Consider the following 50,205-nt stretch of genomic DNA (forward strand, 5'->3'; position numbering starts at 1 on the left):
GTGAAGGGGCGGTGGCAGGGGCATTCTTTGTCCTGCCGCATGGATCTGCGGCATCATCCTCGCGCGGTATCAGCGCCGCGTGGCATCGGGGCGGGCGGCGCGTTGATCCTGACACGAATCACGGGCCGAGGCAAAGCGGATGCAGCCGCAGTCTTCAACGGGGCGCGGATTTCAGGCAGCGCCGTTTTCGGGCAAGCCCGGTTATCACAACGGACCTCGTTTTCAGCAAGGGCGGTGCGCCCACCCCATTAACGCCGCGCCCCCACCCTTGTTCCGGCGGAGGCTGGAGCGGCCCTGAAACCGTTCTGGCCCTGCCCGGCGTCGGCTTGGTATGTGACCGGATAAGAACATCGGACCGAAGACAGGTCGCTGACCCGATAGGAACATCTGACCGCTGGCGGGCGCCTGACCTGAGCGGCCTTGCCGCGCGGCCAACCGCCTCATACGGACAGGCCGCATACAGACAGGCCCGAAAGCCCCCTTGCCGCGCGAACCGTCAGCCCCGGACGATCAGCTCTGCCTTGGCAACCTTCAGGAAGGTCTCCATCTGCGCGCGGATCTCAGCCTCATCGGCTTTGCCTGCCAGATCGGCCTGCACCTTGCGGAACACGTCTTCATGCCCGGCCTCCTCGAAATCGGCGCGGATCACCTCCATCGCGTATTCCTCGGCGGCAGCACCGGTTTTGCCCAGCAGGCCCGCAGCCCAGAGCCCCAGCGCCTTGTTGCGCCGCGCCACGGCCTTGAACTGCATGTCCATGTCATGGGCGAACTTGTTCTCGAATGCGCGTTCGCGGTCGTCGAATGTGCTCATAATCGGGGCCTCTTGAAGGGTTAGCGGCGAATCCGCCCCAGATATGGGGGCAACGCGCGCCGCCCGCAACCCTTATCAATAGCGGAATACCCTGCCTCAGCCGCCCCGAAGCTCCTGCCAGGCCTCGGCCAGAAGGCTCTCCATCTTGGCGCGGATCATCTGCGGGTCTGCCTGCCCCTGCAGATCGGCGCTGACCCGCTCGAACACGCGCCCGCTGCCGTTCTCCGACAGGGCGGTCGCCAGCAGCGCATCGGCATACTGGCCCGCCTCAGGCGCTGACCGGCCCATCAGCCCCGCCGCCCAAAGCCCCAGCCGCCGGTTGCGCCGGGCTTCCGCCCGGAAGGCAAGTTCCGCGTCATGGGCGAATTTGCTCTCAAAGCCCTTCTGGCGGTCGTCAAAGCTGCTCATTCTCGAATCCCTCCGGCAGTTGCCTGCCCATTCTAAGCCGCAATGTGTTGCGAAATTCTTGCCGCCGCCCCGCCCGCGCGCCCTGTGCTTGCGGGGGCGCGGTGCTTGGCGTATAGGGGCGTCAGAAATGCCCGGTCGCGCGCCCGGGCGGTCACAAGGGGCTCCCATGGCACGTCGCACCAAAGTTTACGAGGGCAAGGCGAAAATCCTGTACGAAGGCCCCGAGCCGGGCACCTATGTGCAGTATTTCAAGGACGACGCGACCGCCTTCAACGCCGAAAAGCGCGATGTGATCGAGGGCAAGGGCGTGCTCAACAACCGCCTGTCGGAATTCTTCATGACCGGGCTGAATGAAATCGGTGTCCCCACCCATTTCATCCGCCGCATCAACATGCGCGAACAGCTGATCCGCGCCGTCGAGATCATTCCGCTGGAGGTGGTGGTGCGCAACATCGCGGCCGGTTCGATCAGCAAGCGGCTGGGCATTGAAGAGGGCACACCGCTGCCCCGGCCGATCGTTGAATTCTACTACAAGAACGACGCGTTGGGTGATCCGCTGGTGAGCGAGGAGCATATCCTCGCCTTTGGCTGGGCCACGCATCAGGATCTTGACGACATGGTGGCGCTGGCGCTGCGGGTGAATGACTTCCTGTCGGGCATCATGATGGGCGTCGGCATCAAGCTGGTCGATTTCAAGATCGAGATCGGGCGCATCTACGACGGCGATTTCCAGCGCCTGATCGTCGCCGATGAGATCAGCCCGGACAGCTGCCGCCTGTGGGATGCCAAGACCGGCCAGAAGCTGGACAAGGATGTCTTCCGCCGCGATCTGGGCAACCTCTCGGAAGCCTATACCGAGGTCGCGCGGCGTCTGGGCGTGATGCCCGGCAATGCCACGCCGATCACCAAGCCGAAACTGATGAACTGAAGGACTGCTGCGATGAAAGCCCGCGTGCATGTGATGTTGAAAACCGGCGTGCTGGACCCGCAGGGCGAGGCCGTGCGCCATGCGCTCGGCGCGCTGGGGTTCGAGGGGGTCGGGGCCGTGCGGCAGGGCAAGGTGATCGAGCTTGATCTGGCCGAGACCGACCGCGCCCGCGCCGAGGAAACCCTGCGCGCGATGTGCGAAAAGCTGCTCGCCAACACGGTCATCGAGCGTTACGAAATCGCGATCGAAGGCTGAGCCGCCGCCGCACAAGCGCGCCAGCGCCCGGCACGGCCCCTTTCATCTGCTCACAAATATCCTCCGGGGGGAGACGCTCGCAGAGCGGCGGGGGCGGAAAGCCCCCCTTTTTCTGCGCCTGCCCCCCGCGTGACCGGCGGTTTTTCGCCGGGGGCGGGGTTTTCAACAGGGCTGATCCGCGTTAGGTTTTCCTCTGAGCCCGGAGCAACCCGGCGCGACGCGCGCGCCCCTCCGACCCTTCACCCCCTCTCAAGGATTCTTCATGACCCAGGCAAAAGCGGGCGATACCGTCCATTTCCACTATACCGGCACCCTCAAAGACGGATCGGTTTTCGACTCTTCCGAGGGCCGCGAGCCACTTTCCTTCACGCTCGGCTCAGGCCAGATCATCCCCGGCCTTGATGCCGCGATCGGTGGCATGACGGTGGGTGAGGCCAAGACCGTGACCATCGCCGCCGATCAGGCCTATGGCCCCCATGATCCGCAGGCCCGCCAGTCCGTCCCGCGCGATCAGATCCCGCCGCATATCCCGCTGGAGCCGGGCACCATGCTTCAGATGCAGGCCCCGGATGGTCAGGCCATCCCGGTCACCGTGGCCGAGGCCGACGATGCGGTGGTGGTACTGGATGCCAACCACCCCCTCGCCGGGCAGGATCTGACCTTCGCGGTCGAGATCGTCGCTATCGCCTGACGGCGGAGCGATATCCCGTTGAAGCGGGGCGGGCGGCGCGCTAAAGCGCCGCCATGGCCAAGCTTTATTTCCATTATTCGACCATGAACGCGGGAAAATCCACAATCCTGCTTCAGGCGGCGCATAATTACCGCGAACGGGGCATGGAGCCCTATCTGCTGACCGCCCGGCTGGATGTCCGGGCGGGGCAGGGGCGGATCGCCTCGCGCATCGGCATCGGCGCCGCCGCCGATAGCTTCACCCCCGAAGATGACCTCTTCAGCCGCATCGCACAGCGCCTCGCCGACGGCCCCTGCGCCTGCGTCTTCCTGGACGAGGCGCAGTTCCTGACGCAGGCGCAGGTCTGGCAACTGGCCCGCGCCGTCGATGATCTGGGCGTGCCGGTCATGTGTTACGGCCTGCGCGTGGACTTCCGCGGCGCGCTGTTTCCCGGCTCGGCGGCGCTTCTGGCGCTGGCCGATGAAATGCGCGAGGTGCGTACCATCTGCCATTGCGGCAGGAAGGCCACGATGGTGGTGCGGCTGGGGCCGGACGGCAAGGCGCTGCTTGAGGGCGCGCAGGTCGAGATCGGCGGGAACGAGCGCTATGTCTCGCTCTGTCGCCGTCACTGGCGCGAGGCGGCGGGCGATCTGGCACAAAGCCAGCGGTAAAAGGGCGCCATGACCAGCGGCGTCAGATACATCGGTATCTGGTACAGGCCGATGAACAGCAGCAGGTCCTCCACCAGCGCGGCGGGCAGAACGCTGAGGAAAAGCGCGATATTGCGGTTGCCGGTGACGATCCCCAGCGCGGGCGCCGCCAGCCCCGCGCCGCGCGCGCGCGCCAGAAACGCGGCCCCCGCCTGCAGCCCGAAATTCACCACCAGCACCAGCGCCAGCAGCCCCCAGACCGCGCCGCTGCCGGCCAGCCCCGGCCCAACCGCGCCCATCAGCGCCACCACCACCACGGCCAGCATCAGCGCGGCCAGCCCGTCCATCGCCTGCAACGCGCCCGCATCCCCGCGCACAATCCCGCGCCCGCGCAACACAAGCGCCAGCCCCCCCGCCAGCGCGATCAGCACCAGCAGACGCAGCACCACCAGCCCCACCTCGGCGGGGCTGCCAAAGGCGGGGACCAGCGCAAAAACCGGAATCACCGTCAGCGGCAGCAACACCGTTCCCAGCACCAGCTGGCGCAGCGCGGGCACCGGGTCGCCGCGCGACAGGATCGCCAGATTGGGGCTGCCGGTGACCGGGGCGGCAGACAGCATCAACACCAGCCCCAGCGCCACCGGCCCGCCCCATCCCAGCGCCAGAAACGCCAGCGCCGCGCCCACCGGCAACGCCAGTTGCAGCACCAGCGTCACCCCCAGCGCGCCGCGCAACCCGCGCAGCCCCGCGCGCACCCCTTCGACCCCCAGCCGCAGCACCGCCAGAAACAACAGCCCCACAACCATCGGCGCAATCAGCACCCGCATGCCTTCAGCCAGCGCGGGCGCGACGATCCCCACTCCGATCCCCGCCAGCAGCCCGGCGACCAGCAATTCGCGCCCACGGCGCGCGCACAAGGCCAGAAAGCCGCCCATCACCGCCCCATTTTCTGTCTGAAAATATCCCGGGGGAGTCGCCCGCAGGGCGGCGGGGGCAGCGCCCCCGTTCTTTGTCCCCGCTCGCAAAAACCACACTGCAAACAGGGCATCACATGGCCGCCGCCGCCCGCGCCGCCTGATCATAGGCGCCCGAGAGCGTGCGCATCAGCGCCGCCATCCGCGAGATATCTTCCGGGTCATGCCCCATCTGCCGCGCGGCCCGCACCACCAGTGCCTCGCGGATCTCGGCATAGCGGGTGCACAGCGCCGCCCCCTCGGGCGTGATCTCGACGGTTTTTTCCTTGCCCTTGCGCCCGGCGCGCACCAGCTTTTGCGACACCAGTTTCTTGATCGCGTAATTGACCAGATGGGTATCCTCGATATTCAGCATCAGGCAGATATCGGCCAGGGTTTTTGCCCGCTCACGGTGGTTGACCAGATGCACCACCAGCACCTCCAGCGGCGACAGGCCCGGGGCACCGGCGGCGGCCATGCAGCGCACCATCCAGCGGTGAAAGGCGTTGTTGGCCATGCTCAGCGCGAATTCCACCTCGCTGAGCGCGGGCAGGGACGAGCGCGCCAGATGCGCGGAACTCACCACCGGCCCCACACCCGGCCCCACACCGGTCACAGGGTTCAGCGGTTCAGCATCGTGTTCGGCAGCCATAGGGCAATTTCCGGGAACAGGGCCAGAATGGCGGTGGCGATCACGAGGATCAGGAAAAAGGGCAGGGCCATGCGGGCTATCTCGAAGATGCCCCGCCCGGTGATGGATTGCAGCACGAAGAGGTTGAACCCCACAGGCGGGGTGATCTGGCTCATCTCCACCACCAGCACAAGGAAGATGCCGAACCAGATCGGGTCAATTCCGGCTGCCATGATCATCGGCAGGATGACACTGGTTGTCAGCACGACAATCGAGATGCCGTCCAGAAAGAACCCCATGACGATGAAGAACAACAGAAGCACCGACAGCAGCGCAAACGGTGAATAGCCCTGCGCGCCGATCCAGCTTGCCAGAAAGCGCGGGATGCCGGTGTAGCCCATCGCCACTGTCAGGAACGAGGCGCCCGCCAGGATGAAGGCGATCATGCAACTGGTCATCGCGCCGCCCTTCAGCGCGGCCCAGGCGCTTCCGCGCGTCAGTCCGCCGCTGAGCGCCGAGATCACCAGCGCGCCCAGCACCCCGATCACCGCCGCCTCGGTCGGTGAGGCCACGCCCGCGTAGATCGAGCCGATCACCGCGACGATCAGCGCCACCGTGGGCGCCAGCGCACCGATGGCGGCGAAACGCTCGCGCCAGTCAGGTTTCGGTTCGGGCGCGGGCATGCGGTTGGGGTTCAGAAGCGCCCAGAGCATGACATAGCCCGCGAACATCGCCGCCAGCATCAGCCCCGGCATGACCCCCGCCAGAAACAGGCGGGCAATAGACTGCTCGGTTGCCGCCCCATAAACGATCAGGATGATCGAGGGCGGGATCAGAAAGCCGAAGGTGCCCGCGCCCGCAAGTGTGCCGATGGCCATGCGGTCATCATAGCCGCGCGCTTTCAGCTCCGGCAGCGACATGCGCCCCACCGTGGCCGTGGTCGCGGCGGATGAGCCCGAGACGGCGGCGAACAGCGCACAGCCCAGAATATTGGCATGCAGCAATCCGCCGGGCAGTCGGCGCGTGAAGGGTGACAGGCCGCGGAACATGTCGGACGACAGGCGCGAGCGGAACAATATCTCGCCCATCCAGATGAACATCGGCAGCGCCGTCAGATCCCAGATGTTGAGCGAGCCCCAGACCTTGGTGGCAAAGACCATGCCCGCCAGCCCCGGCCGCGTCAGCTCCATCGCCACCAGCGCCACGGCAATCAGCGAGAAGCCGACCCAGAGGCCCGAGAGCAGGAAGCCGAACAGCACCACGACCAGCACGATGGAAAGGAGGGTGATATCCATCAGTGCCCCTCCGCGCCTTCGCGGCGCCCTTCCTCGGCACGGCGGAAGGCAGGCAGATCGCCGCGCAGCAGGGTGACAAGCTCATCTGCCAGCGCCACGATCAGCAGCACAAACCCGGCCGTCATCGCCGCCTGCGGTATCCACAAGGACACCCGCACCATACCGAAGGAAACCGTGTTGAACCGCCAGCTGTCGAGCATCTGTTCGGCAGAATGCCAGGCGGCAAAGGCACCCAGCGCCAGCGCCACCAGCAGAACCAGCCCGGTAAAGGCCCGGCCCGCACGCGGCCCCATCAGCCCCAGCGCCAGCGTGACCCGCACATGCCCGCCCGCACGCAGCGTGGCGGGCAGCGCCAGACAGGCGGCGGCAACGAACAGGAAACCGCCGAATTCGGACAGCGAGGGCACCGCAATGCCGGGCGGCGCCTGCCCCAGCCAGAGGGCGAGGCGGTCAATGATCCGGCCCAGAACCTGCACCAGAACCAGCAGGGCAATCGCCACCATGGCAGTGCAGGCCGCGATCAGGGCGCCGTTATAGAGGGCGTCGAAGAACCTTCGCATCTGTGCCTCCGCTTTGCTGAAAGAGCCGGGCGCGCCGCTCTCATCCGCATGCGGCGGGGGCAGGGCGAGGGTCCGGCAAGGGGAAGGGGGCGGGGCCGTGGCAGCCCCGCCCGCGATGCGCGTCAGTTCCCGCGATACTCGGTGATCAGGGCCTCGCCGGAAGGGCCCGCCTGTTCCAGCCACTCGGCCGTCATGGTCTCACCGACACCGGCGAGCGCCTCTGACAGGGAATCGGACGGGGTGGAAACCGCCATCCCGGCCTCTTCCAGCCGCGCGATCTGGGTGGCGGTTTCGGCCATCGACATCTCCCAGCCGCGGGCCTCGGCGTCAGTGGCGGCTTCCAGCAGGGCGGCCCGCTCGTCTTCGCTCAGAGCCTCAAAGGCGCCGGTGTTCACGAAGACCATGTTCTTGGGCAACCATGCCTGCACGTCGATGTAATGGCTGGTGAAATCCCATGCCTGCGACGACACCCCAGTGGAGGGCGAGGTGATCATCGCCGCCACGCGCCCGGTGCTGAAGGCGGTGGGAATGTCGCCTGCCTCGACCTGCGTGGGGGTCATGCCCAGCAGCTGCGCCATCCGCTCGGTGGCAGCGTTATAGGCGCGGAAGCTGATGCCGCGCAGTTCGGCCGGGTCGGTGACCTCGGCGTTCAGAAACAGCGACTGGCCGGGCCATGGCACAGCGAACAGCAGCGTCAGGCCCTGCTCTGCCAGCGCGGTCTCGACGGCCCCGCGCGAGGCACCCCAGAGGCGCTGCGCATCCTCATAATTGTTGGCCAGAAACGGAATGCTGTCGACGCCGAAAACCGGATTCTCATTGACCAGCTGCGACATCAGGATCTCACCGATGGGCGCCAGCCCCCGGCGCACGGAATCCTTGATCTGCGGATGGGCAAACAGTGAGCCGGCGGAATGCACGGTGATATCCAGCCCGCCGTCGGTGGCTTCGCGCACCGCGTCGGTGAACTGGATGATGTTCTGGGTATGGAACACCGCATCGCCATAGGGCGTGGGCATGTCCCATGCGGTTTGGGCAAGGGCGGGCAGCGCGGCAAAGGCCACGGAACCGGCGAGAAGGCTCTGACGGAAATACATTGGTGGAACTCCCTGTTCTCATTTTTGCGCGCCGTTCCGGTCAGGCGCAAAGGAGAGGTTGACGCGACGATGGCAATTTGTCAACAAATTGTAAGTGACATTCAAAAGGGGCGGGTGATGCAGGATCAAAAAACAAGCGTCGCGGCCGGAACATGGGATTTCTGGGTGGATCGGGGCGGCACCTTCACCGATGTGGTGGGAAGCGCGCCGGACGGGGCACTGCATCCGCTCAAGCTTTTGTCTGAAAATCCGGGCGCTTACGAGGATGCCGCCATCGAGGGTATCCGCCGTCTGCTGGGCGGTGCGATTGATCCGGCGCGCATTGGCACGGTGAAAATGGGCACCACGGTGGCCACCAATGCGCTGCTGGAGCGCAAGGGTGACCGCGTGGCGCTTCTGATCACGCGCGGCTTTCAGGATGCGCTGCGAATCGCCTATCAGGCCCGGCCTGACATTTTCGCCAAGGAGATCATCCTGCCCGAACAGCTTTATGAGCGGGTGATCGAGGTGGATGAACGGCTGCGCGCCGATGGTGCAGTCGAGAAGGCGCTTGATGTCGAGGGGCTGCGCCCGGCGCTGGAAGCCCTGCGCGAGGACGGTATCAACGCGGTGGCCATCGTGCTGATGCATGCCTGGAAGAACCCGGCGCATGAGGCCGCGCTGGCTGAACTGGTGCGCAGTCTCGGCTTCGCGCAGGTCTCGGTCAGTCATGAGGTCTCACCGCTGATCAAGCTGGTCGGGCGGGGCGATACGACGGTGGTGGATGCCTATCTCTCGCCGATCCTGAAACGCTATGTGGCACGGGTCGCGGGCGCGCTGGGGGCCACGCCGCCGGGGCAGCCCGGGCCGGTGCTGCAATTCATGATGTCGTCGGGCGGGATGACGGCGGCGGACACGTTTCAGGGCAAGGATGCCATCCTGTCCGGCCCGGCGGGCGGTGTGGTCGGCATGGTGGAAACCGCGCGGATGGCCGGGTTCGGACGGGTGATCGGCTTTGACATGGGCGGCACCTCCACCGATGTGGCGCATTGCGCGGGCGATTTCGAGCGCGCCTTTGATACCGAGGTGGCGGGTGTGCGCATCCGCGCGCCGATGATGCGCATTCATACCGTGGCGGCGGGCGGCGGCTCTGTCCTGCATGCCGAGAAGGGGCGCTTTCGCGTGGGGCCGGATTCGGCGGGCGCTGACCCCGGCCCGGCCTGCTACCGGCGCGGCGGGCCGCTGACGGTGACGGATGCCAATGTCATGCTGGGCAAGCTGAACCCCGGGCTGTTCCCGGCCATCTTCGGCCCCGGTCAGGATCAGTTGCTGGACCGTGATGTGGTTGTGAAGAAGTTCTCACAAATCGCTGAACAGGAAGGAAAAACACCTGAAGACGTGGCCGAGGGTTTCCTCAAGATCGCGGTTGAGAATATGGCCAATGCGGTCAAGAAGATCAGCGTTCAGCGCGGCTATGACGTGACGAAATACCTGCTCAACAGCTTCGGCGGCGCCGGCGGGCAACATGCCTGTCTGGTGGCCGATGCCCTGGGGATGGAGGTGGTGCTGATCCACCCGCTTTCCGGCCTGCTGTCGGCCTATGGCATCGGGCTGGCCGGGGTGGAGGCCAGCCGCCAGCAGGCGCTGATGCTGCCGCTGGCGCCGGATTCGGTGGCCGGGACCGACGCGCTGATCGAAACGCTTTATGCGCGCGTCATGGAGGAGATGGTTGCGCAGGGTGTGCCCGAAAATGAGATAAGCTGGCATCCGGTTCTGATGCTGCGCTACGCCGGAACCGACACCGCGATCCCGGTCAGATTTTCTGAGCGCGATCTGGACAAGGCGCGGGAGACGTTCGAAACCCTGCACAAGGCGCAATTCGGATTTGTCTATGAAGACAAAGAGATAACGATCGAAGCGATTGATCTTCAGGCTTTTCATGCCCGCGCCGAGGGGCAGGCGGCGCCCTCTGAAACCAAGCCCGGGCGCGTCGCGCAATCGGACCGGAAGGTGCGGCTTTATGCGGGCGGCGACTGGCATGAGGCCGGGGTTTTCCGGCGCGAAGGGCTGTCGCCGGGCGATACTGTCACCGGCCCTGCGCTAATTATCGAGGCCAACCAGACCATTGTCATTGAACCCGGCTGGCGCGCGCAGATCACTGCGCAGGACCATGTTCTGATGCGCCGCTTCCGCAAGGCCGAGCGCGCGCAGGTCGTGGGGGCAGGCACCGCCGATCCGATCCTGCTGGAGGTGTTCAACAACCTCTTCATGAACATCGCCGAACAGATGGGGCTGGCGCTGCAGAACACAGCACACTCGGTCAACATCAAGGAAAGGCTCGATTTTTCCTGCGCGGTGTTTGACGCTTCCGGCGCGCTGGTGGCGAATGCCCCGCATATGCCGGTGCATCTGGGCTCGATGGACCGCTCGGTGGAAACCGTGATCCGCCTCAACCCCGATATCCGCCCCGGCGAGGTCTATGCGCTGAACGCGCCTTATAACGGCGGCACGCATCTGCCTGATATCACGGTGGTTTCGCCGGTTTTCGATGCCGAGGGGAAGACGGTTCTGTTCTGGGTCGCCTCACGCGGGCACCACGCCGATGTCGGCGGCACCGCGCCCGGCTCGATGACGCCGCTGGCGACGACCGTCGATGAAGAAGGCGTGCTGATCGACAATTTCAGGCTGGTGGAACAGGGGCGTTTCCGCGATGAGGCGCTGCGCCATCTGCTGACCGATCACCCCTATCCGGTGCGCAACGTGGCGCAGAATATCGCCGACCTGAAAGCACAGGTCGCCGCCAATGAGCGCGGCGCGGCAGAGCTTCGGCATATGGTCGAGGAATTCGGGCTGGAGGTGGTGCAGGCCTATATGGGCCATGTGCAGGACAATGCCGCTGAAGAGGTGCGCCGCCTGCTGGGGCGGCTGGAGGATTGCGCCTGCGCCTATGAGACCGACACCGGCCAGGTGATCAAAGTGGCCATCACCGTGGACCGGGAGAAGCGCACCGCAACGGTCGATTTTACAGGAACATCAGAGGCTTGGGAGAACAACTTCAACGCGCCCGAGCCGGTGACCCGTGCCGCCGTCCTCTATGTGTTCCGCTGCATGGTCGAAGCCCCGATCCCGATGAATGCAGGTTGCCTGCGCCCCATCCGCATCATCGTGCCCGAGGGCTGCATGCTGGCCCCGCAATACCCGCGCGCGGTGGTGGCGGGGAATGTGGAGACCAGCCAGCATGTGACCAATGCACTCTTTGCCGCGCTGGGGGCGATGGCCAACAGTCAGGGAACGATGAACAACCTGACCTTCGGCAATGATACCTATCAGTATTATGAGACCATCTGTTCGGGCTCGCCCGCCGGGGTGATGAATTCAGGGCGCGGGTTTGACGGCACGTCGGGGGTGCATGTGCATATGACCAACTCTCGCCTGACGGATCCCGAGGTGCTGGAACTGCGCTTTCCCGTGCTGCTGGAAGAATTCGCGCTGCGCCCCGGGTCGGGCGGGAAGGGGAAATGGACGGCGGGCGACGGCACGACGCGCACCATCCGTTTCCTTGAGCCGATGGATTGCGCGATCCTTTCGAGCCATCGGAAGCTCTCGCCACAGGGTGTGGCCGGGGGCGGCGCGGGCGAAAAGGGGCAGACACTGGTGCGGCGGCTGGACGGGGGGGTAGAGAGCCTGCGCGCCTGTGATCAGACGGTTGTCGGGGCGGGTGAGGCGGTAACGGTGATTACGCCGACAGCGGGCGGATATGGTCCGCGCTGACCGGCGGTGCGGTTTGCGGTGACCGGATTGCCTGCTTCGCAGAAGCCTTTTTTCAACAGAAAGGGGGCGCTGCCCCCGCCCGTTCTGCTGCGCAGAACAGACTCCCCCGGGATATTTCTGAACAGGTGAGGCAGGGGCGTAGCGCCTCCCTTTCATCTTGCCGGAAATACGCGGGGGTGAATGGGCCGCAGGCCCAGAGGGGGCAACGCCCCCTGACTTCTGCAAAAGAAATGGAAACAAAGCCCCCCTTTTCGCCGCGAGGCGCAGCCGCGCGGCCCGGCCAAACGGGATGAGCGTTGCGGCGAAGCCGGGATGCGAAGACGGGCGGGAGCGGCTCCGGCCTCTCACCCGACCTTCAGCGGGGCGCGCGGGAGCCCTCTTCAGTAGCCCAGCGCGCAGCCATCCTTGCGCGGGTCGGAGGCGCCGGTCAGCGTGCCGTTGCGTTCAATGCGTATGGCCTGCGCGCCGCCCAGCGGCTCCTTGCGCCATTGCATCCGGTGGCCCTTTGCGGCCAGCGCGTCAAACACGGGTTGTGCATAGCCGGTTTCCAGCATCAGCCCGTCGCCTTCGTCATCCTGCCCGGCGAAGCTGCGCGCCGCGTCCAGCGCACTTTGCAGCTCCATCCCGTAGTCAACCAGATTGGAGACCACCCGCGCATGCCCGGCGGGCTGATAGGCGCCGCCCATCACGCCGAAGGGCAGTGTGATGCGCCCGTTTTCCTGCAGCATGGCGGGGATGATCGTGTGCATCGGGCGCTTGCCGCCCTTTGCCTCGTTCGGGTGCCCTTCGCTCAGCGTGAATCCTGCGCCGCGGTTCTGGAAGGCCAGTCCGAAGCGGTTCGATGCGAGGCCCGTGCCGAAGCTGTGGAAGACCGAATAGATCAGCGACACCGCCATGCGGTCCTTGTCGACCACCGTCAGATAGACCGTATCCTTATGGACCGATTCCGTCAGCGAAGACACCTGCGCCAGCGCGCGCTCCGGGTCGATGAGGGCGGCCAGTTTCCGCGCCGTTTCCGGCGCCAGCATGTGGCCCAGCCTGGTGGTATGGTCCGGATCGGCGATGAAGCGGTTGCGCGCGTCATAGGCCAGCCGCGTGGCCTCGACCTCAAGATGCGCGCGCCCGGCGCCCATCGGGTCCAGCGCGGAGAGGTCGAATTCCTGAAGGATGTTCAGCATCAGATTGGCTGTCGCACCCTGTCCGTTGGGCGCGTGTTCGATCAGGGTCACGCCGCGATAGTCACTCGACACCGGGTCGGTATAGTCGCAGGCCGTGGCGGCAAGGTCATCCAGCATGTGGCAGCCGCCCAGCGCGCGCAGCGAGGCGATGATATCCTCGGCCACTTCTCCCTCATAGAACCCGGCGCGCCCCTCCCGCGCGATGCGCCTGAGAACTTCGGCCTGCCCGGGGGCGCGGAATATCTCGCCGGTTTTCAGCGCGCGCCCGTCCTTCAGGAAGTGGCGGCGCGCATCGCCCTGCAGGTGGCTGGCCAGTGCCCAGTCAAAGGCGGTGCGCGGCCCCACCGGCACCCCTTCCTCGGCATAGCGGATCGCGGGTTCCAGCACCTGCGCCAGTTCCAGCCTGCCCCAGTCGGCGGAAAGGCGGCAGAAGGCATCGACGGCACCGGGCATGGTTACCGCTTCCACCCCGTAGACCGGCACCGCTTTCAGCCCCCGCCCACGCATCTCCGCCGCATCCAGCCCCATCGGTGCCCGCCCTGAGCCGTTGAGCGCGACCACCCGTTCCTCGCCCGCGGGTTTCACCAGCACGAAGCAATCGCCCGCCAGCCCGGTCATCTGCGGCTCGCAAAAGCCCAGCAGCACGCCCGCGCCGATCGCCGCATCCACTGCGTTGCCGCCCTGTTGCAGGATGTTCAGCGCCACATGCGCGGCCAGCGGGTGCGATGTGGCGCAGATCCCGTTTGTTGCATGAACCGCCGAGCGGCCGGGGCGTTGAAAATCGCGCATGGTGTCCCTCCGTTTGTGCGCGAGACTAGCGGCCAGCGCGGGCGGGGGAAAGGGGGCTCAGAAATCGGTGGGCGCGCCGCCCTCGCGTTTGCGCTTTTCGACAAACTCCGCCAGTTCCTCACGGATCGCCGGGTCCATCACCGGTGCCTCGAACCCATCCACGATCTGGCGATAGATCCGGTGCGCCCGCTCCGGCGTCTGTTCCGCGCCATCGGCTTCCCAGGCCTCGAAATTGCGCCAGTCCGAAACCATGGGCGCGTAAAACGCCGTCGCATAGCGCGCCTGGGTATGCGCGCAGCCAAAGTAATGCCCGCCGGGCCCCACTTCGGCCACGGCATCCAGCGCGATATCCTCGGGGGTGGTGCCAAAGGTTGCAGGCTCGAAATAGCGCTGGATCATCTGCAACACCTCGCAATCCATCACGAATTTCTCGGGGCTGGCGATCAGCCCGCCCTCCAGCCATCCCGCCGCGTGATAGACCATGTTCGAGCCGGATTGCACCGCGGCCCAGAGGCTGTTGGTCGTCTCCCACATCGCCTGCGCATCGGGCACATTGGCGGTGCATACGCCCGATGAGCGCAGCGGCAGCCCGTAGAACCGCGCCAGCTGCCCGGTCATCTGCGTGGCGCGCATGTATTCGGGCGTGCCAAAGGCGGGCGCACCGCTGCGCATGTCGACATTCGAGGTGAAGGTGCCGATTGCCACCGGGCAGCCGGGGGCGGCGTATTGCAGAAGCGCAATGGCCGACAAAGCCTCGGCAATCGACAAGGTCACGGCGCCCGCCATCGTCACCGGTGCCATGGCACCGGCCAGCGTGAAGGGCGTCACCACCACCGGCTGGCCGCGCCGCGCAAGGCGCAGCGCGCCGTCGATCATCGGGAAATCATGCCTGAGCGGCGAGACCGAGTTGATATTGGTATACATCCGTGGCGTGGCCTCGAAAGCCTCATGGCTCAGCCCGCCGGCGATGCGCACCATCTCCATCACATCCTCAACCCGCTCGCGGCCAAGGCTGTATGCGTGGCAGACCTTGTCGGTCAGCACCAGCTTCTCCTGAAGGCAGTCCAGATGCCGGACGCCCGGGTGAATATCCACCGGCTCCACGGGGTAGCCACCGGCGATATGGATGCAGTTGAAGAACTGCGTCAGCATCAGGAACTCGCGGAACGTGGCAAAATCGCCGGGCCGCTTGCCGCGCGCCAGATCCCAGCTGCTGGGCGGGCTGGAGACATTGACGAAGACCATATGGCCGTCGCCGATGGTCACCTGCCGGGCCGGGTTGCGCGGGGTGATGGTGAAGGAAGCCGGTGCGCGCGCCACCATCTCGGTGACGAAATCCGCCCCCATGCGCACCCGCTGCCCCTCAACCCGGCAGCCCGCCTGCCGGAACAGCGCCAGCGCCTCGTCGTTGAGAAACTCGATACCGATCTCGGAAAGGATATGCATCGCGCCAAGGTGGATCGCCTGCACACCCTCGCCATCAATCGGTTCCGTCGGCCTGTCAGGGTTTACCGGAATGCGCCAGGGCATCTGCTCAAGATGAAACCCCGGGACGCGGCGCGCATTGCCGCCTCTGCCGCCTGCGCGGCGACGGGGTGCAGTCTCACTCACGGCCATGCTGCCCTCCATCCAGTGTCCGCTCAGGCTAAGGGCGCGCACCCCCACGCGGCAAGCGCACAGCGCGCAACGCCTTGTTAAGAGAAATCGCGTCCCCCATTTTCTGTCTGAAAATATCCTGCGGGGGTGAGGCGCGCAGCGCCGAGGGGGCGCAAAGCCCCCTTTGCCCGCCCTCAGTCGGGCGAAACCGTCAGACGGCGCACAAAACCGGCGGCTTCATGGGCATGGACATCAGCATGGCGGATATGCCCGTCAAAGGCCTGCGCCAGCTCGCGGATCAGCTGCTTTGAGCGGAAATGCAGGTAGACCTCGCCCGCATAGACGGCGGCGCGGCCATAGCCGAACATGGTCATCGGCGGGGCAAAGCGCTTGCGGCCGTCAAACAGATACATGCGAAAGGCCGGATACAATTCTTCAACGGTGCTGGCGATATGGTCAAGCTGTTCCTGCCTGTCGCGCAGCGGCAGACCCCGCCAGACCCCGCGCCCCTCGGCGAAAACCTCAAGCGTCTGAAAGGGCATGCACATCTCGATATCCGATTCCGGCATGCGCGAGAAATGCAGCCGCCGCGCGGTCTGCGATTGCAGGCGGCGGCGCTCCTGCTCGCTGGAGGCCGCCTGAAAGGCGATCACCGCCTCGGTGCGCATCAGGTCGGGCAGTTGCGCGGGGACATAGCGCACCTTCTGTCCGGCGGCCTCATGGTGCCAGCGCTCCATCGCGGTGCGGCTTTCCTCGTCCAGCGCCTGTTCGGTTTCCACCGTGTTCAGCGTCTGGGTGACAATGCCGCGATCCTCGGTCAGGGCCAGAAGCCAGTCGGTGGAGACCTGAAAATGCGTGGCCAGCGCCAGCAGGGTTTCGGCGCGCGGCAGCCGGGGGTTGGCGCCGCTCATCAGTTGCGACAGCGCCGAGCGGTCGATGCCGATCGCCTGCGCAAAGGCTGACTGGGTCAACCCTGACTGGCCCTGCAACTGGGCAAGGCGCTCACGGAACTGCGCGGCGGCAAGGCGTTTGTTCATCGGCGATCTTCCGGCAAGGCGTGTTGTCTTTGGTAACGAAATTTTACCAAAGGCGTCAATCATGAACTGAAATGACGTTCATACGCGCGTTGATCCGCCGGGCCTGATCGCGCCAGACTGAAGCCTCTGGCGAGGGGCCCGGCGGGCCTTTCCGGGCCGGAGATTTTCTGCAACCGTCTGACAGGAGCGTTGATGCGCATCGAGTGGCTGACCCTGGCGCTGATTGCGGGCTGTTACGGCGTCTGGGTGGCTGCGGGCTGGTTCCTGTGGCCGCTGGCCCCGGCGGCGGCGCTTGCGGTGATGGCGCTTATGGCGGCGCTGCATTCCTCGCTGGTGCATGAATGCCTGCACGGCCACCCCACCCGCAACCCCCGCGTGAACGAGGCCCTTGTGGCGCTGCCCCTGTCGATGATCCATCCGTATCGCCGCTACCGGCGCACGCATCTGGCCCATCACCACGACGCCCGCCTGACCGACCCGTTTGAAGACCCTGAAAGCTATTACAAGGCGCGCTGGCAGCTTGCCGCCATGCCCGGCTGGCTGGGCGCGGTGCTGCGGCTGAACAACACCATGCTGGGGCGGATCGTGCTGGGGCCAGTGCTGGGCGCGGCGGGCTTTCTGGCCTCCGAGGCGCGGCTGCTGCGGGCCGGTGCGCGCGGGGTGCGGCTGGCATGGGCGCTTCATCTGCTGGCGCTGGTGCCGGTGCTTGCAGCGGTCATCGCCTTCGGCATCCCGTTCTGGCTTTATCTGCTGGCGGTGGTCTGGCCTGCGCTCTCGCTCCTGTCGATCCGCACCTATGCCGAGCATCGCTGGCACGAGATGCCCGAGGGTCGCACCATTATTGTTGAACACTCGCCCCTGTCATGGCTGTTCCTGCACAACAATCTGCATATCGTGCACCATCAGATGCCCGGTGCGCCGTGGTATGCGCTGCCGCGCCTTTACCGCGAGCGGCGCGATTACTGGCAGGCGCTCAATGGCGGCTATGTCTATCGCAATTACTGGCAGCTTTTCCGCGCCCATGCCCTGCGCGCCAAGGAGCCGGTCGCCCATCCGGCGCTGCGGATTTTCCCCGAGATACCTCAGCCACCCGCGATACCGCCCAGAGCGCCGCGCCAGCGGCGCAGGCGTGCGGCATGAGCGGGCCTGCCTGCCTGCCGATGTATGACTGGCCTGAAGAGCGCGCTTCGGTCGATGCGCTTTGGGCCGGTATCCGCACCCGTATCTCCACCTCCACCGGCGATGATCTGCCCGCTACCCTGACCCGCCCGGCGGATGAGGCCGCGATGTTCGCCCTGTGGCGTGACCCGGCGCTGATGCTGGGGCAAACCTGCTGGGGGCCGCTCTCGCTGGGGATGTTGCCGGGGCTGCGGGTGCTGGCGCAGCCGGATTACTCCGATGTCGCGGGCGGGCAGGGGCCGCTCTACCGCTCGGTCCTGATTGGCCGTTCGGGCATCGCCCGGCCCGTGCCCAAAGGGCCGCAGGCCGATCTGCCCGAGGGGGTGCTGAAGGGCCGGTTGCTGGCGGCAAATGCGCGCCATTCGCTGTCCGGCTGGCTGGCGCTGGCGCGCGATCTGGGGGCGGACCCGGCGCAACGGGCGGCGGGGGTGGTGCTGACCGGCAGCCACCGCGCCGCGCTCAGGACGGTTGCGGAAGGGCGCGCCGATATCGCCGCCGTCGATTGCCGAAGCTGGGCGCTGGCCCAGGGCCATGAGGCTTGCACCCGTGGCCTTGTCGTGTTGGGTTGGACCGCCGCGCGGCCCGGTCTGCCCTATGTCACCGGCCCGCGCACGCCGCCCGAAATGGTGGCGGCGCTGAGGGATACACTGATCGGGATGGGCTGCCATCCACCGCTGGAGGAAGTTGCATGACCAGAACCTACAGGGCCGTGGTGATCGGCGGCGGCGTGGTGGGGTGTTCCGTCCTCTACCATCTGGCGCGCGCGGGCTGGAAGGATGTGCTGCTGATCGAGCGGTCCGAGTTGACTTCAGGGTCAAGCTGGCATGCGGCGGGGGGCTTTCACACGCTCAACGGCGACCCGAATGTGGCCAAGCTTCAGGCCTATACCGTATCGCTGTACAAGGAGCTTGAGGAACTCTCGGGCCAGTCCTGCGGCTTGCATCTGACCGGCGGCGTGATGCTGGCCGACAGCCCCGAGCGGATGGATTTCCTGCGCCTCACCCATGCCCGTGGCCGCGCGCTGGGGATGGAGACCGAACTGATCACACCCCTTGAGGCCAAGGCGATGTTCCCGCTGATGGACACGCAGCATTTCGTCGGTGCGCTCTGGGACCCGGTGGAGGGGCATCTGGACCCGTCCGGCACCACCCACGCCTATGCCAAGGCCGCGAAAGTGCTGGGCGCCGAGATTGAGCTGCGCAACCCGGTGCAGGATATCACCCAGGATACAGACGGGATGTGGACGCTCCACACCGTCAACGGCGCCATCCGCTGCGAACATGTGGTCAATGCAGGCGGCCTCTGGGCGCGCGAGGTGGGGCGCATGGTGGGGCTGGAACTGCCGGTTCTGGCGATGGAGCATATGTATCTGCTGACCGAGCCGATGGAGGAAGTCGCCGCCTTCAACCGCGAGACCGGGCGCGAGCTGATCGGCGTGATCGACTTCAAGGGCGAGATCTACACGCGGCAGGAACGCGAGGGCATCCTGCTGGGCACCTATGAGAAGGCCTGCAAACCGTGGTCTCCGGTCAACACGCCATGGGATTTCGGCCATGAATTGCTGGCGCCGGACCTTGAGCGCATCGCGCCTTCGCTGGAAGTGGGTTTCCGCCACTTCCCGGCGCTGGAACATGCGGGCATCAAACAGGTGATCAACGGCCCCTTCACCTTTGCCCCCGATGGCAACCCGCTGGTGGGGCCGGTGCAGGGGCTGACCAATTTCTGGTGCGCCTGCGCGGTGATGGCGGGGTTCAGCCAGGGCGGGGGCGTCGGGCTGGCGCTGGCCAACTGGATGGTCGAGGGCGACCCGGGGCATGACATCTTTGCCATGGATGTGGCGCGCTACGGTGAATGGGCAACCCTGCGCTACACCAACGCCAAGGTGCGCGAGAACTACTCGCGCCGCTTCTCCATCCGCTTCCCGAACGAGGAACTGCCCGCCGCCCGGCCCGCTGAAACCACGCCGCTCTATGATCTGATGCTACGCGACAATTTCGCGGTGATGGGCGATACATGGGGGCTGGAGACGCCTTTGTGGTTCGCGCCCTCAGCGGCTGAGGCCTATGATATCCCCAGCTTCCACCGCTCGAACGATTTCGCGCATGTCGGCGCCGAGGTGCGCGCGGTGCGTGAGCGGGTGGGCGTGACCGAGATCGCCAATTTCGCCAAATATCAGGTCAGCGGGCCGGGGGCGGAGGCCTGGCTGGAATGGCTGATGACCAACACCATGCCCGCGCCGGGCCGTCTGGTGCTGACACCGATGCTCAATGAGCGCGGCAAGCTGATCGGTGATTTCACCATCGCCAAGGCCGCTGAGGGGCGGTTCATGATCTGGGGCTCGCTGGGGGCGTCCAAGTTTCACATGCGCTGGTTCGAGGCGCATCTGCCCGCCGATGGCTCGGTCATGGTGCAGCGCTTCCATACCGATCTGGTGGGCCTGTCGATTGCCGGGCCGCGCGCGCGTGATGTGCTGGCCGGGCTGGTGGACGGCGATGTGTCGAACGCGGCCTTCCGCTTCATGGATTTCCGCGAAATGGATGTGGCGGGCGCGCCCTGCATGGTCAACCGCATCAGCTATACCGGCGATCTTGGCTATGAGATCTGGATGAAGCCGAGCGTTCAGCGCCGGGTCTATCTGGCGATCAAGGAGGCCGGGGCAGAGCATGGCATCGTCGATTTCGGCATGCGCGCTTTGCTGTCGATGCGGCTGGAAAAGAACTTTCCGACATGGTTTGCCGAACTGCGCCCCATTTACGGGCCGTTCGAGGGAGGGATGGAGCGGTTCGTGAAATTCCGCAAGCCCGGTTTCATCGGCCGTGCGGCGGCGCTGGCGGAACGCGACGCCGGGCCGCGCCTGCGCCGGGTGTCCCTGATGATCGAGGCGGGAACGGCGGATGTCATGGGTGATGAGCCGGTCTGGGCGCGCGTGGGCGATCAGGATTTCGGCACATTGGAGCCGCCGCATGGCTACGGCGCGGTGCGTTTCGATGCGAAGGGCCATGAGATGCCGCGCCCGGACCCGGTGCGCGATGGCGATTGGCGAGTGGTGGGCTGGGTGACCTCGGGCGGGTATGCGCATGGGGTGGGGGCGTCGATGGCGCAGGGCTATCTGCCTGCAGTGCTGGCTGAGCGAGGGGAGAGGGGGATGTTCGAGGTGGAGATCATGGGCATCCGTTGCGCCGCCCGGATAGCGCTGGAGCCGCCCTTTGACCCGGAAGGCGCAAGGATGCGTTCGTGAGTGGGGCGGCCGGGGCGGGGGGCGCTGCCCCCCACGCCGCTGCGCGGCGCCCCCCGGGATATTTTTGAACAGATGAAGGGGGGCCGGGTTATTCAGTGCCTCCGTCGGTGAAGAAGGGAAAGCGATGAAAGCGGCAGTCTGCCATGAATTCGGTGCGCCATTGGTGATTGAAGAGGTGATGTTGCGCCCGCCCGGACCCGGTGAGGTGCAGGTGCGCATCGAGGCCTGCGCGGTGTGCCATTCGGATATTCTTTATGCCGAGGGCGGCTGGGGCGGGCATCTGCCTGCCGTCTATGGCCATGAGGCGGCCGGGCGGGTGGTGGCGCTGGGCGAAGGGGTGCGCGATCTGACGCCCGGTGACAAGGTTCTGGTGACGCTGATGCGCGCCTGTGGCCGCTGCCGGAACTGCGCGCTGGGGCGCCCGTTCATGTGTGAGGCCGCCTATGACCGCGCCAATGGGGTGCTGAGTCTGGCCGACGGCACGGTGGTGGAGCACGGCATCAACACCGGCGCTTTTGCCGAACAGGTGGTAGTGCATGAAAGCCAGATCGTGCCCCTGCCCGAGGATATCGCCATGGATGCCGCCTGCCTGCTGGCCTGCGGCGTGATCACCGGCACCGGGGCGGTGATCAACACCGCGCGGATGCCGGTGGGGGCGACAGCGGTGGTGATCGGTGCGGGGGGCGTGGGGCTGAACACCATTCAGGGCTGCGCGCTGGCCGGCGCAAGCCGGATCATTGCCATTGATCTGTCGGAGGACAAGCTGGAAGCGGCGCGCGCGTTCGGGGCCACGGACGGGTTGCGCGCTGACAATACGGCGCTGCGCGCGGCGGTGCTGGCGCTGACGGAGGGGCGCGGCGCAGATTATGTCTATGTCACGGTGGGCGTGATCTCGGCCTATCAGGGCGCGCCCGATCTGCTGGCGAAAGGTGGCATGCTGGTGATGGTCGGCATGCCCGCCTCTGGCAAGGAGATGCGCTTTGAGCCTGCGAATGTGGCCGCCGCCTCGCAGACCTTGACCGGCTCCAACATGGGCGGGACGGTGCTGAAGCGCGATATTCCCTATCTGGTGGCGCTCTACCGGCAGGGGTGGCTGAAGCTGGATGAGCTGATCACCCGCCGCTACCCGCTGGAGCAGATCAACGAGGCGATTGCCGATACCAAGGCGGGCCATGCGCGGCGCAATGTGATTGTGATGGGAGAGGGGCCATGAAGCTTCAGGACCTGGACATCTTCGTGGTCGGCACGCCGCCGCCCGGCTGGGGCGGCAACTATTGGATATTCGTCAAGCTGACCACCGACAATGGTATCACCGGCTATGGCGAGGTTTATGCGGCCTCGGTCGGCCCGAAGGCGATGCGCGCGGTGATCGAGGATGTGTTCGAGCGCCATATGCAGGGCGAGAACCCCGAGAATATCGAGCGGATGTTCCGCCGCGCCTATTCCTCGGGCTTTACGCAGCGCCCCGATCTGACGGTGATGGGCGCGTTTTCGGGCCTTGAGATCGCCTGCTGGGATATTCTGGGCAAGGCGCATGACCGGCCGGTCTATGCGCTGATGGGCGGGCGGATGAATGAGGCGATCCGCGCCTATACCTACCTCTACCCGTTGCCTCACCATGTGAAGGCCGATTACTGGACCTCGCCCGAAATGAACGCGGAATCGGCGCTCGCCGCCGTTGAGCAGGGTTTCACCGCCATCAAGCTGGACCCGGCCGGGCCCTATACCATGCGCGGCGGTCATCAGCCCGCGATGTGGGATATCGACCTGTCGGTGCGCATGCTCAAGGCGATCCGCGAGGCGGTGGGCAACCGCGCCGATATTCTCTTTGGCACGCATGGGCAGTTCACCGCTTCGGGCGCGATCCGGCTGGGGCAGGCGATAGAGCCGTATCTGCCGCTCTGGTATGAAGAGCCGATCCCGCCTGACAACCTGCTGGATTTCGCGGTTGTGGCGCAGGCGGTGCGCATTCCCATCGCCACCGGCGAGCGGCTGACAACCAAGGCCGAGTTCACCACGCTGCTGCGCACCGGCGGGGCGGCGATCCTGCAACCGGCGCTGGGCCGGTCCGGCGGCATTCTGGAGACCCGCAAGATCGCCGCCATCGCCGAGGCATTCGGCGCGCAGGTGGCGCCGCATCTCTATGCCGGGCCGGTGGAATGGGCCGCGAATATCCAGCTGGCAACCATGATCCCCAACTTGCTGATGGTTGAATGCATCCAGACCGGGGGTGATTTTCACCTGCCGCTGATCCGCCATGCGATAAAGGTCGAGGGCGGCTATATCCGCCCGCCGGACACGCCGGGGCTGGGCATCGATTTTGACGAGGAACTGGCGCGCGCCCATCCCTACACGGGCAATGCGCTGCATCTGCAGATGCAGGATGCGCCGTGCAACTACGCCAGTGGAAACGCATTTGAGGGAGGGGCGCCACGCGATTGAAACAAACACAGGCGATGACAGGCGCCGGGCGCGGCATAATTTGGGTTGCAATCCCATGCATGTCGCGTTTGGATAAGCGCATGTCGCTTGCAGAACCATATCTTGCGCCGATCTGCGGCGCAATGACGCAAGGGAAGGGCAGGGCAGGGTCCCGATGGCGGGCCCGCTGCCAATGAAAATCAGAGCCAACAAGTCAGCCATTCAGGGAGACGGACGATGAAAGACACGATCCAGACTCAAATGATTCACCCCGCAGCAAAGATGTATGCCCGCGAATGCGGGGCGGGAAAGCTGAGCCGGCGCGAATTTCTGACACGGGCCACCGCACTGGGCCTGAGCGCCCCTGCCGCCTATGGCCTGCTGGGCCTTGCCGCGCCCGCAGCGCGCGCCGACACGCCGCAGGCGGGTGGCACCCTGCGGATGCAGATGGACATCCGCGCGCAGCGTGACCCGCGCACCTGGGACTGGTCAGAGCTGGCCAATGTCTGCCGCGGCTGGCTGGAATACATGGTGCAGTACAACCGCGACGGCTCTCTGGAAGGGGTGTTGCTGGAAAGCTGGGAAGCGAATGAGGATGCGACCGAGTTTACCCTGAATGTCCGTCAGGGCGTGACCTGGAACAACGGTGATGCCTTCACCTCGGCCGATGTCGCGCATAACATCGAGCGCTGGGCCGATGCCTCGGTTGAAGGCAACTCGATGGCCGGGCGGATGGGCGCGTTGTCAGCGGATGGCGCGTTGCGCGACGATGCGATTGAAATCATCGACGATCATACGCTCAAGTTGCATCTCTCCGCGCCCGATATCGCGATGATGGTGAACATGGCCGATTATCCGGCTGCCGTGGTCCATCCGTCCTATACCGGCGGTGACCCCACGTCGAACCCCATCGGCACCGGCCCCTATCTGCCGGTCAGCCACGATACCGGCATCGGCGCGGTGATCGAGCGCAACGCCGATCACACCTGGTGGAACGAGGGCAACGGCGCCTGGCTGGACCGGATCGAATTTGTCGATCTGGGCACTGACCCTTCGGCCCATGTCGCCGCGATCGAGGGTGGCGAGATTGATCTGGTGTATCAGAGCCAGGGCGATTTCGTGGATATCTACGATGCGATCGGGCTGGAGAAAACAGAGGCCATTACATCGGCCACGCTGGCGGTGCGCTTCAATCAGGAGCAGGAGCCCTACGACAACGTTGCCGTGCGCCGCGCGCTGCAGATGGCGGTGGACAATGAAATCGTGCTGGAGCTGGGCTATAACGATCTGGGGACGGTTGCGGAAAACCACCATGTCTGTCCGATTCACCCTGAATATGCCGAACTGCCGCCCCTGACGACCGACCCTGCGGCGGCGCGCGCGGCGATCGAAGAGGCCGGGCTGGGGGACTACCAGTTTGAGCTGATCTCGGTCGATGATGACTGGCAGTCGGCCACTTGCGATACGGTCGCAGCCCAGATCCGCGATGCCGGGATCAGCATTCAGCGTACCATCCTTCCCGGCGCAACCTTCTGGAATGACTGGACGAAATACCCGTTCTCGGCAACGGAATGGGCCATGCGCCCGCTGGGGGTGCAGGTGCTGAACCTTGCCTATCGCACCGGCGGGGCCTGGAACGAGACGGCTTTCGGCAATGCTGAATTCGACGCGCTGCTGGATGAAGCCAATGGCATCGCCGATGCGGATGCCCGGCGCGAGGTCATGGCACAGCTTCAGCAGATGATGCAGGATGAGGGTGTGCTGATCCAGCCCTATTGGCGCGCGCTTTACCGCCATGCCCGGCCGAATGTGCATGGCGCGGAAATGCACCCGACGTTCGAGGTGCATTACCAGTATTACTGGATGTCCTGATCTGACAGGGCGCGGGGGGCACGGCGCCCCCCGTTTTCTGAGCGGTTTCCCAGCCTCGGATCCGGCTGCGCCCCACCGCGCCGCCCGCCGACCCTGCCACCGGAGACGCCATGCTGCTGTTTCTTCTGCGCCGTATCGGCGTGATGGTGGTGACGGCCCTGTGCCTGACCTTCATCGTCTTCTACCTGACCAACCTTCCGGCCAAGCTGGAAACCCTTGCCAAGACGCAGGCGGGGTCGCGCATGACCGATGCCGAGGTTGAAAGCTGGCTGGCGCGCAACGGCTATGGCGGGCCGGTGCTGGTGCGCTATGGCGAATGGCTGGGCGTGTTGCCGGGCTGGGTGGTTGAGGAGGCGGGCGGCACTGTTCGCGGCCGCTGCGTGGCCCGCGAGGGCACCGAGGCGGCGGCGGGGAACCGTTGCGGGCTGTTGCAGGGCTATTGGGGCACTTCCACCCGGTTCCGCGCGCCGGTTGCCGATGTGATCAGCGCGCGGCTGGGGGCTACGGGCTGGCTGATGCTCTGGGTGCTGATTGTCATGGTGCCGATGGCGCTGGCGGTAGGCGTGCTGGCCGGTATGCGCGAGGGCTCACGCACCGACCGCTCGCTGTCAACCTTTGCTATCGCCACCACGGCGACGCCTGAATATGTCTCGGGCGTGCTGTTCATCGCGCTTCTGGCATCCAGCACAGTGGGGCTGTCGCCGCTGCTGGTCAACTGGGGTGTGATCGACGGGCCGGTGCTGTTTCAGGGCAACGCCCGCTCGGCGCTGGAGCGGATCACCTTCTGGAATTTCACCCTGCCGGTGATGACCATCGCGCTTTATGGCATGGGCTATGTGGCGCGCATCACCCGCGCCTCGATGACCGAGGTGATGACGCAGCAATATGTGCGCACCGCCCGGCTGAAGGGGGTCAGCTTTACCAACATCGTGCTGAAACACGCGCTGCGCAATGCGCTGATTGCGCCTTTCACGGTGATCATGCTGCAAATTCCGTGGCTTCTGAACGGGGTGGTGATTGTCGAGGTGCTGTTCAGCTACCCCGGCTTTGGCTGGACGCTCTTTGAGGCGGCGGTCAACAACGACATCGAACTGCTGCTCGCGGCCTCGGTCGTGGCGGTGGTGGTGGTTCTGGTGACGCAGCTGATATCGGATATCGGCTATGTCTGGCTCAACCCGCGTATCCGCATTTCCTGAGGGGGGAGCACAGCATGGAACCACTTGGCTGGCTTGAGATCATCGCCCGGGTTTGCTGGCAACTGCTGCCGGTCTGGGCCGCGCTGCTGCTGACCTTCGCGCTGTCGATACGCTTCCGGCGGCGGCTGGGGCTGTATGGCAAACTGTTCGATTCCAACATCGGCATGATCGGCTTTGCCATCGTCATGTTCTGGGTCTTCACCGCGCTTTTTGCCGACCTGATCATCACCCATGACCCGCTGGCGCAGGTCAGCCGGATGCGCAACGCGGTGCCCGGCATGCCGCTGCCCGATGCCATGACGCGCTATGAATACTTCCTGCTGGGCGGCGATGCGCTGGCGCGCGACGTGTTCTCCCGCGCCGTCATGGGCGCGCGTGAGGTGCTGCGCATCGCGCCCTTCGCGGCTGTCATCTCGTTCATGATCGGTATCGCGCTTGGTCTTCCGGCGGGATATTTCGCAGGAAAGCTTGATACCGCGCTGACTTTCCTAGCCAATCTGGTGCTGGCCTTCCCGGTGATCCTGCTGTTCTTCCTGCTGGTCGCGCCGGAAATTCAGAACACCCTGATCCCGCGTATCATGGCGGGGGTGCTGTTTCTGGTGCCGGTGCTTTTTGTGATGGTGCTGCTGAACGCGCGCTTCTTCACCCAGCCCGCCAAGCGCAATCTCTATGTCGGGCTGGTGCTGGCCCTCGGCCTCTGGGCCTATTCGGGGCTGGCGTTCAACGCCGATCCGCTGGGTTTCTGGGGCATGTCGCCCAACCTGCTCAACGTCTTCGTGGCGGTGGTCTTTGTCAACGCGCCCACCGTTTTCCGCATCGTGCGCGGCATCACGCTGGACATCAAGACACGCGATTACGTCGCCGCCGCACAGACGCGGGGCGAGGGGCCGTGGTATATCATGCTGTGGGAGATTCTGCCCAATGCGCGCGGGCCGCTGATTGTCGATTTCTGCCTGCGCATTGGCTACACAACGATCCTGCTGGGAACGCTGGGCTTTTTCGGGCTGGGCGTCGCCCCGGAAAGCCCTGACTGGGGCTCTACCATCAATGCCGGGCGACGCCTGCTGACCGTCTTCCCTCACCCCGCGCTGGTGCCCGCACTGTCGCTGATGTCGCTGGTTCTGGGGCTGAACCTGCTGGCGGACGGGCTGCGCGAAGAAAGTCTGAAGGACTGATGATGCCTGATCAGAAAATCCCGAACAGGAACAACAGAACGATGACGCTGAGCGGGACGCCGAGAAGCCAGAGGATGATGGGCATGGTTCAGTCTCCTTCAAGTTTTTGTTTTCTCGCCGACATAACGCAGGACCCGGCTGCGGGTTCCCGACGGCCATTTTCGCTGCCATTTTCACTGCCAATCCCACCGGCATCCCGGGGTGCCGCCCCGTTCACTCTCTGAAGGAGGCCGCCATGACCGAATGGGACCCGTCACAACCGATCCTTGAGATCAGGAACCTGTCCATCTCGTTCTTTACCCGCCTGCGCGAAATTCCGGCGGTGATGGATTTTTCCTGCACCGTCATGCCCGGTGAGGCGATGGGGCTGGTGGGCGAATCCGGTTGCGGGAAATCCACCGTGGCACTGGCGGTGATGCGCGATCTGGGGGTGAACGGGCGGATTGTCGGGGGCACCATCACCTTCAAGGGCCGCGATCTGACGACCATGGGGCAGGAGGAACTGCGCAAGCTGCGCGGCTCGGAGATCGCCATGATCTATCAGGAACCGATGGCGAGCCTGAACCCGGCGATGAAGATCGGCCAGCAACTGATGGAAGTGCCGATGATCCATCGCGGCATGGGCAAAGCCGAGGCACGCGCGTTGGCCCGCCAGCTGGTCGCCGATGTGCGCCTGCCGGACCCTGAGCGCATCCTGAATGCCTATCCGCACCAGCTGTCCGGCGGGCAGCAACAGCGCATCGTCATCGCCATGGCGCTGATGTCGAAACCCGCGCTGCTGATCCTCGATGAACCCACCACCGCGCTGGATGTGACGGTAGAGGCCGGGATCGTCGATCTGGTCAATGATCTGGCGGCGAAATACGGCACCTCGATGCTGTTCATCAGCCATAATCTGGGGTTGGTGATGGAGGTCTGCGACCGCATCACCGTGATGTATTCCGGCGAGGCCGTCGAGACCGGCGATATCAAGGATGTCTTTGACCGGATGCGCCACCCCTATACGCAGGCGCTGTTCCGCTCCATCCCGCTGCCGGGCGCTGACAAGACAACCCGGCCGCTGCGCGCCATTCCCGGCAATTTTCCCCTGCCGCATGAGCGCCCGAAGGGCTGCAATTTCGGCCCGCGCTGCGATTATTTTGAGGCCGGGCGCTGTGATGCCGCCGATATCGCCATGCTGCCGGTGCAGGAAGACACCCGCCATGCGGCGCGCTGCCTGAAATTCAACGAGATCGACTGGAACGCGCCGCTTCCCGTCGCCGTGCAGGCCGCGCAGGGGAAGATCGGCGAGGTGGTGCTGCGCATGGAAGATGTGCGCAAATACTACGAAGTCGCGGCCTCGTCACTCTTTTCCGGCGGCGACCCCAAGGTGGTCAAGGCCAATGAAACCCTCAGCTTCGAGGCCCATCAGGGCGAGACACTGGCGATTGTGGGCGAGTCCGGCTGCGGGAAATCAACCTTCGCCAAGGTGCTGATGGGGCTGGAAACCGCGACATCCGGTCAGATCATGCTGTTCGATGAAAATGTGCAGTCCACTCCGATCCAGCACCGCAACACCGATACCGTGTCGTCGCTGCAGATGGTGTTCCAGAACCCGTTCGACACGCTCAACCCATCGATGACGGTGGGGCGGCAGATCATCCGCGCGCTGGAAATTTTCGGCGTGGGAAAGTCCGATGCCGAGCGCCGCGAGAGGATGCTGGCATTGCTGGATCTGGTGAAACTGCCGCGCGAATTCTCGGAACGCATGCCGCGCCAGCTTTCGGGCGGGCAGAAACAGCGCGTGGGCATCGCGCGCGCCTTCGCCGGCAACGCGCGGGTGGTGGTGGCCGATGAGCCGGTCTCGGCGCTGGATGTGTCGGTGCAGGCGGCGGTGACCGAGCTGTTGATGGATATCCAGCGCGAACATGGCACCACGCTGTTGTTCATCAGCCATGACCTGTCGATCGTGCGCTATCTGAGCGACCGGGTCATGGTGATGTATCTGGGCCACGTGGTGGAACTGGGCACCACCGATCAGGTCTTCGCGCCGCCCTATCACCCCTACACGGAAGCGTTGCTGTCTGCCGTGCCGGTTGCGGACACCAAGATCGTGAAAAAACGGATCGTGCTGGAGGGGGATATTCCCTCGGCGATGAACCCGCCTCCGGGCTGCCCGTTCCAAACCCGCTGCCACTGGAAAGCGCGGGTGCCGGGGGACCTGTGCGAACGCGAGGTGCCGCCGATACGGGTGCTTGCGGGCAATCATCAGATCAAATGCCATCTGAGCGATGCGGAACTGGCGGGGATGGAACCTGTGTTCAGGGTGGCGGCGCAATGAGCCCGGCCTCGGTCTGGCAAGCGCAGAAAGGGGGGCGTTGCCCCCCTCCGGGCCTTTGGCCCATTCACCCCCCAGGATATTTTCAGACAGAAAATGAAGCAGAGGCGGGTTGGTCTGTCAGCGGCGGGCGGGCAGCGAAGGACAAGGTTTTCGGGGCAGAATGATGCGGTATTCGGGATTTCGGGTTTTCGCGCAGGGGCTGACGGGAAACCGGGGGTGGCGCCCGGCATGGCGTAAGCCTGCGCCGAAGGCGGAATATGACGTGCTGATCATCGGTGGTGGCGGGCACGGGCTGGCGACGGCCTGGTATCTGGCGCAGAACCACGGGATCACGAATGTCGCGGTGCTGGAGAAAGGGTATCTGGGTTCCGGCAATATCGGACGCAATACGACAATTGTGCGGGCGAATTACTTTTTGCCCGGAAATTCAGAGTTCTACAGCCATTCCTTGAAGTTATGGGAGGGGCTGGAGAGCGCGCTGAACTATAACGTCATGCACAGCCAGCGGGGGCTGATCAACCTGTTCCATTCCGACGGCCAGCGCGATGCCTTTGCCCGGCGCGGCAATGCGATGCTGGCGCAGGGCGATGATGCGGTGCTGCTGGACCGTGACGGCGTACGACGGATGTTGCCCTATCTGGACTATCGCCAGGTGCGCTTTCCGATCTATGGCGGGCTGTATCATCCGCGCGGCGGCACGGCGCGCCATGATGCGGTGGCCTGGGGCTATGCGCGGGCGGCAGACCAGCGCGGGGTTGACCTGATCGAGAACTGCGAAGTCACCGGAATTGATGTGGAAAATGGCCGGGTGACCGGCGTGCAGACCACGCGTGGCGCGATCCGGGCACGCAAGGTGGCGATGGTGGCGGCCGGGCGCTCCGGGCAGGTGGCGGCGCTGGCGGGGATGCGGCTGCCGATTGAAAGCCATGTCTTGCAAGCCTTTGTCACCGAGGGGCTGAAACCCGTGATCGATCATGTGATCAGCTTTGGCATGGGGCATTTCTATATCAGCCAGTCCGACAAGGGCGGGTTGGTGTTCGGCGGCGATCTGGATTTCTATGCCTCCTATGCCGCGCGGGGGAACCTTCCGATGGTCGAGCATGTGATGGAGGCTGGAATGACGCTGATGCCGATGATCGGGCGGGCGAAAGTGCTGCGTTCATGGGGCGGGATCATGGATATGTCGCCCGATGGCTCGCCGATCATCGACCGCACACATATCGAGGGGCTGTTCGTGAATTGTGGCTGGAATTACGGGGGGTTCAAGGCCGCTCCGGCATCGGGGTGGGCGCTGGCGCATCTGATCGCCACCGGCCAGCCGCATGAGACTGCCACCCGCTTCCGGCTGGATCGTTTTGCCACGGGCCATCTTCTGGATGAAGAAGGCACCGGCAGCCAGCATAACCTGCATTGAGGCCCCCATGCGCATTTCCTGTCCCTGCTGTGGCCCCCGCGACCGGCGCGAATTCACCTATTACGGTGCCGCCGTGTATCTGAACCGCCCCGCCGCTGACGCGTCTGCGGGTGACTGGGACGAATACCTGCATCTACGCGACAACCCGGCCGGGGAAACGCGCGACCTTTGGTATCATGATCCCTGCGGCGCCTGGGCCGTAGTGACCCGCGACACAATAAGCCACGCGATTTCGGCGGTGGAGGGGCTGGTATGAGCCATCGCATCCCCGGCAAGGGCCTGATTGACCGCTCCCGCCCGCTGCGCTTTCGCTTTGACGGGCGCGAATTTTCCGGGTTTGCGGGCGATACTCTGGCCTCGGCGCTGCTGGCCAACGGGGTGCGGCTGGTGGGGCGCTCGTTCAAGTATCACCGCCCGCGCGGGGTGCTGACTGCGGGGTCAGAGGAGCCCAACGCCCTTGTGGAAGTGATTGACGGAAAACAGAAAACCCCCAACGTGCGGGCAACGGTGCAGGAGCTGTTTGGCGGGCTTGAGGCGCAAAGCCAGAACCGCTGGCCAAGCCTGCGCTTTGATATCATGGCGGTGAATGACCGCTTCGCGCCGTTTCTGTCGGCGGGGTTCTATTACAAGACCTTCATGTGGCCGCGCGTCTTCTGGGAGCGGGTTTATGAGCCCATGATTCGCCGTGCCGCGGGGCTGGGCGCGCTTTCCGGCCTGCATGATGAGGGGCGTTATGAGAAAGCCTTCGCGTTTTGCGACCTGCTGGTGGTTGGCGCGGGGCCTGCCGGGCTGATGGCCGCGTTGGTTGCCGGGCGGGCCGGGGCGGATGTGATCCTGGCGGATGAGGATGCGCGGATGGGCGGGCGGCTGCTGGTGGATCAGCCGACGGTGGGCGGCGCGCCCGGGCTGGACTGGGTGGCAGCGGTGCTGGCGGAGCTGGCCGCATTGCCCAATGTGCGGTTCATGGCGCGCACCACGGTGACCGGCGCCTATGACGGCGGGACCTTTGGCGCGCTGGAGCGGGTGGGCCTGCATCTGGCCGATCCCGGCGATCTGCCGCGCGAATGCTTCTGGCGGATCGTGGCGAAGCGCAGCATCCTGGCGACCGGCGCGCTGGAGCGGCCGATTGCGCATCCGGACAATGACCGGCCCGGGGTGATGCTGGTCTCGGAGGTGCAGAGCTATGTGGCGCGCTATGGGGTGAATCCGGGGCGCGTGCTTGTATTTGGTAATAATGACAGTGCATTACAGGCCGCGCGTAATCTGACGGCGCAGGGTGTGGAGATCGCGGGTTATGTCGATCCGCGCGCCGATGTTTCGGTGCTGGAGGCGTTTCCGGTCTATCCCGGCGGGCAGGTTATCGGCACGCGCGGGCGGCTGGGCCTGCGCGATGTTGCTGTGCGCCATGCTGGTGGCGTGTCCGTCCTGGAAGCGGAAACGCTTGCGCTTTCAGGAGGTTGGAACCCGTCCTTGCATCTTGCCTGCCATCTTGGTGGGCGCCTGGAATGGGATGAAAGGCTCGCCGCTTTCGTGCCACGCGCGGGCATGGTGCCGGGAATGTCGGTGGCGGGTGCGGCGCGCGGGCGGTTTTCGACCGCCGCCTGTCTGGCGGATGGGGTGGCAGTAGCGGCGGCGGCATTGGGGGATCTGGGTTTTGCCGTCCCCGAGGTGGCGCTGCCGGGGGCTGAGGACCGGCCCTATGCCATTGCGCCGTTCTGGGCGGTTGATGCAGGTGGGCGGGCATGGCTGGATTTTGCCAATGATGTGACCACCAAAGACGTGCAACTGGCCGCACAGGAAGGTTTTTCTACGGTCGAGCATATGAAGCGCTACACCACGCAGGGGATGGCGCCGGATCAGGGGAAATCGTCGAATGTGGCGGCGCTGGCGGTGCTGGCCGATGCCACCGGGCAAGGGATTGCGGCCACCGGCACCACCACTTTCCGCCCGCCCTTCACGCCGGTGTCGATCGGCGCGATGGGGGCTGGCGGGCGCGGTCAGGGCTTTGCCCCGCAACGGTTGCTGACCTCGGACAGTCAGACCCGGGCGATGGGCGCGCCGATGATCGAGGCGGGGCTTTGGTATCGGCCCGGCTATTTCCCGCGTGCGGGAGAGGCCGACTGGCGCGCGACATGTGACCGTGAGGTCGCTATGGTGCGCAGCGCGGTGGGCGTGTGCGATGTCTCGACGCTTGGCAAGATCGACGTGCAAGGCCCTGATGCAGAACGGTTTCTGGATTTCGTTTACACCAATACGATGTCCAGCCTGAAACCCGGCCGCATCCGCTATGGCCTGATGTTGCGCGAGGACGGGCATGTGATGGACGATGGCACCTGCGCCCGGCTGGAGCAGGACCATTTCGTGATCACCACCACCACCGCTGCCGCCGGGCCAGTCATGCGGCATCTGGATTTTGTCCAGCAGGCGTTTTGTGCCGCTCATGCGCTGCGCTTCACCTCGGTGACCGAGCAATGGGCCCAGTTCGCGCTGGCCGGTCCGAAAGCGCGCGCGCTTCTGAACACACTTCTGGAACATGCTGTAGATGCAGAGAATTTCCCGTTCATGTCCTGTGGTTCTGTGCGCATTCTGGGGGTGGAGGGGCGACTGTTCCGCATCTCGTTCTCGGGTGAGCTGGGCTATGAGATTGCGGTGCCCGCGCGCTATGGTGCCGCGCTTTTCGGGCGGCTGGTGGCAGAGGCCGCAGCCATGGGCGGTGGCGCCTATGGGATGGAGGCGCTGAATGTGCTGCGCATTGAGAAGGGGTTCATCACGCATGCCGAAATTCATGGCCGGGTGACGGCTTTTGACATCGGCATGCAGGGGATGATCAGCGCGAAGAAGGATTGTATCGGCAAGGGTGCCAGCCAGCGGCCCGGGCTGACGGGGCCTGAGCGTGAGCAGCTGGTGGGCCTGATGCCGGTTGATCCGCAGGCGGAACTGAGCGCCGGTGCGCATCTTTACAACGAGAATGACCCGGCGCTGCGTATCCACAATCAGGGCTATGTCACCTCGGTCGGCTATTCGCCGACCTTGCAAAGCTGGCTGGCACTGGCCTTTCTGAAGGACGGGCGCGCGCGCCATGGGCAGATTGTGCGGCTGGATGACGGGCTGCGCGGGCGCAAGGTGGCCTGCAAGGTGGTGCATCCGGTGTTCCATGATCCGGAAGGGGGGAAGCTGCGTGGCTGAACTGATTGCACAGGAGCCCTGCGCGGGGCTTGGCTTGCCGCTGGAACGGGGCCGCTGCCGCCTGTCGGCGCTGGAATTCGCGCAGATCACGGCACTGCAACCCTTGCCGGGGCAGGTGCCGGGGGTGGATGCGGCTTTGCGCCCGCTGGGGCTGCGCTTTCCGGGGCCGGGGGAAAGTGTGGAAAAGGCCGGGGTGCGCATTGTCTGGGCCGGGCGTGAAACGGCGTTTCTGATCGGCGCTGCGGCCCCTGACGGGCTGCGCGCCCATGCCGCGCTGAGCGATCAGTCCGACGGCTGGGCCGGGCTGCGGCTGGAGGGGGCCGACAGCGCGGCGGTACTGGCGCGGCTGCTGCCGCTTGATCTGCGGCTGAACGGCTTTCCGCCGGGCCATGCGGCGCGCGCGCCGCTCAACCATATGCAGGCGCTGATCTTGCGGACGGGGGAGGAGGCGTTTGATCTCCGCGTTTTCCGCTCCATGGCCGGGACGGCGGTGCATGAGCTGGAAGCGGCCATGCGGGGCGTTGCCGCCCGGCGGGCCGGGTTGCAGGTGGGCGGCAGGCTGATCTGAAGGCGGTCTACAGAAAGGCGGGCTACAGGATGGAGGGGCGCGCGTTCAACCCGTCGATATCCGTCCCCACAAGCTGTTTGTAGCTGCTGGCGGTATCGTGAAGCTCCTGCGCGCTGAGCACCTCGGTCACGTCGCCGAATTCACCGTCGCAGCGCTGTTCGACCAGGTCCATCACCTGATCGGGCCCGTTCGAGCGATTGGCGAGGATGATCCGGGTGGTGACCGGGCGGCGCTCAGCCTCATAGGCTTCCAGCGCGCCTTCGCTCAGCCCCTGATCGCGCAGATACCTGCCCAGCAGGCGCGCGTCGAGGATCCCCTGTGACGCCCCGTTGGAGCCGATGGGATACATCGCATGCGCGGCGTCCCCCGCCAGCGTGACCCGCCCCTGCGTCCAGAACGGCAAGGGGTCACGGTCAACCATCGGGAATTCATAGACCTTGTCAGCCTTGCGGATCAGCGCAGGCACGTCCAGCCAGTGGAACTGCCAGTCCTCGAAGGCGGGCAGAAAATCTGCCAGCTTGCCGGGGCGGTTGTAATCTTCCTTGTTCCACTGGCGCGTGGCCTCATATTTCAGCTCGGCGACCCAGTTTATCATCGCCTCGCCGGTGCCCGGGTCCGTCTGGCTGATCGGATAGGTGACGAACTTCTGCCACTCATGCCCGGCCATCGCCATGCTGGCCCCTGTCAGGAAAGGCACCGCGCGGCTGGTGCCGCGCCACAGAACCGCGCCTCCCCAGACGGGCGGGCCCTCTTCGGGGTGCATCTGGGCGCGGATGGCAGAATGGATGCCATCACAGCCGATCAGCATGGTGCCGCTTTCGGTGCGGCTGTTGCCAGCGCGGTCCTGCAGGTGCAGCTGAACCGTCGCGCCGTCCTGGCTGAAGCCTGTCGCTTTCCATCCGGTTTCAATCGAACCGGCGGGCAGGCGCATCTGGGCGGCGCGCAGCAGCATCATCTGGAACTCGCCGCGGTGGACCGAATACTGCGGCCAGTTATAGCCCGCCCAGCTGCCGCGCGGTTCATCCCAGATCTTGTGCCCGCGCTTGGAGAAATAGGCCACTTCGCGGATGCGCAGACCGATCGAATCCAGCGCGTCGCCCAGACCCATCTCGACCATCTCGCGCACGGCCTGCGGTTGAAGGTTGATCCCCACGCCCAGCGGCGCGGGCCGGTCAACCTGTTCGAACAACCGCACCTTCAGACCCAGTGAATGCGCCGTCAGCGCCAAGGTAAGCCCGACGATTCCGCCTCCGGCGATCAAGATCATAATTCCCCTCCCGTGAAAATATTCCGTTTTTATTTTTTAATCGTGTCCAGAATCGAAAGCAGGCGCGATTGTCGCCGTCCCATGTTCAAGGCGTGTACTGTGGCGTAATTCAGCTGTGTTCGCGGGTCAATACCGCTGTCCGGGGACGGCGCCGTCACCCGGCGCGGCTGACCTGCCAGTGCACCGCAAAGCCTGGATCAAAGACAGTGACCGGCCCCGCCCCGGTCTCAATCCGGGCCGGGAAGGTGACCGGCTGGTCCTGCCGGGTCAGTGTCAGTGTGCCGGTGTTGCGCTTCAGCCCGTAAAAATCAGCGCCGTGATGGGCCACAAAGCCCTCAAGCCGGTCCAGCGCGTTTTCGCGTTCAAAGACCTCGGCCAGCAGGGGCATGGTGTTGGTGGCGGTAAAGCAACCCGCACAGCCACAGGCGCATTCCTTCGCTTCATCGGTATGGGGCGCGCTGTCGGTGCCGAGAAAGAAACGCCGGTCGCCCGAGACCGCGGCGCCCAGCAGCGCCAGCCGGTGGCTTTCGCGCTTGGCGACGGGCAGGCAGTAGTAATGCGGCCGGATGCCGCCCACCAGAAGATGGTTGCGGTTGATGATCAGGTGATGGGTGGTGATGGTCGCGCCCAGCCCGGTGGTGGCGCTTTGCACATAGGCCACGGCATCGGCGGTGGTGACATGCTCCATGATCACCGTCAGCCCTGGCGTGGCGCGGCGGATCGGGTCCAGCACCCGGTCGATGAACACCGCCTCGCGGTCAAAGATATCCACCGCTGGATCGGTCACCTCGCCATGCACGCAGAGCGGCACACCGGCCTCGGCCATGGCCTCCAGCGTGGCGCGGACATTTTCAAAGCTGCTGACGCCTGAGCCGGAATTCGTGGTCGCCCCGGCCGGATAGAGCTTGACCGCCGTGATCAGCCCGGCGCGGTGGGCGGCGATGATATCGGCCGCGTCGCTGGCCTCGGTCAGGTAGAGGGTCATCAGCGGGGTAAAGCCGCTGCCGGGCAGGGCCGCCATGATCCGCTCACGGTAGGCGCCTGCCTGCGCGCCGGTCACCACGGGCGGCACCAGATTGGGCATGATGATCGCCCGCGCAAAATCGCGCGCGGTTTCCGGGGCGATGCCTTGCAGCATGGCGCCGTCGCGCAGATGGAGGTGAAAATCGTCGGGGCGGGTGAGGGTCAGGGTGCGGGTCATGACGGCGGTTTAACGCGGCGCAGGCAGGCTGTGAAGGGGGTTTGCGCCCGGCGAGCTGGCCGTTGGCCTGCCTATTGCGGGGGCTGCCCCTGTGCGGCCTTCCCCTGTGCGGCCTGCCCTTGGGCAGCCTTGTCGCGGGCAAGCGCCGCCTCGGCCTCCGACAGGGCCTGACGCAGGCGCGGATGGTCCACCTGCGTGAGCGCCGCGCGCAGGGTGCGCACCAGCCGGTCAGGGCGCTTCATTGCCTGAACCCGCGCCGCCAGCCGCCCCAGATACTGCGGATGCGTCCGCCGGGCGCGCCAGAGCCGGTAAAAACCCTGCGCGCTCAGCGTTCCCGCGCAGGCGCTGTCCAGAAGCGGGCGCAGAACCGCCATGCGCGCCAGTTCCGCCTGCGGATCACGCCCGATGTTGCGCGCGCGCAGCTTGGTCACCTGCGGGCCGCGAAACAGCGCGGCATGCACCGCATCAACCTGTTGCGCCGGGTCATAGAGCACAAAAACCTGCCCGCAACCCTCGGTCATGTCGGGCGCATAGCCGAAGCGCGAGGTGAAATCGAGCCGGCGCGCCTGAAGGAAGCGGCGGTCCCATTCGGCGGTCTCGGTGGCGAGGGTGGCCTGCGGGGCCAGCGCCAGCACCGTCGCACCCGGTGCCGCCACCGAGAAGGCCGCCGCCCCATAGCCGCCCATGCCCGCGCCGTAAAACACCACGCGGTCAAAATCTTCAAAGAAGGCATCGTCAATCAGCCGGTCGAAATAGCCCCAGACCGAATGGTCGCGATACCAGCTTTCTTCATGGGCAAAGATCGTCAGGCTGGACCAGCCGCGTGGCGCGGCAATCTGATAGCCCAGCGGCATCTGCGGCCCGCCCGCCGCACGCACGCCCGAGAGCGTTTCAAAGGTGACCAGCAGCATGGGGCCGTGATCGCTGAAAAAGGCCGAGTGCCGGGAACCGAGCATCTCGAAATAGCCGGTCTCTTCGCCGATCTCATCCATGATCGCCAACCAGTCCGAATCGGACGCGGCTTCGCTGGCGTCAAAGATCTCGATCGTGTCGTCAGACATGCTTTCCTCGTTTCGGTTGCCGCTTCGGGTAAAGGCTGGGAACAGATACACCAAGCCAGCGTGGCAGAAAACGGCGCAGGACGTGGCAAAGGCAAGGAATTGTTTGGCAGCACCGAAACGGTATGGCAAGGATGTTGCCGGTTACGCGACAATCCAAGCGGAAACCTGCCATGTGAAGGAATTTATTGATGCAGTATAAAGAGGTGCCCGGCTGGTTCGCGCCGATTGATCAGGCCGCGTTCTCATGGATCCTGAAGTTCCAGAACCAGACAGAAGAGCCCGGCGATCTGCTGGAAATGGGCGCTTTCAAGGGGAAAAGCGCCATCGTCATCGGGACAAACCGCAAGCCGGAAGAGCAGTTTACCGTCTGCGATCTGTTCGATGACATCACCACCTCAGAGGCGGCGCACGCGACCGAAAAGCGGTTTTTTGGTGGCCAGTCGCTGACCCAGGCCGAATTTGAGCGCAATTACCTTGCCTTCCATTCTGAGCTGCCGCGCATCATCCGGGCGCCGACGGCCTCGATCAATGATCATGTTGCGGCGGGTTCGTGCCGTTTTGTCCATATCGACGCCTCGCATGTTTATGAAAACGTGCGCGAAGACACGCAGACTGCCCGCCGGGTGCTGCGCGCGAACGGCGTGGTGGCCTTTGACGATTTCCGCAAGCCGCAGACGCTTGGCACCGCCGCCGCCGTCTGGGAGGCGATCCTGAACGAAGGGCTGCGCCCCATCGCCAACACTGATTTCAAGCTCTACGCCACCTGGGGCGATCCGGCGCCGCTTCAGGCTGAAATCGCCCGCCGCGCCGCGCAGGCGAACTGGTGCCGGACCGCGGCGCCGGTGATGATCCGTGACATGCCGATGATTCATCTGTTCCGCAATCCGGCGTGAGCGGGCGGGGGATAGGTCAGGGCAGGGGCTGACCGGGAAGGGGGGCGCTGCCCCCCTCGGCCTGCGGCCTCACCCCCCGGCGTATTTGCGGCAAGATGAAAGGCGCATCAGGTGAAGCGCACCTTGCCGATATAGGGCAGATTGCGGTTGCGTTGGGCATAGTCGATGCCGTAGCCCACCACGAATTCGTCAGGGATTTCAAAGCCGGTCCAGGTTGCCTTGATCTCGACCTCGCGGCGCGAGGGTTTGTCGAGCAGCGCGCAGACCTCAAGGCGCTTCGGTTCGCGCGACAACAGCAGTTTCTTGACATGGTGCAGGGTAAAGCCGGTATCGACAATATCCTCGACCACCAGCACATCGCGCCCGGCGATTTCGCCGCGCAGATCCTTGAGGATGCGCACCTCGCGCGACGAATGCAGCGCGTCGCCATAGCTGGAGGCCTCAAGAAAATCGACCTCAAGCGGCAGGTCGATTTCGCGCACCAGATCGGCGATGAACACGAACGAGCCGCGCAGCAGCCCCACCACCACCAGCTTTTCCGTTGCGGCGAAGGCGGCGGTTATCTCGGTTGCCAGCGCCTCAACCCGCGCGGCGATGGATTTGGCCGAAATCATCTGGTCAATCACATAATTGGGCTGGGTCATTCTGTCCCTTTGGGGCTGGATGCGCATGGCAGCACTTGTAAAGCGACGCGCAGTTTACGAAAAGGCACCGGAACTGACCAGAGGTGCCGGATGCCGCGACATGCCGAAAGCCGCACGCTGCCCTACAGCGCCCAGCAGATTTACGATCTGGTGGCCGATGTCGGGCGTTACCCTGAATTTCTGCCCTGGACAGCGGCGGCGCGCATCCGTTCGCGCAAGCCGCTGGAGGGCCGGACCGCGGGGGCGGAGGTGATGGAGGCGGATCTGGTGATCTCGTTCAAGGTGTTCCGGGAGCGTTTTGGTTCGCGCGTGACCCTGTTGCCCGCCGAGGGGCGGATTGAGACCGAGTATCTGGACGGGCCTTTCCGCTACCTGCAGTCTTACTGGGAGGTCGCAGACCGGCCCGGCGGCGGCTGCGATGTGCGGTTTTTCGTGGATTTCGAATTCCGCAATGCGCTGTTGCAGAAGATCATCGGCGTGGTTTTCGACGAGGCGATGCGCCGTGTGGTCGGTGCATTCGAGCGCCGCGCCGATGTGCTGTATGGCTGAGGCTGGCGCACCCGGTTCCGGCGCCGCCAGCCCTTTCGCCCCTCTAACCCTTGCGGCCGCCCTTGATCACGGTCAGCAGCGGTCGCGCGCCGGGTACGCGGCCCGGCACAGGTGCGGCAGGCACAGGTGCGGCAGTTTCCGGCGCTGACAGCTTCTCAGCCGGGTTGCTGCGGGGGCGCGGGGTGATGCGGATATCCTGCGCTGCCAGTTTGAAGCGGCGCGGAGTGCGGCCGATCTGGCCATGGGTTTCCAGCACGCCCAGAACGCGGGTGATCCGGCCCTGCCCGTCGGTCAGCGGCAGCAGCAGCAGCAGCCCGTCGAGCCCCGGCTTGCCCAGCCCGCTTTCGCCGCGCAACGGCAGCTGCGCGCGGCCCCCCTGCGAAACCTGCGACAGCGCAAGCGCCAGTTCATCGCGGGCATCGAGGCTGAAATATACGCCCAGCGGCATGCCGCGCGGGTCCATGCCGAGCAGGTCCTCGAACTGCCGCCCGGCGATGCGCAGGCGGGCAATTTCCGGCGTCACAAGTTCAGCGACGAAGGTATATTCGAGCGCCTGCGCGATATTGCGCGGGTCGATCTCTGAGCGCGCCGGGGCGACACGGGTGCCGCGGGTCTGTTCCCAGTAGCGCAGCACGCTGGCGGTGATCGGATAATCAAGGGCCGGGCCGCGCAGGGCAAAGGGCAGGCGCAGGATGTTCCCCGCCGCTTTTGCGGGGGTGGCGGTGAGTGCTTCGGGCGCGTCGGTCATGGCGCGGACCTCCGGTATGGACCGGGCCGCGCGCTCCGGCTGCCGTGAATACTGGCGGCGCGGGCGGGTCCGGTGTTAACGTCTGGGCGGTTCGTCGGATGGATGAGTCTCTGTGACGGTTTTATGCCAGATTTTTGCCCAGAAATGGAGTTCAAACTTAACAAATGGTTAAATCCATGACCGGCTTTGCCGCGCTGAGCGGCGAGATATCAGGGGGCGCGGCCACGTTCAGCGCCCAGTGGGACATGCGCGCGGTCAACGGGCGCGGGCTGGATCTGCGCTTTCGTCTGCCCGAGGGGCTGGACGGGCTGGAAGCCGAGCTGCGCAAGCGGATCGCGGCACGGATTGCGCGCGGCAATGTCTCGGTCGCGCTCAAGCTGGTGCGCACCGATCCGGCGGGCGCGATGCGGCTCAATACGCAGGCGCTGGACAATGTTCTTGCTATGCTCGTGCAGGCCGAGAAACAGGCCGAGGCGAAGGGGTTCGCGCTTGCGCCGATAACACCTGCCGATCTGCTGGGCCTGCGCGGGGTGATCGACACCGGCCCCGAGGCGAGCGACCCGGCGCCGCTGATCGCGGCCCTTCTGGCGCAGATTGATCCGCTGGTCGAGGCATTCGATGCAACCCGCCAGCGCGAGGGTGCGGCGATGCTGGCGGTGCTGAGCGGGCAGGTGGCGCAGATCGAAGCGCTGGAACAGGCCGCGCGCGTGGCCGCCACGGCGCGGCGCGGCGATCAGGGCGAGGCGCTGCGCGCCGCGCTTGCCCGGCTGGCCGAGGCGGCGCCCAACATAGAGCCGGGGCGGCTGGAGCAGGAACTGGCGCTGATCGCCGTCAAATCCGACATCACCGAAGAGTTGGACAGGCTGGCCGCGCATTGCGGTGCCGCGCGGGTGTTGCTGGAAAGCGGGGCGCCGGTGGGCCGCAAGCTGGATTTCCTGATGCAGGAATTCAACCGCGAGGCAAATACGCTGTGCTCCAAGGCGCAGCATGCGGAACTGACGCGGATCGGGCTTGACCTCAAGACGGTGATCGACCAGATGCGCGAGCAGGTCCAGAATCTGGAGTAGGGCATGCAACGGCGCGGCTTACTGATCATCCTTTCCTCGCCCTCGGGCGCGGGGAAATCGACGCTGGCGCGGCGGCTGATGGCATGGGACCCGACACTGGCCTTCTCGGTCTCGGCCACCACGCGCGCGCCGCGCCCCGGCGAGGTGGACGGGCAGCATTACCATTTCAACTCGCGCGCGGAATTCGAGGCGTTGGTGGCGGCGGGCGGGATGCTGGAACATGCCGAGGTGTTCGGCAATTACTACGGCTCACCCAAGGCACCCGTCGAGGCGGCGATGGCCGAGGGGCGCGATACGCTGTTCGATATCGACTGGCAGGGCGGGCAGCAGGTGCGCAATTCCACCCTCGGGCAGGATGTGGTGTCGGTCTTCGTGCTGCCGCCGTCGATCAAAGCGCTGGAGCAGCGGCTGCGGGGCCGCGCGCAGGACAGCGAAGAGGTCATCGCCGGGCGCATGGCCAAATCGCGCGACGAGATCAGCCATTGGGCGGAATATGATTATGTGCTGGTCAATGACGATATCGACACCGCCGCCGAGGCGCTGATCACCATCATCCGCGCCGAGCGCCTGCGCCGGGCGCGCCAGCCCGGGCTGAATGACTTTGTCCGCGCCCTGAACACCGAATTCACCGCCCGCCAGACCGGAGAGCAAGCATGATCTACGCCCTTGATGACCTGATCCCCGAACTGGAGACGGGCGCCTGGGTGGCGCCCGATGCCAATGTCATTGGCCGGGTGCGGCTGGGCGCGGGGGCGTCGGTCTGGTTCGGCGCGACACTGCGCGGGGACAATGAATGGATCACGGTGGGCGCGGGTTCCAACATTCAGGAATCGAGCGTTCTGCACACCGATATGGGCTATCCGCTGACCATCGGGCGCGATTGCACCATCGGCCATAATGTCATCCTGCACGGCTGTACCATCGGCGATGAAAGCCTGATCGGCATGGGCGCGACGGTGCTCAATGGCGCGAAGATCGGCCGGAACTGCCTGATCGGCGCCGGGGCGCTGATTACCGAGGGCAAGGAAATTTCCGACGGCTCGCTGGTGATGGGCAGCCCGGGGCGCGTGGTGCGCGAGCTGGATGCGCAGGCGATCGACAAGCTGCGGCGCTCGGCGCAGGGCTATCAGGCGAATGCGCGGCGCTTTGCCAAGGGGCTGCGCGCGCTCTGATCGCTTTGGGCGGCGGGGTAAGGGAAGGGGGCTTTGCCCCCTCTGGGCCTGCGGCCCATTCACCCCCAGGATATTTTTGAACAGATGAACGGGGGCTTACGCGCCTGACTGACCTGCGGGGCTTTGCAGGGCGCGCAGAACCGTTACCCGGATGGCCGAGGCCAGGCCGCGGTCGCCGCGGGATTCGTCGATCTCGGTGGCGAGTTCGTTGATGCCCATGCCACGGGCGCGGGCGAGGGCGCGGAAGGCTTCCCAGAATTCCCCCTCCAGCGAGACCGAGGTGCGGTGCCCCCGCAGGGTGAGCGAATGTTTCTCAGGCCGTCCGGTCATGGCTGTTCTTCCGCAGTGAGCGATTCGTGCCGAGTCGATGGGCGGGGCGGATTCCCCGGGCTTTGCGCCCCGCACCGGCGCGAGGGGGCTGTTAACGGATAACCGCCCCCGGTTCTGCGCAGCTTAGGGCGGTTTGCGGGGGGGCTGTCAATGCTGTGCTGCGTGCGGGCTGTGCCGGTGCGGTTTCGGGCTGCTCGGATGGGAATGCAAAAGAATCATGGAAATTCAAGGTCATGCCCGTCCTGTGCGTGCTGGTTATCGGATAACGCGGGCGTGGCTATCGCCTTTCGGCGCGGTGATTTTGCCTGACAGGGCGATGGCGGGCAGTTTGGGTTCATCGGCGGTGCAGATCAACTAGACCTGCCCCGACCGGCGAGAGAAACCGAGAGAAACCCGGCCGGACCATCAGGAAACCGGCACCCACCCGAACCGCTCAACAGGAGAACACCTATGTTCATCGTCAAAACCGCCCGCACCGCTGCCGCCCTGCTTCTGGTCGCTTCGACCGCCTTTGCGGTGCCCGCCTTTGCCAATGGCCACCGTATCCAGATCGAACAATGGGGCCAGAACAATGCGGTTGGCGGCGGCCAGAACGGTTTCGGCCAGCGCCTGACCGTTGTGCAGCAAGGCAGCTCGAACGTGACCGTCAACACGCAGGATGGTCACCGCAACCGCGCCGTCGTCGGTCAGAACGGCCGTGCCAACAGCGTTGACACCCATCAGGGCGGCCGCGCGAACACCGTGGGTGTGGCGCAGATCGGCAGCAACCATTCGGCGCAGGTTACCCAGAATGGCCGGCGCAATGTTGCGGCGGTGGTGCAGGTCGGTCGTGGCAGCACGGCCTCGGTCCATCAGAACGGCTCGAACAATGTGATTGCGATCGTTCAGGACTGACCCTGCCTGCGGGACTGCCGGCACCCGCCCGGCAGCCAACCCTTTCCCCGAACACCGGAGGAATATCATGAAACGTCACCAGAATTCCCGCCGCCTGCCTGCCCTTGTTCTCGGCGGCGCAGTTATCGGCCTTGCCGCCGCGGCCTGCGGCATTCCCGCCAGCGAGGCGGGCACCGCCAGCAGCAGCCGCAGCGCCGGGCCGGTGCGCTGCGAGATCAGCATCACCGACAGCCGGGGCGCCACCACCATCGAAGGCCGCGTCAGCGCCGACCGGCCCGTCAGCGGCACCTATCGTCTGGCCATTTCCAGCCGCTCTTCGGGCGGGCAGGCGATGATCAACCAGTCCGGCGATTTCACCGCCTCACCGGCAACCCCGGCAACGCTTGGTCAGACCTCGCTTGGCGGGCCCCGGGGCCAGTATGCCGCCGATCTGGAAGTCAGCGTCAACGGCGAGCGCCTGCGCTGCAGTGACGGCAGGCTCTGATCCCTCAGCGGGGGGCGCGCTGCCTGGCGCCCCCGGCCCCTTTTCAGCCGCCTTTCCTTCCCCCCAGCAACCGGGAGATTGCCATGAAAACCCTCGCTCTTGCCCTCACCCTTTCCGCCGCCACGCTGACAGGTGCCGCGCTGGCCCCGCTGCCCGCGCGGGCCAGCGGCGCGCTTTCCCTCCAGCTTAATGCGCGCAATGCCGATGAGGCGCGCGCCCTGCGGCTGGGCCTTGCGCTCTATGCCGTTCACCGCGATGTGCGCAGCAATGGCCATGTCACCCAGAATGGGGTGAACAACGCTGCCGGTATCGTGCAGCGCGGGTCAGGCTCCAACGCGATCATCCATCAGGAGGGGCGCGGCCATGAGGGGACCATCACCCAGCGCGGCAACAATCATGCCCATGGGCTGTTCCAGTTCGGCCGCAACACCACGGGCCATGTGCAGCAGCAGGGGCGGGCGCAGACCGGGGTGACCATTCTCTATGGCTGGTAAGCGCCATGATGTGCTGCGACATTGCCATGGGGTGAAGCGGAGTACCGCGTGACAAACGTGGGGTTGAAATACATTCAAAATATTGTATATGTTTCGCAACGCAACAGCATTGAGGAACAGAGCAATGTCCGCTTCGCCCACCGTCAAAGCCTTTTTCGACCGCCCCACGGGCAGCCTGCAATATGTCTTCCATGACCCGGCGACGATGCAGGGCGCCATCATCGACCCGGTCTGGAATTTCTTCCCCGAGGCCGGGGCCGTCACCACCGAATCCGCCGATGAAATTCTGGACTATGTCCGCGCCCAGGGCATTGCCATCGCCTGGATTCTGGACACCCACCCCCATGCCGACCATTTCAGCGCCGCGCCCTATCTGGCCGGAAAGCTGAGCGCGCCGCGTGCGATTGGCGAGAAGGTGCGCGATATCCAGAAGCTTTGGAAAGACAAATACAACCTGCCGGATGATTTCCCCACCGACGGCTCGCAATGGGACAGGCTGTTCCATGACGGCGATACCTTCATGGTGGGCGATATCCCGGTCAGGGTGATTTTCTCGCCGGGCCATACCCTTGGCTCGGTCACCTATGTCGCGGGCGATGCGGCCTTTGTGCATGACACGCTGATGTATCCCGAAAGCGGCACCTCACGCGCCGATTTTCCCGGCGGCTCGTCCGAGGCGCTGTGGCAGTCGATCCGCACCATCCTTGACCTGCCGCCGGAAACCCGGCTGTTCGTTGGCCATGACTACCCGGATGAGGGCGCAGCGCCGCAGTATGAGGCCACCGTGGCCGAGCACCGCGCGCGCAACAAGCATGTCAGGGACGGGATCAGCAAGGCGGAATTCATCGCCACCCGCGTTTCGCGCGATGCCACGCTGAAGCTGCCCTCCCGGATGCTGGCGGCGCTTCAGGTCAATATCCGGGGTGGCCGCCTGCCTGAGCCGGAAAGCGACGGCTACAGCTATCTGAAGCTGCCCATCGGGCGGTTCGATCCGCGCTGAACGGGGGCTTTCCGCTGCCGCCGTCATGTCAGGGTCATGCGGGCGTGGCAGGAAGGGGCGGTATTTGAGAGCCAGTCTTTTGAGCGGGGCAGGGTGGCAACATCCTGCCCCTTTTCACCCCTCGCGCCGCCAGCGCTGCTCAAGTTCCTCGATCGCGCGGATGCGGTCTTCGGTCTTGGGGTGGCTTGCCAGCCAGACAGGCGGGGCACCGGCATAGCCGGTCAGGTGGCCAAGCTTGGTAAACAGCGATTTCTGCGCCCCGGTGCCGATGCCTGCCTTGGTCAGCAGCGCGGCGGCATAGGCATCGGCCTCATATTCATCGGAGCGGCTGAGGCCTGCGGCCAGCACCGTCACCAGCCCGCTGGCGATCAGCGCGCCGATGCCGGGCAGAAAGCGGTTGAGAACGGTCGCCAAAGCCACCCGGACCGCATTCTGGCCCGAGAAATCAATCATCCGACGCCGGGAATGCCCCAGCGCGACATGGCCCAGCTCATGCGCGATGACCGAGGCCATCTCTTCGGCGCTTACCTCGCCTGCGTGGTATTTGCGCAGAAAACCCCGGGTCAGAAAAATCCGCCCGTCCGGCGCGGCCAGCCCGTTCACCGGCTCAATCTCATAGACATGAACGCGGATGCGCTTCAGGTCCAGCGCACGGGCCATACGCTCGGTCATGGCCTTGAGCTTCGGATCGGCCAATACGGTTGAGCGCGCATCCAGCTCACGCCGGGTGCGCCATGCCGAGAACTGGTACATCAGCAAGGCGTAGCCGATGATAAGAAGGAACGGCAGAAATTTGATCATGCATGAGATATGGCGCAGTGCGGGCCTTACGGCAAGTCACGTCAGGTGCCGGTGGGGCAAACTCAGGGTAAACTCAGGGCAAAGTCTGGTGAACGCCCCTCAGCCCGCCTGAACACCCAACCAGACGGCGCAGCCGGTCAGCGCGGCGAAATCGTCCTCGATCAGGCGGATGGGAAAGCCCTCCATCATCGGAGCGCAGCGCCCCATCGCGCGGAAATGGGTCGCCAGCCCGAAGCCGGCCAGATGCGGGCCCATGGCCCGCGCCGTACCGCCGATCAGGCAGATGCCGCCATAGGGCAGATGGATCAGCGCCAGATCGGCCAGCACCCGGCCCAGCAGCCGCGTGTAAAGCGCCCCGGTCGCCTTTGCTGCGCTGTCTCCGGCAGCGATGGCGGTGACCAGCGCTTCGGGTGTAAGCGCGCCGTGGCCCAGATGCCGGTGAATCGCGGCGAGCCCCCGGCCGCACAGTGCCTCTTCCACGGTGGCCAGCCCATGCTCGACCGCCAGCCAGTCTGCCAGCGCGGCCTCGTCGCTGTCCTGCCGGGGCAGGTGGATATGCCCGCATTCCGAGGGCGGGACGAACAGCCCCTGCGCGCTGCGGTGCACCGGGGCTGCGTTGAAGCCGGTGCCGATGCCGACCACCAGCCGCGTCATCGTGTCCGTCGTTCCCGTCGTTCCCGGCGTTTCGGGCGCCGGAACAAGGGTGCGGATATGCGCCGGGTCCAGCACATCAAGCGCATGGCCCTGCGCCTGAAGATCGTTGAGGAAATGCACCTCCGCGCTGCCGGTCAGGGCGCGGAGCGCCTCGCGTCGCAGCTCCCACCCAAGATTGGTCATGCGCACCACGCCGTCGCGCACCGGCCCGGCCACGGCAAGGCAGACGCCCGCGCACTCACGCACCCCGCAATCGCGCAGATAGAGCGCCAGAAGCGCCTCGAACGTGGCGTGCCCTTCGTTGCGATAGCGGCGGATGCTGCCCGGTCGCAGCACCCCCGCATCGGCCAGCGCCAGCCGCGTATGGGTGCCGCCGATATCGGCCAGAAGCTGCGGTGCCCGGTCGCGGTGCCGGGATTTCAGGTCTTGGTCGGACATGGGCCTCTCGCGGTTTTGTCCCTTCATAGCCGGAACTGCGGCGGCGCTCCATGGTGAAAGCAGACCCGCTTGCGCGCGGCTGCGTTTGAAGGAAAAGTGCGCGTCATGTTGCGTATCCTGTTCCTTATGTCGTTGCTCTCGATGTCCGCCTGCGCGGCACCGACGCCATCTGCCACGTCCCTCGCAGTCACGTCTCCGGCCACCCGCGCCCAAGCCCCGGCGCCGCATGCACGTGCGCCCTCGCCTGACGCGGTGTTGGCGCCGTTCGAGGATGCGGCCCTGATGCCACCCGAGGTGGCGCTGCTGCCCTATGACAGGGGGCGGGCCTATGCCGTGCTGGTGATTCTGCCGTCGCCTGCGATCGTCGATCTTTCGTCGCCCGGGCGGGCGCGCCGCGGGCTGGCAGGGTTTCTTGATCCGCTGGCGGTGCAGCGGGCGGGCACGGCGCTTGGCCATGTGATGGTGGGCTGGCGCTGCGCCGGGCAGGCGGGGGCGGGCGCGCAGGCGGGGCTGGTGTCAAAAACCGGCGCTGCCAACGGGCGCGGCTACCGTCTGCTCCGGCAGGGCTGGGGGATGGGTGCCATGCTCGCCAGCTATGACGACGGGCGCCTGGTGACGCTGGCCGAACTGCCCGACCAGCAGCGCCGGGTGATGCGCGCCGGACGGGCGCGGATCCTGGCGATGGAGATCACCGAGGACGGATGCCAGCGGATGCGCCGCGCACTGGCCCGCTATCTGGCCCAGCCACCGACCGGGCAGGCGCGCTATTCAATGGTGCCGACACAGGCCCGGCCGCTGGGCGACGGCTGCGCGGGTTTTGCGCTGTGCCTTACCGACACGGGGGGCGCCACCGGCGCGCTGACCCCGTGGCTTATGCGCAGCGTGGAGCTGCGCGACAGTTTCATGGGCCTTGGAGATACCCCGGAGCCGGGGGTCACGCCCCTGCCGACCGGGGCACGTGCGCCGCTGTCGCTCCTGCGGCTGCTGCTGGGAGACTGGTCGCTGGGTGCCGAGGTCGGCGCGGTCCGGTTGCTTGATCCGGAGCTTTTGCAATGCGCGCTGGAACAGGCCGGGGCGCGGGCGGGCTATCGCTTTGCGGAGCGCCTGCCGATGGAGGACCCGGTCAATGCCGCAGCGCAGGCGGCCATCGCCCGCTGGCTTGACGGCTGGCACCGGGCGACGCCGGTGCGGGTGGGGCGCGCGCAGGCGGTTGTGCTGCACCGGCGGTGATGCGGGCTGGCGCCGCGATGCACTGTCCCCTTGCACCGGCGGGCCTGAAGGGATTGAGTGCACGCAGTTCCGACCGGAGAGCCCCGATGCAAGACCGCCCGCCC

At 65.6% G+C, this 50,205-nt stretch carries 46 protein-coding genes; 28 read left to right on the forward strand and 18 right to left on the reverse strand.

All coding sequences use genetic code 11. The annotated features are described in order from the left end of the window. Window positions 1-496 precede the first annotated feature (496 nt). Window positions 497-811, reverse strand: a complete 315-nt coding sequence (locus tag V7Q53_RS11455; protein ID WP_333828684.1) for a DUF1476 domain-containing protein — start codon at window positions 809-811, stop codon at window positions 497-499. 96 nt (window positions 812-907) lie between these two features. Next, on the reverse strand, window positions 908-1,219 hold the full coding sequence (locus V7Q53_RS11460) for a DUF1476 domain-containing protein (protein ID WP_333828685.1): 312 nt from the start codon (window positions 1,217-1,219) through the stop codon (window positions 908-910). 166 nt (window positions 1,220-1,385) lie between these two features. On the opposite strand from V7Q53_RS11460, the gene purC reads away from it, so the two are divergent. The 4 genes from purC to V7Q53_RS11480 all read left to right on the forward strand — a co-directional run bounded on the left by purC (window position 1,386) and on the right by V7Q53_RS11480 (window position 3,743). Then, window positions 1,386-2,147, forward strand: coding sequence for a phosphoribosylaminoimidazolesuccinocarboxamide synthase (gene purC, locus V7Q53_RS11465; protein WP_333828686.1), 762 nt, complete (start codon window positions 1,386-1,388; stop codon window positions 2,145-2,147). A gap of 12 nt (window positions 2,148-2,159) precedes the next feature. Further along, window positions 2,160-2,402: a phosphoribosylformylglycinamidine synthase subunit PurS gene (purS, locus tag V7Q53_RS11470; protein WP_333828687.1), complete on the forward strand. Its 243-nt coding sequence runs from the start codon at window positions 2,160-2,162 to the stop codon at window positions 2,400-2,402. 262 nt (window positions 2,403-2,664) lie between these two features. Continuing rightward, window positions 2,665-3,093 carry an FKBP-type peptidyl-prolyl cis-trans isomerase gene (locus tag V7Q53_RS11475; protein WP_333828688.1) on the forward strand — a complete coding sequence of 143 codons (429 nt, stop codon included), beginning with the start codon at window positions 2,665-2,667 and terminating at the stop codon, window positions 3,091-3,093. A 53-nt stretch (window positions 3,094-3,146) separates the two neighbouring features. Beyond that, window positions 3,147-3,743, forward strand: coding sequence for a thymidine kinase (locus V7Q53_RS11480; protein WP_333828689.1), 597 nt, complete (start codon window positions 3,147-3,149; stop codon window positions 3,741-3,743). On the opposite strand, the gene V7Q53_RS11485 is transcribed toward V7Q53_RS11480, so the two are convergent. The 5 genes from V7Q53_RS11485 to V7Q53_RS11505 form a co-directional block, all read right to left on the reverse strand. Then, a complete protein-coding gene (locus tag V7Q53_RS11485; protein ID WP_333828690.1) occupies window positions 3,698-4,657 on the reverse strand; it encodes a hypothetical protein in 960 nt (319 codons plus the stop codon). The two genes, V7Q53_RS11480 and V7Q53_RS11485, sit on opposite strands and share 46 nt — an antisense overlap. Window positions 4,658-4,769: 112 nt before the next feature. Beyond that, complete coding sequence (locus V7Q53_RS11490) at window positions 4,770-5,327, reverse strand: winged helix DNA-binding protein (RefSeq protein WP_333828691.1); 558 nt, start codon at window positions 5,325-5,327, stop codon at window positions 4,770-4,772. Then, on the reverse strand, window positions 5,297-6,601 hold the full coding sequence (locus tag V7Q53_RS11495; RefSeq protein WP_333828692.1) for a TRAP transporter large permease: 1,305 nt from the start codon (window positions 6,599-6,601) through the stop codon (window positions 5,297-5,299). The genes V7Q53_RS11490 and V7Q53_RS11495 overlap by 31 nt, the downstream gene beginning before the upstream one ends. Then, a complete protein-coding gene (locus V7Q53_RS11500) occupies window positions 6,601-7,161 on the reverse strand; it encodes a TRAP transporter small permease (protein WP_333828693.1) in 561 nt (186 codons plus the stop codon). Before V7Q53_RS11500 ends, V7Q53_RS11495 begins: the two co-directional genes overlap by 1 nt. A gap of 122 nt (window positions 7,162-7,283) precedes the next feature. Continuing rightward, window positions 7,284-8,255, reverse strand: coding sequence for a TRAP transporter substrate-binding protein (locus V7Q53_RS11505; RefSeq protein WP_333828694.1), 972 nt, complete (start codon window positions 8,253-8,255; stop codon window positions 7,284-7,286). Window positions 8,256-8,372: 117 nt separating this feature from the next. Between V7Q53_RS11505 and V7Q53_RS11510 the strand changes: the two genes are divergently transcribed. Next, on the forward strand, window positions 8,373-12,005 hold the full coding sequence (locus tag V7Q53_RS11510) for a hydantoinase B/oxoprolinase family protein (protein WP_333828695.1): 3,633 nt from the start codon (window positions 8,373-8,375) through the stop codon (window positions 12,003-12,005). A gap of 380 nt (window positions 12,006-12,385) precedes the next feature. On the opposite strand, the gene V7Q53_RS11515 is transcribed toward V7Q53_RS11510, so the two are convergent. The 3 genes from V7Q53_RS11515 to V7Q53_RS11525 all read right to left on the reverse strand — a co-directional run bounded on the left by V7Q53_RS11515 (window position 12,386) and on the right by V7Q53_RS11525 (window position 16,605). Beyond that, window positions 12,386-13,972, reverse strand: coding sequence for a gamma-glutamyltransferase family protein (locus tag V7Q53_RS11515; RefSeq protein WP_333828696.1), 1,587 nt, complete (start codon window positions 13,970-13,972; stop codon window positions 12,386-12,388). Window positions 13,973-14,029: 57 nt separating this feature from the next. Next, window positions 14,030-15,589: a trimethylamine methyltransferase family protein gene (locus tag V7Q53_RS11520; protein WP_442954432.1), complete on the reverse strand. Its 1,560-nt coding sequence runs from the start codon at window positions 15,587-15,589 to the stop codon at window positions 14,030-14,032. Between the two features lie 173 nt (window positions 15,590-15,762). Continuing rightward, window positions 15,763-16,605 (reverse strand): helix-turn-helix domain-containing protein, encoded by an 843-nt coding sequence (locus V7Q53_RS11525; RefSeq protein ID WP_333828697.1) that lies wholly within the window; start codon window positions 16,603-16,605, stop codon window positions 15,763-15,765. Between the two features lie 192 nt (window positions 16,606-16,797). Here V7Q53_RS11525 and V7Q53_RS11530 point away from each other — a divergent pair, with 192 nt between their 5' ends. From V7Q53_RS11530 to V7Q53_RS11590, 13 genes are all read left to right on the forward strand, one after another. Next, entirely contained in the window at window positions 16,798-17,745 is a 948-nt protein-coding gene (locus V7Q53_RS11530; RefSeq protein ID WP_333828698.1) for a fatty acid desaturase, read from the forward strand. Then, complete coding sequence (locus V7Q53_RS11535; RefSeq protein ID WP_333828699.1) at window positions 17,742-18,476, forward strand: phosphate/phosphite/phosphonate ABC transporter substrate-binding protein; 735 nt, start codon at window positions 17,742-17,744, stop codon at window positions 18,474-18,476. The genes V7Q53_RS11530 and V7Q53_RS11535 overlap by 4 nt, the downstream gene beginning before the upstream one ends. Beyond that, the gene (locus V7Q53_RS11540; protein WP_333828700.1) at window positions 18,473-21,022 is read left to right on the forward strand and encodes a GcvT family protein; all 2,550 of its coding nucleotides are present in this window, start codon (window positions 18,473-18,475) and stop codon (window positions 21,020-21,022) included. Before V7Q53_RS11535 ends, V7Q53_RS11540 begins: the two co-directional genes overlap by 4 nt. A 124-nt stretch (window positions 21,023-21,146) precedes the next feature. Further along, window positions 21,147-22,235, forward strand: a complete 1,089-nt coding sequence (locus V7Q53_RS11545; RefSeq protein WP_333828701.1) for a Zn-dependent alcohol dehydrogenase — start codon at window positions 21,147-21,149, stop codon at window positions 22,233-22,235. Beyond that, complete coding sequence (locus V7Q53_RS11550) at window positions 22,232-23,464, forward strand: mandelate racemase/muconate lactonizing enzyme family protein (protein ID WP_333828702.1); 1,233 nt, start codon at window positions 22,232-22,234, stop codon at window positions 23,462-23,464. Before V7Q53_RS11545 ends, V7Q53_RS11550 begins: the two co-directional genes overlap by 4 nt. 216 nt (window positions 23,465-23,680) lie before the next feature. Beyond that, window positions 23,681-25,315 carry an ABC transporter substrate-binding protein gene (locus V7Q53_RS11555; protein ID WP_333828703.1) on the forward strand — a complete coding sequence of 545 codons (1,635 nt, stop codon included), beginning with the start codon at window positions 23,681-23,683 and terminating at the stop codon, window positions 25,313-25,315. 110 nt (window positions 25,316-25,425) lie between these two features. Then, a complete protein-coding gene (locus V7Q53_RS11560) occupies window positions 25,426-26,511 on the forward strand; it encodes an ABC transporter permease (RefSeq protein ID WP_333828704.1) in 1,086 nt (361 codons plus the stop codon). A gap of 14 nt (window positions 26,512-26,525) precedes the next feature. Then, complete coding sequence (locus V7Q53_RS11565) at window positions 26,526-27,686, forward strand: ABC transporter permease (RefSeq protein ID WP_333828705.1); 1,161 nt, start codon at window positions 26,526-26,528, stop codon at window positions 27,684-27,686. 235 nt (window positions 27,687-27,921) lie between these two features. Then, window positions 27,922-30,006 carry an ABC transporter ATP-binding protein gene (locus tag V7Q53_RS11570; RefSeq protein WP_333828706.1) on the forward strand — a complete coding sequence of 695 codons (2,085 nt, stop codon included), beginning with the start codon at window positions 27,922-27,924 and terminating at the stop codon, window positions 30,004-30,006. Between the two features lie 163 nt (window positions 30,007-30,169). After that, on the forward strand, window positions 30,170-31,420 hold the full coding sequence (locus V7Q53_RS11575) for a sarcosine oxidase subunit beta family protein (RefSeq protein ID WP_333828707.1): 1,251 nt from the start codon (window positions 30,170-30,172) through the stop codon (window positions 31,418-31,420). Window positions 31,421-31,427: 7 nt separating this feature from the next. Continuing rightward, complete coding sequence (locus V7Q53_RS11580; protein ID WP_333828708.1) at window positions 31,428-31,676, forward strand: sarcosine oxidase subunit delta; 249 nt, start codon at window positions 31,428-31,430, stop codon at window positions 31,674-31,676. Further along, the gene (locus V7Q53_RS11585) at window positions 31,673-34,606 is read left to right on the forward strand and encodes a sarcosine oxidase subunit alpha family protein (RefSeq protein WP_333828709.1); all 2,934 of its coding nucleotides are present in this window, start codon (window positions 31,673-31,675) and stop codon (window positions 34,604-34,606) included. The genes V7Q53_RS11580 and V7Q53_RS11585 overlap by 4 nt, the downstream gene beginning before the upstream one ends. Next, a complete protein-coding gene (locus V7Q53_RS11590; RefSeq protein WP_333828710.1) occupies window positions 34,599-35,174 on the forward strand; it encodes a sarcosine oxidase subunit gamma in 576 nt (191 codons plus the stop codon). The genes V7Q53_RS11585 and V7Q53_RS11590 overlap by 8 nt, the downstream gene beginning before the upstream one ends. A 22-nt stretch (window positions 35,175-35,196) precedes the next feature. Here V7Q53_RS11590 and V7Q53_RS11595 read toward each other — a convergent pair whose 3' ends face one another. The 3 genes from V7Q53_RS11595 to V7Q53_RS11605 form a co-directional block, all read right to left on the reverse strand. After that, entirely contained in the window at window positions 35,197-36,441 is a 1,245-nt protein-coding gene (locus V7Q53_RS11595; RefSeq protein WP_333828711.1) for a flavin-dependent oxidoreductase, read from the reverse strand. 154 nt (window positions 36,442-36,595) lie between these two features. Continuing rightward, window positions 36,596-37,642, reverse strand: a complete 1,047-nt coding sequence (gene pyrC / locus V7Q53_RS11600) for a dihydroorotase (protein ID WP_333828712.1) — start codon at window positions 37,640-37,642, stop codon at window positions 36,596-36,598. Window positions 37,643-37,713: 71 nt separating this feature from the next. Beyond that, window positions 37,714-38,703, reverse strand: a complete 990-nt coding sequence (locus tag V7Q53_RS11605) for a phosphoadenosine phosphosulfate reductase (protein ID WP_333828713.1) — start codon at window positions 38,701-38,703, stop codon at window positions 37,714-37,716. Between the two features lie 188 nt (window positions 38,704-38,891). Between V7Q53_RS11605 and V7Q53_RS11610 the strand changes: the two genes are divergently transcribed. Further along, window positions 38,892-39,596 (forward strand): class I SAM-dependent methyltransferase, encoded by a 705-nt coding sequence (locus tag V7Q53_RS11610; protein WP_333828714.1) that lies wholly within the window; start codon window positions 38,892-38,894, stop codon window positions 39,594-39,596. Between the two features lie 107 nt (window positions 39,597-39,703). On the opposite strand, the gene hpt is transcribed toward V7Q53_RS11610, so the two are convergent. Further along, window positions 39,704-40,240, reverse strand: a complete 537-nt coding sequence (gene hpt / locus V7Q53_RS11615; RefSeq protein ID WP_333828715.1) for a hypoxanthine phosphoribosyltransferase — start codon at window positions 40,238-40,240, stop codon at window positions 39,704-39,706. 90 nt (window positions 40,241-40,330) lie between these two features. Between hpt and V7Q53_RS11620 the strand changes: the two genes are divergently transcribed. Next, window positions 40,331-40,789, forward strand: a complete 459-nt coding sequence (locus V7Q53_RS11620; RefSeq protein ID WP_333828716.1) for a type II toxin-antitoxin system RatA family toxin — start codon at window positions 40,331-40,333, stop codon at window positions 40,787-40,789. A 43-nt stretch (window positions 40,790-40,832) separates the two neighbouring features. Here the strand turns inward: V7Q53_RS11620 and V7Q53_RS11625 are convergent, their stop codons facing one another. Beyond that, window positions 40,833-41,537, reverse strand: coding sequence for a PAS domain-containing protein (locus V7Q53_RS11625; RefSeq protein WP_333828717.1), 705 nt, complete (start codon window positions 41,535-41,537; stop codon window positions 40,833-40,835). 176 nt (window positions 41,538-41,713) lie between these two features. Here V7Q53_RS11625 and V7Q53_RS11630 point away from each other — a divergent pair, with 176 nt between their 5' ends. The 3 genes from V7Q53_RS11630 to V7Q53_RS11640 are packed head-to-tail and all read left to right on the forward strand — an operon-like array spanning window position 41,714 to window position 43,776. Continuing rightward, window positions 41,714-42,604 (forward strand): YicC/YloC family endoribonuclease, encoded by an 891-nt coding sequence (locus V7Q53_RS11630; RefSeq protein ID WP_333828718.1) that lies wholly within the window; start codon window positions 41,714-41,716, stop codon window positions 42,602-42,604. Between the two features lie 3 nt (window positions 42,605-42,607). Beyond that, a complete protein-coding gene (gmk, locus tag V7Q53_RS11635) occupies window positions 42,608-43,261 on the forward strand; it encodes a guanylate kinase (RefSeq protein WP_333828719.1) in 654 nt (217 codons plus the stop codon). After that, entirely contained in the window at window positions 43,258-43,776 is a 519-nt protein-coding gene (locus V7Q53_RS11640; RefSeq protein WP_333828720.1) for a gamma carbonic anhydrase family protein, read from the forward strand. Before gmk ends, V7Q53_RS11640 begins: the two co-directional genes overlap by 4 nt. Window positions 43,777-43,872: 96 nt before the next feature. On the opposite strand, the gene V7Q53_RS11645 is transcribed toward V7Q53_RS11640, so the two are convergent. After that, window positions 43,873-44,106: a ribbon-helix-helix domain-containing protein gene (locus V7Q53_RS11645; RefSeq protein WP_333828721.1), complete on the reverse strand. Its 234-nt coding sequence runs from the start codon at window positions 44,104-44,106 to the stop codon at window positions 43,873-43,875. Window positions 44,107-44,556: 450 nt separating this feature from the next. On the opposite strand from V7Q53_RS11645, the gene V7Q53_RS11650 reads away from it, so the two are divergent. The 4 genes from V7Q53_RS11650 to V7Q53_RS11665 all read left to right on the forward strand — a co-directional run bounded on the left by V7Q53_RS11650 (window position 44,557) and on the right by V7Q53_RS11665 (window position 46,978). Further along, on the forward strand, window positions 44,557-45,000 hold the full coding sequence (locus V7Q53_RS11650; RefSeq protein ID WP_333828722.1) for a hypothetical protein: 444 nt from the start codon (window positions 44,557-44,559) through the stop codon (window positions 44,998-45,000). A gap of 67 nt (window positions 45,001-45,067) precedes the next feature. After that, on the forward strand, window positions 45,068-45,484 hold the full coding sequence (gene csgH, locus V7Q53_RS11655) for a curli-like amyloid fiber formation chaperone CsgH (RefSeq protein WP_333828723.1): 417 nt from the start codon (window positions 45,068-45,070) through the stop codon (window positions 45,482-45,484). An 83-nt stretch (window positions 45,485-45,567) separates the two neighbouring features. Beyond that, entirely contained in the window at window positions 45,568-45,978 is a 411-nt protein-coding gene (locus V7Q53_RS11660; protein ID WP_333828724.1) for a hypothetical protein, read from the forward strand. A gap of 124 nt (window positions 45,979-46,102) precedes the next feature. After that, window positions 46,103-46,978 carry an MBL fold metallo-hydrolase gene (locus V7Q53_RS11665; protein WP_333828725.1) on the forward strand — a complete coding sequence of 292 codons (876 nt, stop codon included), beginning with the start codon at window positions 46,103-46,105 and terminating at the stop codon, window positions 46,976-46,978. Between the two features lie 114 nt (window positions 46,979-47,092). On the opposite strand, the gene V7Q53_RS11670 is transcribed toward V7Q53_RS11665, so the two are convergent. Both V7Q53_RS11670 and V7Q53_RS11675 read right to left on the reverse strand, forming a co-directional pair. Next, window positions 47,093-47,779, reverse strand: a complete 687-nt coding sequence (locus tag V7Q53_RS11670) for a M48 family metalloprotease (RefSeq protein WP_333828726.1) — start codon at window positions 47,777-47,779, stop codon at window positions 47,093-47,095. A 99-nt stretch (window positions 47,780-47,878) separates the two neighbouring features. Beyond that, window positions 47,879-48,871 carry a glucokinase gene (locus tag V7Q53_RS11675; protein ID WP_333828727.1) on the reverse strand — a complete coding sequence of 331 codons (993 nt, stop codon included), beginning with the start codon at window positions 48,869-48,871 and terminating at the stop codon, window positions 47,879-47,881. Window positions 48,872-49,153: 282 nt separating this feature from the next. Between V7Q53_RS11675 and V7Q53_RS11680 the strand changes: the two genes are divergently transcribed. Beyond that, window positions 49,154-50,101, forward strand: a complete 948-nt coding sequence (locus V7Q53_RS11680) for a hypothetical protein (RefSeq protein WP_333828728.1) — start codon at window positions 49,154-49,156, stop codon at window positions 50,099-50,101. Window positions 50,102-50,205: the final 104 nt, after the last annotated feature.

The sequence above is a fragment of the Pararhodobacter sp. genome (genome assembly GCF_036802785.1).
In the GTDB taxonomy this organism is placed as follows: Bacteria; Pseudomonadota; Alphaproteobacteria; order Rhodobacterales; family Rhodobacteraceae; genus Pararhodobacter.

Excerpts from the sequence above, each read along its gene's own strand:
- V7Q53_RS11455 (WP_333828684.1), bottom strand. The coding sequence starts at position 811 with ATGAGCACATTCGACGACCGCGAACGCGCATTCGAGAACAAGTTCGCC.
- V7Q53_RS11460 (WP_333828685.1), bottom strand. The coding sequence starts at position 1,219 with ATGAGCAGCTTTGACGACCGCCAGAAGGGCTTTGAGAGCAAATTCGCC.
- purC (WP_333828686.1), top strand. The coding sequence starts at position 1,386 with ATGGCACGTCGCACCAAAGTTTACGAGGGCAAGGCGAAAATCCTGTAC.
- purS (WP_333828687.1), top strand. The coding sequence starts at position 2,160 with ATGAAAGCCCGCGTGCATGTGATGTTGAAAACCGGCGTGCTGGACCCG.
- V7Q53_RS11475 (WP_333828688.1), top strand. The coding sequence starts at position 2,665 with ATGACCCAGGCAAAAGCGGGCGATACCGTCCATTTCCACTATACCGGC.
- V7Q53_RS11480 (WP_333828689.1), top strand. The coding sequence starts at position 3,147 with ATGGCCAAGCTTTATTTCCATTATTCGACCATGAACGCGGGAAAATCC.
- V7Q53_RS11485 (WP_333828690.1), bottom strand. The coding sequence starts at position 4,657 with ATGGGCGGCTTTCTGGCCTTGTGCGCGCGCCGTGGGCGCGAATTGCTG.
- V7Q53_RS11490 (WP_333828691.1), bottom strand. The coding sequence starts at position 5,327 with ATGGCTGCCGAACACGATGCTGAACCGCTGAACCCTGTGACCGGTGTG.
- V7Q53_RS11495 (WP_333828692.1), bottom strand. The coding sequence starts at position 6,601 with ATGGATATCACCCTCCTTTCCATCGTGCTGGTCGTGGTGCTGTTCGGC.
- V7Q53_RS11500 (WP_333828693.1), bottom strand. The coding sequence starts at position 7,161 with ATGCGAAGGTTCTTCGACGCCCTCTATAACGGCGCCCTGATCGCGGCC.
- V7Q53_RS11505 (WP_333828694.1), bottom strand. The coding sequence starts at position 8,255 with ATGTATTTCCGTCAGAGCCTTCTCGCCGGTTCCGTGGCCTTTGCCGCG.
- V7Q53_RS11510 (WP_333828695.1), top strand. The coding sequence starts at position 8,373 with ATGCAGGATCAAAAAACAAGCGTCGCGGCCGGAACATGGGATTTCTGG.
- V7Q53_RS11515 (WP_333828696.1), bottom strand. The coding sequence starts at position 13,972 with ATGCGCGATTTTCAACGCCCCGGCCGCTCGGCGGTTCATGCAACAAAC.
- V7Q53_RS11520 (WP_442954432.1), bottom strand. The coding sequence starts at position 15,589 with ATGGCCGTGAGTGAGACTGCACCCCGTCGCCGCGCAGGCGGCAGAGGC.
- V7Q53_RS11525 (WP_333828697.1), bottom strand. The coding sequence starts at position 16,605 with ATGAACAAACGCCTTGCCGCCGCGCAGTTCCGTGAGCGCCTTGCCCAG.
- V7Q53_RS11530 (WP_333828698.1), top strand. The coding sequence starts at position 16,798 with ATGCGCATCGAGTGGCTGACCCTGGCGCTGATTGCGGGCTGTTACGGC.
- V7Q53_RS11535 (WP_333828699.1), top strand. The coding sequence starts at position 17,742 with ATGAGCGGGCCTGCCTGCCTGCCGATGTATGACTGGCCTGAAGAGCGC.
- V7Q53_RS11540 (WP_333828700.1), top strand. The coding sequence starts at position 18,473 with ATGACCAGAACCTACAGGGCCGTGGTGATCGGCGGCGGCGTGGTGGGG.
- V7Q53_RS11545 (WP_333828701.1), top strand. The coding sequence starts at position 21,147 with ATGAAAGCGGCAGTCTGCCATGAATTCGGTGCGCCATTGGTGATTGAA.
- V7Q53_RS11550 (WP_333828702.1), top strand. The coding sequence starts at position 22,232 with ATGAAGCTTCAGGACCTGGACATCTTCGTGGTCGGCACGCCGCCGCCC.
- V7Q53_RS11555 (WP_333828703.1), top strand. The coding sequence starts at position 23,681 with ATGAAAGACACGATCCAGACTCAAATGATTCACCCCGCAGCAAAGATG.
- V7Q53_RS11560 (WP_333828704.1), top strand. The coding sequence starts at position 25,426 with ATGCTGCTGTTTCTTCTGCGCCGTATCGGCGTGATGGTGGTGACGGCC.
- V7Q53_RS11565 (WP_333828705.1), top strand. The coding sequence starts at position 26,526 with ATGGAACCACTTGGCTGGCTTGAGATCATCGCCCGGGTTTGCTGGCAA.
- V7Q53_RS11570 (WP_333828706.1), top strand. The coding sequence starts at position 27,922 with ATGACCGAATGGGACCCGTCACAACCGATCCTTGAGATCAGGAACCTG.
- V7Q53_RS11575 (WP_333828707.1), top strand. The coding sequence starts at position 30,170 with ATGCGGTATTCGGGATTTCGGGTTTTCGCGCAGGGGCTGACGGGAAAC.
- V7Q53_RS11580 (WP_333828708.1), top strand. The coding sequence starts at position 31,428 with ATGCGCATTTCCTGTCCCTGCTGTGGCCCCCGCGACCGGCGCGAATTC.
- V7Q53_RS11585 (WP_333828709.1), top strand. The coding sequence starts at position 31,673 with ATGAGCCATCGCATCCCCGGCAAGGGCCTGATTGACCGCTCCCGCCCG.
- V7Q53_RS11595 (WP_333828711.1), bottom strand. The coding sequence starts at position 36,441 with ATGATCTTGATCGCCGGAGGCGGAATCGTCGGGCTTACCTTGGCGCTG.
- pyrC (WP_333828712.1), bottom strand. The coding sequence starts at position 37,642 with ATGACCCGCACCCTGACCCTCACCCGCCCCGACGATTTTCACCTCCAT.
- V7Q53_RS11605 (WP_333828713.1), bottom strand. The coding sequence starts at position 38,703 with ATGTCTGACGACACGATCGAGATCTTTGACGCCAGCGAAGCCGCGTCC.
- V7Q53_RS11610 (WP_333828714.1), top strand. The coding sequence starts at position 38,892 with ATGCAGTATAAAGAGGTGCCCGGCTGGTTCGCGCCGATTGATCAGGCC.
- hpt (WP_333828715.1), bottom strand. The coding sequence starts at position 40,240 with ATGACCCAGCCCAATTATGTGATTGACCAGATGATTTCGGCCAAATCC.
- V7Q53_RS11620 (WP_333828716.1), top strand. The coding sequence starts at position 40,331 with ATGCCGCGACATGCCGAAAGCCGCACGCTGCCCTACAGCGCCCAGCAG.
- V7Q53_RS11625 (WP_333828717.1), bottom strand. The coding sequence starts at position 41,537 with ATGACCGACGCGCCCGAAGCACTCACCGCCACCCCCGCAAAAGCGGCG.
- V7Q53_RS11630 (WP_333828718.1), top strand. The coding sequence starts at position 41,714 with ATGACCGGCTTTGCCGCGCTGAGCGGCGAGATATCAGGGGGCGCGGCC.
- gmk (WP_333828719.1), top strand. The coding sequence starts at position 42,608 with ATGCAACGGCGCGGCTTACTGATCATCCTTTCCTCGCCCTCGGGCGCG.
- V7Q53_RS11640 (WP_333828720.1), top strand. The coding sequence starts at position 43,258 with ATGATCTACGCCCTTGATGACCTGATCCCCGAACTGGAGACGGGCGCC.
- V7Q53_RS11645 (WP_333828721.1), bottom strand. The coding sequence starts at position 44,106 with ATGACCGGACGGCCTGAGAAACATTCGCTCACCCTGCGGGGGCACCGC.
- V7Q53_RS11650 (WP_333828722.1), top strand. The coding sequence starts at position 44,557 with ATGTTCATCGTCAAAACCGCCCGCACCGCTGCCGCCCTGCTTCTGGTC.
- csgH (WP_333828723.1), top strand. The coding sequence starts at position 45,068 with ATGAAACGTCACCAGAATTCCCGCCGCCTGCCTGCCCTTGTTCTCGGC.
- V7Q53_RS11660 (WP_333828724.1), top strand. The coding sequence starts at position 45,568 with ATGAAAACCCTCGCTCTTGCCCTCACCCTTTCCGCCGCCACGCTGACA.
- V7Q53_RS11665 (WP_333828725.1), top strand. The coding sequence starts at position 46,103 with ATGTCCGCTTCGCCCACCGTCAAAGCCTTTTTCGACCGCCCCACGGGC.
- V7Q53_RS11670 (WP_333828726.1), bottom strand. The coding sequence starts at position 47,779 with ATGATCAAATTTCTGCCGTTCCTTCTTATCATCGGCTACGCCTTGCTG.
- V7Q53_RS11675 (WP_333828727.1), bottom strand. The coding sequence starts at position 48,871 with ATGTCCGACCAAGACCTGAAATCCCGGCACCGCGACCGGGCACCGCAG.
- V7Q53_RS11680 (WP_333828728.1), top strand. The coding sequence starts at position 49,154 with ATGCCACCCGAGGTGGCGCTGCTGCCCTATGACAGGGGGCGGGCCTAT.